Below are 47,205 nucleotides of genomic sequence, written 5' to 3' on the forward strand. Positions count from 1 at the left end.
ACCACCATCGCCTTGAACTTGACACGCTCACGGCCAACCGGTTTGGGCAGCAGGTTGAGCCGCTCCATGGCGTCGTGCGCCGCCCACAGCGCGCCTGAGGCGCTATAACTGTTGCCTGTGGTGATGGGCAGCGGGCTGCGCTTGGCCACGGTCACACCGGCATCGCCCACCACTTTGGTAAAGGCGCCCAGCCCCATGATTTGCGCACCCATGCGTTTGGCCATGTCGGCCGCCGCAAGCAGCCGGCGGTAGGTGAACTCGGGGCTGTGACGCATGATCTCTTTGGGTGTGCCGCCCACCGAGATCAGCCAGCCCTCGGCCTCCACGCCGTTGGGTGACTGGATACCGCTGATGTGCGAGTACACAAACGGCGGCGCGTAGGCCATGATTTTTTCCAGCGAGTTCATCATCACCGGCGGCGACACCTGCGACAGCAGGTCGATCGGCTTGACCTTCTTGAAATACTCCTGCGACAGCGGGTGGATCACAAACGCAAAGCGGTTGATGCGCTTGAAGCCATTGGGGTAGAGGATGCGCGGCTCGAGCTGCAGGCTGGTGATGATCTCCAGGTAATCGTCTTCGTGGATTTGCTGCGGCTCCTTGCCGGTGGCAGCCACGATCATTGCGTCAAACAGGTCAGGCCCGAGGGTATGGCCTTGAATCACCGGTGCGCCGTCGATCACCATGTGCACGCCCTTGGCGGTCAGCAGCGCCAGCCGCTCGTCGCTCACCGTCGAGGTGATCAGCGTCTTGCCCGCCAACTCTTCGAGGCCGCACTCGTCCAGCTCGTAAATGGGCGCCACGATGGTGCTGGCTTTTTGCACCGCCTTGCGCAGCAGGAAGCGCGTCCACTCCTTGACCGGGCCGCTGGCCAGCGCGTCGGGCAGCGACCAGTCGCGCACGTAATGCGCGCCGCTGGCGTAGAGCTGCAGTGCCTGCAGGCTGGTGAGCAGCTTGGGGATGCCCAATTGGCTGATCGGGTCGGCAAACTTGAGGTTGTCGGTGTACTCGGACATGCTCATGGCGAGTTTGTAGCTTTGTAGCCCCGAGAAAAACAGCACGCGCGCATTGTTGAAATAATGCCCCAGTGACACCTGTGCGTGGCGAAGCGCCCACTCTTGCAGGATGTCACCGAGTTGTCCGCCAAAGGTCAATGGCGCTTGGGTGGCAATGTCTTTGAGGCGTGCGCTGTCCTTGTCGATAAAGCGGTGGGCGCCGGCCTTATAGCGGTCTTTGAGGAGTCCCAGGCCGATCGCATCAGCGCGTTTGTCCCAGTACTTGATCAGCTTGGCGGCTTTGGCAAGACTGCCGTCGGTGCCCAGGCGCTTGACCTGGAGCTGCACACCGGCCAGGGTGGTGGTGAATTCAAAGTCGTGGGCGCTGGCGCCCAGGCTGATGCCGATCACTGTTTTCATGGGGGTCTGCTTGAGGTCGATACGGGTTTGGAGAGAGGCTACTACACGATTGTCGTGCCAGCAGGCATCATGCCAGTTTGCACGGCCGATGGGTAGGTCGCTGACTTTAATCAAGGGGTATTGACGATGTTTGCAAATGTGTTGTCGGGCAAAGTGCGTTCGGTGGGGTTGACGGCGGTGATGCGCGCTGCCGGGATGGTGACGCGTTTGTTGCCCATCGCGCAGCCCACCATGATGGTCGGGCCAGGTTCCAGTGCACGGCTGGGCCAGGCCATCAACGACTTTGGCCACACCCGGGTGCTGGTGGTGACCGACCCGGTGGTGGCCAAACTCGGCCTGATGGCGCCACTGCTGCAGGCGCTCAAGGCCGGTGACACCGACTATGTGGTCTTCGACGAAATCACCCCTGACGCACCAATGGCACTGATCGTCAAAGGGGTGGCGCTTTTCAAAAAAACCGGCTGCGACGCCATCCTGGCCTTTGGTGGCGGTTCGGCCATGGATGCGGCCAAAGCCATTGGCCTGGCAGCGGCCAACCACAAACACCCGGCGCAGCTGGTGGGTTATTTTAAAGGGCGGCGTGCTCCGGCCCCGATTTACGCCGTACCCACCACGGCTGGCACCGGCTCTGAGGTCACGGTGGCCGCTGTCATCTCCGACCCCGAGACCAACCGCAAGTTGGTGATCGCTGACACCCGCATCGTGCCCCGTATGGCCGCGCTTGACCCGACCCTGATGGTGGGCCTGCCACCCGAGGTGACGGCCGCCACCGGAATGGATGCACTGACCCACGCGGTCGAGGCTTATATTGGCCATTGGGGCACGGCATTCACCGACCGGATGGCTTTGTCTGCCGTGAGCATGATCTTTGACGCCCTGCCCGTGGTGCATGTCAATGGTGGCGATCTGGCCGCACGCGAGAAGATGGCGCTGGCCGCCAACTACGCGGGTCAAGCTTTTACCCGCGCCAATGTGGGTTACGTCCATGCCATTGCGCATCAGCTCGGTGGTCTGTATCACACGCCGCACGGACTGGCCAATGCCATTGTGCTGCCGTATGTGTTGCGCTATTTGAACCCCGCCATTGGCCCCAAGCTGGCATTGCTGGCACTCAAGGCCAAAGTGGGCAAACCGGGCGAAACCCAGGCTGTTCTGGCGCACAAGTTTCTTGATGCGATCGACGCCATGAATACCCGTCTTGGCATCCCGGCCACACTGGAGGCACTGCGTGAGGCCGACATCCCGGCGCTGGCGCGCGCCGCCTGCCGCGAGGCCGATGCCAACTACCCCGTGCCAATGTACATGGCGCAATCCGACTGCGAACAACTGCTGCGCCAGTTGTTGCCGTTGCCCTCGGGCGCCGGTCTGGCAGCCCGGCCAGCGCCACGCAAGCGTGCACCCAGGAATAAAATGCCGGTGTGACCATTCCCCTCGGGTGGCTTCCCACCTCAAATGCATCAGCGGGTGCCAACGGGGTACGGCATGACTGCTTTTTTCAACGCCGCTCTGGCGCTGATTCAGCTATCAAAGATAGATCTATCAACCTATACCAATCAAGCGCTAAAGCCACAAAACGCATCGGATTTTTCTATTCGTCGGGTGTTTGATGGTTGGTATTGGCGCTGCAACTCCTCATCAGAAAGGTCAATATGTCGTTTCAACAAAGCTATGCCCAAAAGAAGATGTCGGCCAGTGACGCCGTGCGATCGGTTCGGGACGGTGAACTGATCATTGTTCCCACGGGTGTCGGTGAGCCCCCCGCGCTGCTGACGGCTCTGTCTGAGCAGCGACGTGAGTTTCGAGATGTCAAGGTGTCGCAGATTCTGGCGATGCGCAAGTTTGGCTACATCGACCCCGAGACGGTGGAGCATGTGCGCCATGTGGCGCTGTTTTATGGTGGCGCCACCCGCGCTGGGGGGCAGGCGGGCTGGATTGACTTCATCCCCAATTACTTTTCTGAAATTCCCAGCATGATCCAGCGCGCACAGATGCCGGCCGACGTCGTGTTCAGCATGGCCTCACCGATGGACGCGCACGGTTACTTCTCGCTCAGTCTGGGGGCCGACTACACCATGGCAGCGGTGGCCAAGGCGCGTGCAGTGGTGCTCGAAGTCAACCCGCAGGTGCCTTTTGCCAATGGCAACTGCCATGTGCACATTTCACAGGTGACCGCGCTGGTGGAAGACAGCCGGCCGGTGCTGGAGGTCGGCCTGCCCAAGATCGGTCCGGTGCAGCAGGCCATTGGGCGCTACGTGGCGGACATGATCGACGACGGCTCGACACTGCAGATTGGTTATGGCGGAATTCCGGATGCGGTGGTGATGCAGCTCACCGACAAGAAAGATCTGGGCATTCACACCGAGATGATCGGCGATGGCATTCTCAGCCTGGTAGAAGCCGGTGTGGTGACGAACCGGCGCAAGAACTACCTGCCTGGCAAGATGGTCGCGACCTTTGCGCTTGGCTCGGCCAAGCTGTATCAGTTCATGCACCACAACCCGGCGCTGGAGATTCATCCGGTGGACTACACCAACACGCCCAGCCTGGCCGGACAAAACGACAACCTGGTGGCCATCAACGCCACACTGCAGATTGACTTGCTGGGCCAATGCGGCTCCGAAAGCCTGGGGCATCTGCCGTTTTCCGGCACCGGTGGCCAGGCCGATTTTGTGCGCGCGGCCAATATCTCGCGCGGGGGCAAGGCTTTTATCGTGTTGCCGTCAACCGCCAAGGACGACAGCATTTCACGCATCGTGCCGGTGTTGTCGCCAGGCACCCATGTCAGCACCAGCAAAAACGACATCCATTACGTGGTGACCGAGTATGGCGTGGCGCAGTTGCGTGGCAAATCGGCCAAACAGCGTGCGCGCGAATTGATTGGCATCGCGCACCCCTCATTTCGTGCCGAGCTCACTGAGCAGGCCGCGCGCATGGGGCTGGGCTGATCACGCCAGGCGCGGACAGGCTAAGCCTGGATCAGCAGAGTCGCCAGCGCCGCCAGGGCAGCGGTTTCAGCCCGCAGAACGCGTGGACCAAGGCTGACGGGTGCCATGCCTGCGACCAGCGCAGCATCTTCCTCGGCCGGGCTCAATCCGCCTTCCGGGCCTGACAGAAATGTCAGCTCGGTTGTATCGGCCCAGTCCGCCAGACGCTGTGAGGCTGCGCGCAGCGACAGCAGCAGCCCACTTTTACCCGTGGCAAACACGGGTGCCGCTGTGGTCAACCAGGCCGACAACGTGCGCACCGGATGCACCACGGGTACCCGGTTGCCGCCACATTGTTCACACGCCGCCACTGCCACACTGTGCCAGTGCAGCTGTTTTTTGTCGGCGCGCTCGCCGCTCAAGCGCAACACGCTGCGTTCGGTCATCAGGGGCTGGATGCTTGCCACGCCGAGTTCAGTGGCTTTTTCCACCAGCCAGTCCATGCGTTCGTTGGCGGGCATGCCCAAGGCCAGATGCACGCGGCGGCTTGCCTCCCGCTGGGTGGCGCTGAAATGTCCCACCTGGACCTGAACATGGCTGCGCCCCATCTCGGTCACGGTGGCGGCAAACTCACCGTCCATTTGCCCATCAAACAAGGTAAGGGCATCACCGGGCTGCAGCCGTAGCACCTGTACATGGCGTGCCGCGCCGGCTGGCAGCTGCAGCTGTGTGCCAACCAGCATCGGTGCGGGGCAAAAAAAGCGCGGCATCGGACGTCAGAAAAATTCTAAATAGATAGCTATAAATGCTTTTGCCATATGCGCTAAGAGGCAAAAATGCTCATTGTCTGCCAAAACCGAAAATGTCCGGCTCGACAATCCCCTCCACCTGGTCGATCAGGCGCAGCAAAGGTTTGAGTTCGCGGTAACGACCACAGGTGGCGCGGATGTAGTGGATGAATCTGTGAGTGTCGGCCAGGTACTGCGGTTTGCCGTCACGCAGCGTCAGCCGTGCAAAAATGCCCGCCACTTTCAAATGGCGTTGCAGGCCCATCCACTCCACGGCGCGATAAAACTCGCCAAAGTCTTCGCCGACCGGCAGCCCGGCGCGGCGTGCTTGTTGCCAGTAACGCACTGTGACATCAAGGCAGAAGTCTTCGTCCCAGCTCAGAAACGCATCGCGCATCAGACTGGCAATGTCATAAGTGATAGGGCCATACAAGGCGTCCTGAAAATCCAGCACACCCAATGGCGCGCCAGGCGCTGCGGGTGCCATCAGGTTTCTCGGCATGAAATCGCGGTGGACAAAAACAGCAGGTTGCGCCAGGTTGGCGGTGATGATCTGGCCAAAACTCCTGTCGAGAGTCGCGCGCATTTCGGCACCAATGGCCTGACCTTTGTGCTGCTGCAGGTACCAGTCGGGAAACAGTTCCAGCTCGCGGCGCAATATCGCCTCGTCGTACGCAGGCAACACACCCGCACGCGAGGCCAGCTGCCAGGTGATCAGGGTGTCGACGGCCTGCAGATACAGCGGCAGGTTGGCTTGCGGCTGCGTCGGCTCCACCACCTGCATCATGGTCTGGCCACCCAGATCGGTCAGCAGCATGAAACCCAGGGCTTCGTCCCACGCCAGCACTTGCGGCACATGCAGACCGGCCTGCTGCATGAGTGCGGCCACTTTGACAAAGGGCTGGCAGTTCTCGCGCTCGGGCGGAGCGTCCATGATGATGCGACTTCCGGCCACACTGTCGACGCGGAAATAGCGTCGGAAGCTGGCATCTGCGCTGGCCAGTCGCAGTGAACCCGGCTCCAGTGCGTGCTCGGGGGTGATTCGTGCGAGCCAGTGGTTGAACTGGATCTGGCGTGCCGCGTCGGTCCAGACGATGCTGGGGGCTTGGGAGTTTGTGGCTTGGCTCATGGATAATCCATTCTACAAACCCGGCCCAGCGTTCCGGGCTCCACCACCCAACTGTTCACCGACCCGTTTGATCCCTGCTTCTGCCACATGCGCATGTTGACGTTTGACTCCACTGGCAGAGCCTGGTCTGTACGCTGGCGCATGACTGGCGTCTGTGTCGCCAGCGCGTCCATGTTCTCGGCCCAGGCACAGCCCGAACCGGAATGGGCGGTCGAGCCGACGGTGCTCAAAGAGAGCCGGGTCTTGCAGGAAAAAATTGCGCCGTCCACGCGCAATGCACTGCCGGTGTTTGTGACGGGTGGCCAGATCACCGGCCGTACCGACCTTGATACGCGCATCGAAGGCGGCGCCGAGCTGCGCAAGGGTGACCTGGTGATCCGCGCCGATCGCTTGCAGTACAACCAGCCCACCGATGAAGCCAAAGCGCTGGGCCATGTGCATATCAACCGTGCCGGCAACCTCTATGAAGGCCCGGCGCTGGAATTGCGGGTGGACGCGTTTGAGGGATTTTTCAGCCAGCCCAGTTATCAGTTTCTGCGCAACGGGGCGCATGGGCAGGCCGAGCGCATTGATTTTCTGGACGACCAGCGTGCCGTCATCCACAACGCCAGCTTCACCACCTGCAAGCGCGAGCCGGTGGCCGACTGGTTGCCGGACTGGGTGCTCAAGGCAACGCGACTGGGTATCGACAACGAGGAGGAAACCGGCACCGCCGAAGGCGCCCTGCTGAGTTTCAAAGGGGTACCCCTGTTGCCCATTCCGTACCTGAGTTTTCCCCTGTCGGACAAGAGGAAGTCCGGGTTCTTGCCGCCAACGGTGGGCCTGGACAACGTCAATGGCACAGAATTTGCGCAGCCTTACTATTGGGATATCGCGCCCAATCGAGACGCCACCCTGACGCCCACCCTGATGACCAAGCGCGGTGTCAACCTGGGTGGCGAGTTCCGCTACCTGGAGCCCGACTATGCCGGTGGGTTGCGTGCCGACTGGATGCCGCGGGATTCGCTGCGGGATCGCAGCCGTTGGGGATTCAACGTCAATCACCAGGCCCGCTTCAAGAGTGACTGGACCGACGACGGACTGGCCCTGAACCTGAGCTTGAACCGTGTCAGTGACGACAACTATTGGCGCGATTTCACCCGTACCAACGGGTCCCTGACGCAGCGTTTGTTGGCCAACGACGCCAGCCTGGCCTGGCGCAATGGCAATTTTTTCAGTTCGCTGCGTGCCTTGAAGTGGCAAACCCTGCAGGATGTGAGTGCACCCATTGTTCCACCCTATGACCGTGTGCCCCAGTTGGCAACGCGGTATGCGCGCAACGACCTTTATGGGATGCAGCTGTCGATGGACGCCGACTACACGCGGTTTGAGAGTGACAGCAGTCTGACCGGACAGCCCAATGCGCAGCGTGCGTTTTCACGGCTGCAGATCAGCCGACCCTGGCAGTCAGCGGCGGGGTTTGTCACACCCAAGCTGCAGTTGCACGTCAGCCGTTACGCGTTTGATGCGCCGCTGGTCAACGGTGAGACCCAGCATGAGCGGACCGTGCCAACCTTCAGCATCGACAGTGGTCTGGTGTTTGAACGTGATACCGAGCTATTTGGCCGCGCACTGCGACAGACACTGGAGCCACGCGCGTTTTACGTCAATACGCCGTATGCCGACCAGAGCATGTTGCCGAATTACGATTCCGGTGCCAACGACTTCAATTTGTCCACCATCTATTCAGAAAACGCCTATGTCGGCAATGACCGTATCTCGGACAGCAATCTGCTCACCTTCGGTGTCACCAGCCGTTATCTGAACCCGGATACCGGTGCCGAGGTGGCCCGTATCGGGGTGGCGCAGCGACTGCGCTTTCGTGATCGCAATGTGACCTTGCCCGGGGAGGTGCCGGTGACCGACCGGTTCAGCGACTTGCTGTTTGGTGCGTCGATCCGCTGGGACCCGCGCTGGAGTTTTGACGGCACCGTGCAGTTCAACCCTGATGTCGGACGCTCGGTTCGTTCGACTCTGAGCGGGCGCTACAGTCCGGGCAGTTTTCGTACCATCGGCCTGGCCTATCGCTATCAGCGTGAACTCAGCGAGCAGATTGATCTGGGCTGGCAATGGCCACTCAATGACTTGTGGGGCGATCGCGCCAAGACCCTTGGCGCCGGACAAGGTGAAGGTGCCGGTCGCTGGTACAGCGTGGGGCGTCTCAACTACAGCATGAACGAGCGCAAGCTGGTTGACTCGGTGTTGGGGGTTGAGTACGACGCCGGTTGCTGGCTTGGGCGGCTGGTCTGGGAGCGCCTGCAAACCAGTACCGTCACGGCCACGCAGCGCATCATGTTTCAGCTTGAGTTTGTGGGTTTCTCGCGCCTTGGCGTGAGTCCGCTCAAGTCGCTCAAAGACAATATTCCGAATTATCAGAACTTGCGTGGTCCGATGGATATACCAAGCCGTTTCAGCAACTTTGATTGAACTACCATGAGCTTTCGCCACAAGATTCTTTCCCTCGCTGTCATGACGCTTGCGGCGCAGGCGCTACAAGCGCAGGGTCTGCGTGCGCCCGCTGCGCCGGCCCTTGCGCCAGCCAGCCCGACCACCGGCACCCCGGCCACGACACAAGCCGACTACATCATGGCGGTGGTGAACTCCGAGCCCATCACCAGTGGTGATGTCCGTGAGGAAATGTCGCGTATTGCCTTGCAGTTGTCGCAGCAGGGCCGGCCCCTCCCCGAGACAAAGGTTTTTGCCAGCGAGGTGCTGGAAAACCTGATCAATCGCAAGGCGCAACTGCAGCATGCGCTGGACGTGGGCGTGCGAATTGAAGAGTCGGCCATCAATCAGGCCGAGCAGAACATCGCGTTGCAGAATCAGTTCGATGTGGCAGAACTGCACCGGCGTGTGGTGCGCGATGGCGTCTCGGTGAAACAATTCCGTGCCACCTTGTCCGACCAGATCACCCTGCAACGCCTGCGTGAGCGTGAAGTCGATGCCCGCGTGCGTGTCAGTGACCAGGAGGTGGAGCAGTACCAGAGTGAGCAGCAGTCCGTGGTCGACTTGACCAAGCTGCAACTCAATCTGGCGCATATTCTGGTGGCAGTACCGGAAAGTGCGACCGATGTGCAGGTGCAAGCGTTGCGGGTGAGGGCGCAGCGTGCGCTGGACCGTGCCAAAGGTGGAGAGGATTTTGCAAGCCTGGTGCGCGAGTTTTCTGAAGCGTCCGATGTCACGAATGGCGGGCAACTGGGTCTGCGCCCGGCGAGCCGTTATCCGGAGTTGTTTGTTCAGGCAACACAAGCGCTGGCGGTCGGTGACGTAGCGGCCTTGGTGCGGTCTGCAGCGGGTTTTCACGTGCTCAAGGTCATCGAGAAGGTGGTGCCCGGTGCTCCGACCGCAGCAGTGACCCAAAGCCGGGCGCGTCACATTTTGCTGGTGCCTGGCCCCAGCCAGAGCGAGTCCGAGGCACGTGTGAAACTGCTCGACTTCAAGAAACGGGTGCTGTCCAAACAGACGGACTTTGCCTCTTTGGCCAAAGAGCACTCGCAGGATGGCAGTGCCGTCAAAGGCGGTGATTTGGGCTGGAGCACGCCGGGCATGTTTGTCCCTGAGTTTGAGGACGCCTTGAACCGCCTGGCCCCTGGTGACATCAGTGACCCGGTCCTGTCGCGTTACGGCGTGCACCTGATCCAGCTCGACGCACGCCGCAAAGCCGAGTTGACGCCGCCACAACAGCGTGAAGCGGTGCGTGCCATGCTACGCGAGAAAAAAATTGCCGAGGCGTATCCACCATGGGCGCAGGATATTCGTGCCCGTGCCTACGTGGAAATGCGCGAGCCGCCGCAGTGAGGGCCTTTTCTTGAGTGCCACACGGCACATCCCGCGCAAGCGCTTTGGTCAGCATTTCCTGGCTGACGGCGGCATCATTGATGCCATTGTGATGGCCATCGAGCCCAAACCCGGCCAGGCCATGGTTGAAATTGGCCCGGGTCAGGCCGCACTGACGCAACCGCTGGTGGAGCGTCTGGGGCGACTCTCGGTTATTGAGCTTGATCGTGATCTGGCGCGCGAGCTGCGTCGCCATCCACAGCTCGATGTGATCGAGTCTGATGTATTGAAAGTCGATTTTGCCCAGTTGGCACATGATCTTTCAGCTCCAAAATTGAGAGTTGTTGGCAATCTCCCCTACAACATTTCGACGCCCATCCTGTTTCATCTGCTGCAGTACGTGGACGAGGTTGAAGACCAGCACTTCATGTTGCAAAAAGAGGTGATCGATCGCATGGTGGCGCGTCCTGCCACCTCGGCTTACGGGCGCTTGAGTGTCATGTTGCAGTGGCGTTACGCCATGCAGGACGTGTTGTTTGTGCCGCCGCACAGTTTCGATCCCCCTCCGCGCGTCGACAGTGCTGTGGTGCGGATGCAGCCATTCTCCGTCGCGCCCACCGTGGACGCGCGACTGCTGAGTGAACTGGTGCAGGTTGCCTTTAGCCAGCGCCGAAAACTTTTGCGGCATACGCTGGGGCGCTGGCTGGAGGCCAGGGGTTTTGCCGGCAGTTTTGACGTGCAGCGCCGTGCCGAGGAGGTGCCGGTCAGTGAATACCTGGATTTGGCGCAGGCGACGGGCGAAAAAAAAGCCTGAGCAGTTCAGGCTTTTTGGGTGCGGGGTCGCTACCCGCCGACCACGGTTGCCCCGGGTCAGGCCGCAGTCCAGTACCCTGCGTTGAATGGGCTGCTCATGCGCAGCGCCTGCGGTGAAATGTCCAACAGCTTGTCGGTCGGCATTTTTTCACCATTTTCCGTCAGCACCTCGATGTGATGGGACGTGTCCCCGGTGGTGCCGTGAGCCTCGTTCGCCCGTTCTGCTTGGCTGGTGTGTGCAGAACGGGCTACAGAAAAGAATAGAAACACCTGAAGGGTATTTTTCGGTCGCCCCAGTAATCAGCCGCGTCGCGGAAGATGTCGAGCAGCTGCTCACGGGCTTCCTTGTCAAACTTGGCATTGGCGGGAATATGCTCCAGCACGGTGACAAACCCGGGTTGTGGGCCTGACTTGTGTACCGGATCGGTCATGCTGTCATAGAGCGAGTCAAAATTCTTGCCAACCGACACCGTCAGCATGAACTGCTGCCCGATCAGGTCCAGAATGTCCTGTTTGCTTTGAGCTTCGGCCAGATTGGCGTACAGGAAATGATGACCCAGCGCATGGGCGGCTTCTTGCAGGTCTTGCACCCGGAAAGCCCGGATCGATTGCACGATGTTGGAGCGCACGCCGCGCAGTGGCAGATCGGCGGTGCCCGGCGGCGCACCGAGGGTTGACTGGTCAAGTGGCATATTCATTTTCTCTTTTCTGTACAAATAACAACAAAACAATGTCAGGGCACGATCCTGCGAAAACTTTCGTAGTGATCGGCCGTGTAATAACAGGCGTCAGGCACCTTGGGCTGGCCGCCACAAACGATGCGCCGGACACCCCGGTTTCTGGCACCGGGGGTCGGGACGGTGTATTCCAGGTAATAACCACGTTTCCTGATGGGCAACAAGCGCTCACGATTACCAAAGACCGAGCCATCTTTCTCACTGGCAAAAGGTCCGCCCTGGTGAATCTGGGTATAGATCTGAACGCCTTGTCTGGGCAACTCGGCCAGGCTGACGGTGCCGGGCACGTCGACCTGTACAGGTGCCTTGGCTTGGGCCAGACCCAGCGCCAGCGCTGCGGTCAAACATAAGCCAGCGAACACCAACTTAGGGCTCCCAAATCTCGACATAAGCATCATTCCCTGATAAACCTCGGGTAAACCCGAACTTCCAAGGGCGTAAGTGTCTGCGATTTGAAAGAAAAATGCAAGTTTGCGCACCATCAATGGGCGGCAGAATTGAAGGGATTAGGCAGCGCTCACACTGCCATGGGTCCTTTTGTGCTTTAGCGCATGGCGTTGGCATCAGCCACGGTGAGCGCCGTCATATTGACGATACGGCGTACCGTGGTGCTGGCGGTCAGCACGTGCACCGGTTTGGCAGCCCCCAGCAGGACCGGGCCAATGGCAATGTTGCCACCGGCAGTCACCTTCAGCAGGTTGTAGGCGATGTTGGCAGCATCGATGTTGGGCAGCACCAGCAGATTGGCATCGCCGCTAAGGGTGCAGTTGGGCATCAGGGCGCGGCGCGCCTTGCTGTCGAGCGCCAGATCAGCATGCATCTCGCCATCCGCTTCAAGCCACGGCGCCTGCTGGCGTAGCAAAGCCAGGGTTTGGCGCATTTTGTCGGCGCTGGCTTGACTGCTGGAGCCAAAGTTGGAGTGGCTCAACAGGGCAGCGCGTGGGTGCATGCCAAAGCGCATCATTTCTTCAGCCGCCATCACCGTGATTTCAGCCAACTCAGCGGGCGTGGGGTCGTAATTGACATGGGTATCCACGACAAACAATTGGCGATCGGGCAACATCAATCCATTCATGCAAGCATAGATGCGCACATCCTGTTCGGTGCGCTCACTGCCACCGACGCGCTTGCCAATCACCCGGTCGATGGCGTTCAGGTGTTTGGCCGTATTGCCCCAGGTGCCGCAAATCATGCCGTCCACATACCCCTTGTGCAGCAGCATGGCACCCACCAGGGTGTGGCGTCGGCGCATGTCCACCCGGGCAACCTGCTCGGTCACGCCCTTGCGCTCGGTCATGCGGTGGTAGGTTTGCCAGAAGTCGGTGTAGCGCGGGTCGTTTTCGACATTGACCACGTCGTAATCGACTTCTTCCTGCAGTCGCAGACCAAACTTTTCGATGCGCTGGGCCATTACGGCCGGGCGGCCAATCAGTGTCGGGCGCGCCAGACCCTCGTCGACCACGATCTGGCAGGCGCGCAGCACGCGCTCCTCTTCACCCTCACAATAGGCCACACGCTTCTTGAGTGCTTTCTTGGCGGCCGTGAAGATCGGCTTCATGATCGTGCCAGAGGCATAGACAAAACTCTGCAGTCGCTCCCTGTAAGCGTCAAAGTCGGTGATCGGTCGGGTGGCCACCCCACTGTCGGCCGCCGCCCGGGCCACGGCCGGGGCGATCTTCATCATCAGACGCGGATCGAAGGGCTTGGGTATCAGGTACTCCGGCCCGAAAGCCAACTGCTCACCCGCGTAGGCCGCCGCCACCACCTCGCTTTGCTCGGCCTGTGCCAGTTCGGCAATGGCGTGCACGGCGGCAATCTCCATCTCCAGCGTGATGGTCGACGCCCCGGCATCGAGCGCACCACGAAAGATGTAGGGGAAGCACAGCACGTTGTTGACCTGATTGGGGTAGTCGGTGCGGCCAGTGGCGATGATGGCGTCCTGGCGAACCGCCTTGACTTCTTCGGGCAGGATCTCGGGCGTCGGGTTGGCCAGCGCAAACACCAGCGGGTTGGCGGCCATTTTGGCCACCATGTGGCTCTTGAGCACGCCACCGGCGGAGAGGCCAAGAAACACGTCGGCGCCTTCGATGGCCTCACCCAGGGTCCTTGCCGTGGTGTTCTGCGCAAAAAAGGCTTTGTCGTCGTCCATCAGTTCGGTGCGACCGGCGTACACGACACCGGCCAGGTCGGTGACAAAGATGTTCTCGCGCGCAATGCCCAGCTTGACCAGCAGACCCAGGCAGGCCAGTGCTGCGGCACCGGCGCCGGAAGTCACCAGTTTGACTTTTGAGGGGTCCTTGCCGACGACTTTGAGGCCGTTGAGGATGGCAGCACCCACCACGATTGCCGTGCCGTGCTGGTCGTCGTGGAACACCGGGATCTTCATGCGTTCGCGCAGTTTGCGTTCGACATAAAAGCAGTCGGGTGCCTTGATGTCCTCCAGATTGATGCCGCCAAAGGTCGGCTCCAAAGAGGCGATGATGTCCACCAGGCGGTCGAGGTCGTGTTTTTCGTTGATCTCGATGTCAAACACGTCAATGCCGGCAAACTTCTTGAACAGCACGCCTTTACCCTCCATCACCGGTTTGGCTGCCAGCGGGCCGATGTCGCCCAGGCCCAGCACCGCCGTGCCGTTGGTGATGACCGCCACCAGGTTGCCGCGGCTGGTGTATTTAAAAGCGTTGTTGGGATCTTTGACAATTTCCTCGCAGGGCGCGGCCACACCGGGTGAATACGCCAGCGCCAGATCGTGCTGATTGGTCAGCTGTTTGGTAGCGGCCAGCGCAATCTTGCCGGGGGTGGGGAACTGGTGGTAGTCCAGCGCGGCGCGGCGCACTTGGGCGCGTTTGTCGTCAGACGGATGGTGTGGCATAGGTGTCTCCAGCGGGTGTGGCGATGTGATCAAAGCGCCATCTATCGGGTCAAGCCGCGGGATTGTAGGTCGGACGGCGCTGCGCGTGCCAGCTTGGCGCGGTCCGTGTGCCCGGGTATGGGCATAATGAACCTTGAGAAATGTCAATCCTCACAAGGCGCTGAATGTCCCAGTTTCAAATCAACCTGCATGAAGCCATCTATTCGCTGTCGGATGCACTGGATCTGGTGGGAGTGACCCACATTCACCATGGCAAGCGGGTGGCCTTCATGGCGGCAGAAGTTGGCAAGTTGCTGCAGTGGCCCAAGGCGCAACTGGACGACCTGTTTCAGGCGGCCATCCTGCACGACAGTGGGGTATCGAAAACGGCCGTGCATGCCAAACTGGCCCAGCTCGAATGGGAGCTCGAGGGTGAGCACTGTCAGATTGGCGCAGATTTGCTGGCCAGTTGTGCCTTGTTGCGCGGTCTGGCGCCGGTGGTGCGGTATCACCATACCCACTGGCACGCGCTTGAACCGATGGATTTGCCGCTACCCGTCAGACTGGCGGCCAACTGCATCTATATGGTGGACCGGGTCGACATCCTGACACTGAAATACCTCAACGCCGGCGCTGACATTCTGCTGGGCAAAGACGACATCCGCCAACAGATTCTGGCGCACCGTGGTGACTGGTTTTGCCCGCAGCTGGTGGATGCCTTCATGGAGCTGTCCGAGTCCGAAGCATTCTGGTTCATGCTTGAAAGTGACCATGTGAATGGCTATGTGGCCACCTGGCTGAGCGAAACCACCGGGCAGTCGATGGCCTTTGAAGACCTGAGCAGTCTGATGCACATTTTTTCCAGCATTGTGGATGCCAAAAGCGCCTTCACCAAAGAGCATTCGGACGGTGTGGCGAGTCTGGCGCGTTTCCTCGGCCAGCAATTGCAGATCAGTGACGACCGGTGCGACATGCTGGAACTTGCCGGCTTGTTGCACGACATCGGCAAACTGCGGGTGCCTGACGAACTGCTGGAAAAACCCGGGCCGTTGACCGAGGTTGAGAAACGCACCATGAGCCGCCACAGTTTTGACACCTACAACATCTTGTGCAACATCAAGGGTCTGGAGCAGGTCGCGCTGTGGGCGGCCCAGCATCATGAACGAGTCAATGGCACCGGCTACCCTTACCACACCCGTGCCGGCGGCATTTCGCTGGAAGCGCGGATTGTGGCGGTGGCGGATGTGTTTCAGGCGCTGGCCCAGGCGCGGCCTTACCGCCCGCCCATGCGACCGAACGAGATCCTCGCGGTTTTGCAGCAGCAAGTTGACTGTGGCAAGCTCGACCCGCAGGTGGTGGACTGTGTGCGCGACAATCTCCAGCCTTGCTGGCATGCCGCCATGCAGGTCCGACCCAATCGTGAACCCCAGCCGCAAGCCGCATGAACGACAGCCAAACCAGCCCGCGTGACACCGCAAGCGGTGTGTTTCCACCCATCGAGCCCTATCGCAGTGGCCATCTGGCGGTGGATGACATGCACACCTTGTACTGGGAGGAATGTGGTAACCCGCAAGGTGTGCCCGTGCTGTTTCTGCATGGTGGCCCGGGTGCCGGGCTGTCGCCACGGCATCGGCAGTTCTTTGATCCAAGCCATTACCGTGTGGTGCTGTTTGACCAGCGGGGTGCCGGCAAGTCGACACCGCTGGGGGAATGTCGAAAGAACACCACGCCGTTGCTGATCGACGACATCGAACGCTTGCGCGAGCTGCTGGCGGTGGAGCAGTGGCTGGTGTTTGGCGGGTCCTGGGGTTCCACGCTGGCGCTGGCCTATGGCCAGGCGCATCCGCAGCGTTGTCTGGGTTTTGTGCTGCGTGGTATCTTTCTTTGCACGCAGGCCGAGATTGACTGGTTCTTTGACGGCATCCAGTGGTTTTTCCCGAAGGAGTTCGAGCGTTTTGTGGCCGACATTCCATTGGCCGAGCGTGCGGACCTTTTGCGGGCCTACGCCAAGCGCTTGTTCAGCGACGATCCGGTGCAAAACCTGAACGCTGCTCGTACCTGGAGCCGCTACGAGGGGAGCTGCCTGCACCTGCTGCAGCACCCCGAAGTTGCCGACCAGTTTGGTACGGATGCTGTCGCATTGGGGGTGGGGCGCCTGGAGGCCCACTATTTTTTGCACCAGGCTTTTTTGGCAGACGACCAGTTGATCCGCAACCTCGATCGCATCCGCCATTTGCCGGCGGCCATCATTCAAGGGCGCTATGACGTGGTGTGTCCGGTGCGTTCGGCCTGGCGCTTGCATCAGGCTTGGCCCGAGGCCAGTTTCGAGATCATTGAGGACGCCGGACACGCCGCCTTCGAGCCGGGCACGGCCAGCGCGCTGGTGGCAGCCACCGAGCGCTTTCGGCGCAGCGGCAGTCTATAGCGTGGCCGATAGGCCCACGTTCAAACCTGTGGCAGTAGAAAGCGGCGCTCCCAGGCGCTGATCTCGCCCAGGTAGTGCCCGTATTCAAGCGCCTTGACGGCGCAATAACCCGTCACAAACTCATCGCCAAACGCCTGTCGGGCAAAACCGCTGTGCTGCAGTTGCGCCAGCGCGGCCTCCATGCTGCGTGGCAGTCCGTGCGCCTGGTCATACCCGTTGCCTGCCAGCGGGGCAGAAGGCTTCAAGGCTGCCTCCATGCCCGCCAGCCCGGCCGCCAGCGACGCCGCGATCGCCAGGTAGGGGTTGGCGTCGGCACCGGCCACCCGGTTTTCCACCCGCCGCGCCACCGGATGGCTGGCCGGAATACGCAGCCCGGTGGTGCGGTTGTCATGACCCCAGGCCAGATTGGTGGGGGCCTGGCTGCCCGCCACGTAGCGCCGGTAGGAGTTGACGTGTGGCGCAAACATCAGCATCAGCTCGGGGCCATGGGTTTGCAGACCGGCAATGAAGTGACCAAAGCGCGCGCTGGCTGTGCCATCGGGCAGGCTGAAAATGTTGTCTCCCTGAGCATCAACCACGCTGATGTGCAGGTGCATGGAACTGCCGGCGCTGCCCGCGATGGGTTTGGCCATGAAGACCGCATTCAGCCCGTGTTTCAGCGCGATCTCGCGCGCCGCATACTTGAATAAAAACGCCTGGTCGGCCACGGCCACCGGATCCCCGTGAAGCAGGTTGATTTCATATTGGGTCGGGCCAACCTCGTGAATCCAGGTGTCGGCCTGAATGCCCAGGGTCGCCTGCGCCGCGCGAAACTCGTCCCAGAACGGTGCCAGCTCATTGAGCATGTTCAGACTGAAGGCGCTGTTGCCAACCTCGGCACGGCCGCCGCGCACCACAGGCGGCACCAGTGGCTGTGCCGGATCGGCATTGGCCGCCGTCAGGTAGAACTCGATCTCAGGTGCCACCACCGGCTGCAACCCCAATCCGGTGTAGCTTGCCAGCACTTTCTTCAAGGTACTGCGAGGGGCGAACTGGCACAAGCTGCCGTCAAGCTCCAGGCAGTCATGGACCGCCACCGCGCGCGGCACACTGGCCCAGGGTGCCAGGGTCAAGGTCCGGTAGTCGGGCAACAGGCGCACATCGGGGTCGGCATCCGGGAACACCGGGTTGTAAGAATACTCACCGGTCACGGCCTGCATCGGGATGGCCTGACAAATGCGCAACTCGGCGCCGGCGGCAAAGCGATCCGCCGGCATGAGCTTGCCGCGCGGATAACCCGAAATGTCAGGAAAAATGCACTCCACCTCACGCACGCCGTGCTGGGCGAAAAAGTGGCTGATCTGCTCGGGTTGTTGCGGATGTTGCATGGAAAACCAAAATTAGTATAAAAAGTGCGCCAAGCGCTTATTCAGTATAGTTTAATTGCTATCAAAAAAATTTAGCGTCTGAGGCGGGATGGCAGCTGGTAGCGCCTACTTGACTGCCGAGTCTAGCTCTGGCGCGTCGGGCGTCCGGTGTCTGATCGGCAAGTTCCTGCATACTTGCGTTCGTGGTCGCTGCGCGGCCATGCACCCAAGCCATGTGTTCACCCTTTTGTCTGACTTCACCATGTTTCAATACCTCACCATCCCCGTGACCGCCTTTGACCAGAATTGTTCGCTGGTCTGGTGTGATCAAACCCGCCAGGCCGCCGTCATCGACCCGGGTGGCGATCTGGACGAAATTTTGTCAGAGGTCAAACGGCTGGACCTGACGCTGACACAAATCTGGTTGACACACGCCCATATCGATCATGCCGGTGGCACCGGTGAACTGGCCGAAATGCTCCATTTGCCCATCATCGGCCCGCAGGAGGGTGACCAGTTCTGGATCGACGGCCTGCCCAAACAAAGCCAGATGTTTGGTTTTCCGCTGGCGCGGCTGTTCACGCCGACGCGCTGGTTGCATGACGGTGACACGGTGACCGTGGGCCACTGTACGCTGCAGGTGCGCCATTGCCCGGGGCACACACCGGGCCATGTGGTGTTTTACTCACCCGAGGCCAAACGCGCCTTTGTCGGTGATGTGTTGTTTGCCGGCTCCATTGGCCGGACCGATTTTCCCCAGGGTGACCACGCCACGCTGATTGCCAGCGTTCGCAACCGTTTGTGGCCCATGGGCGACGACACGGTGTTCATCCCGGGCCATGGCCCCGAGAGCACGTTCGGGCGTGAGCGCAGGACCAATCCGTATGTGGCAGATTGATCTAAACCGTAAAAGACAAACCCCAGTTCTGCGAACGCGGATGTTCTGAAAAAAAGCCCGGTCAATGCCGGGCTTCAAACTTGAGGTCAGGAGGGGCGCTACATCATCCCCAGCATCCGCGGGAACCACAGCGAGAGGCCAGGCCAGTAGGTGACCACCATCAAAAAGCCCAGCATCGCCAGCAGCCACGGCCAGACCGCCACCGTCAGCTCGGTAATGCCCATCTTGGTGATGCCGCTGGCCACATACAGGTTCAAGCCCACCGGTGGGTGGCACATGCCGACCTCCATGTTCACGACCATGATGATGCCAAAGTGCACCGGGTCAATGCCCAGCTTCATCGCCACCGGGAACAAAATCGGCGCAAAGATCAGCACGATGGAAGACGGCTCCATGAAGTTGCCCGCCAGCAGCAAGATCACGTTGCACGCCAGCAAGAAGGTGATCATGCCCAGGCCATTGCCCAGCATCCAGTCGGCCAGGGCTTGCGGAATGTTCTCGTTGGTCATGATGAAGCTGAACAGCACCGCGTTGGTGATGATGTACAGCAGCATGGCGGCCATGTTGGCCGAGTTCAGCAGCACGCGCGGCACGTCTTTGAGCCCCATGTCCTTGTAGACAAACACCGCCACCACAAAGGCATAGACAGCACTCATGGCCGCTGCTTCGGTGGGTGTGAAGATGCCCGCATAAATCCCGCCCATCACGATCACGATCAGCAGCAAACCCCAGGCGGACTCCTTGAATGCCTTGAGGCGCTGGCCCCAGCTGGCCGCCGGCAGGCGCGGGTAGTTGAACTTGCGCGCCCGGTAGTAGGTGACGCCACCCAGCGTCATGGCCAGGGCAATGCCTGGCACCACGCCGGCCATGAACAGCGCACCCACGCTGGTGTTGGTCGCCACCGAGTACATCACCATCACGATGCTTGGCGGAATCAGGATGCCCAAAGCGCCCGAGGTGGTGATCACACCGGCGCCAAACTTGCTTGGGAAACCGGCCTTGACCATCGCCGGCAGCAAGATCGAGCCAATCGCCACCACCGTGGCGGGGCTGGAACCCGACACCGCCGCAAACAGGGCGCAGGCCAGCACCCCGGCCAGCCCCAGGCCGCCGTACCAGTGGCCCACCATGCTGGAGGCAAAGTTGATCATGCGCCGCGCCACACCGCCGTGGGTCAAAAAGTTGCCCGCCAGAATGAAGAACGGGATCGCCATGATCTCGAACTTCTCGATACCGGTGAACAGTTTCAGCGCCACCGACTCAAGCGGCACATTGGTAAAACCAAACAAGAAGGTCAGAACAGTGAGGCCCAGCGAGATCGAGATCGGCATGCCGGTGAGCATCAGCACCGCCAGCAAGATGAAGATGATGGCGGCGTTCATGAACGGTCTCCCTTGTTCGCGTCTTGTGCTGCAGCAGCAGCGGCCGCTTCGGCTTCGGCCTTCTCGCGTGCAATGCGATTGGCTGCGTGCAAGCTAAAGTCTGGCTTGTGCGCCAAGTCGCGCGGATGCAGGTTGTCTGACATTTCGTAGGGGTTGACATCCACGGGCAGCACTTCTTCTTCGATGCCATCGACATGGCCGTGGTCGTGGTGCGGCAGTTCGCCCGTCTTGACAAAGTTGGTCAAGACCTGCAAAAAGCGAAAGCACATCAGGCTGGTGCCCAGCGGGATGGCGGAATACACCATCCAGGTGGGCAGTTCCAGGTCGGGGGTGGTGGGGCCTTCGGGCACATCGCCCACATTCAGACCCAGGTGGGTAAAGAACCAGTAGTGCGCGCCGTTCTCCCAGACAAAGCGCGCGCCAAGAATCGCCACAATGAAAGTGAACAAGGCACCGGCGCTCAGGCCAAACATCACGGCCTTGCCCCGGTTGGGTCGGGTCAGGCGGTTGATGAGCACGTCCACGCCCACGTGGATGCCAGTGCGCACGCCGTAGGCAGCGCCAAATTTGGCCATCCAGACAAACATGATGATGGTCAGCTCTTGCGCCCAGGTCAGGTTGATCGTCAGCAACCAGTCCTGCACACCCGGAATGGGCCAACCCGCCGCGTAGCGATGCAACACCGCTACAAAAATAATCAGCGTCGCCGCGCCCATGAGGAAGGTGATCAGCCATTCCTCCAAGTGATTGAGATACTTCATGGCGATATGCCTCAAAAGATGAGTGAACAGCGCCCGATGGACGTGCGCTAGAGTCAAAAAAACCCCGTCAAACGAAGTTCGAGCGGGGTTGGCAGTGGAAGAGCTTTACAGCTTGGCAGGGTCAAAGCCAGTGGCTTTGTAGATCTCTTGCAAGGTCTCTTTGCCGACGCGCTCAGCCATCTTGGTGTGCACGGGTGCCATCGCTTTTTTCAGAGCCAGACGCTCGTCGGCGGTGGGGGTGTAAATGGTGGTCTTGCCGCTGGCTTTCACGCCTTCAAGGGCCTTGTCGTTTTCTTCCTGGGCAATCTTGTTGGCGTAGTCGGTGGCCTCTTTCAGGGCCTGCTCAAGTGGCGCGCGCACATCGGCGGGCAGGCCATCCCAGAACTTCTTGTTGACGATGACCGCGTAGCCCAGGTAGCCGTGGTTGGTCAGCGTCAGGTGCTTTTGCACCTCGTGCATTTTTTGCGTGAAAAAGTTGGAAATCGGGTTCTCGGTGCCGTCTACCACGCCGGTTTGCAGCGCCTGGTAGGTTTCACCAAAAGCAATCACCTGCGGAATGCCGCCCACCGCGCGGATCTGCTCTTCAAGCACCTTCGACGACTGAATGCGGTATTTCTTGCCTTTGTAATCAGCCACAGTTTTCAGTGGAGCGTTGGCAGAAAATGACTTGAAGCCGTTGTCCCAGAACGCCAAGCCCGTGATGCCACGCGACTGGAGTTTGGCCATCAACGAGGCGCCTACCGGACCTTGGGTGATCTTGTGCAATTCGGCGCGATCATCAAAAATGAACGGCAGGTCAAACGCTTCAAACTCTTTCACGCCCAAGGGGCCAAACTTGGCCAGCGACGGAGCGAGCATCTGCACCGAGCCCATTTGAAGGGCTTCCATTTCTTCCTTGTCCTTGTACAGGGCGCTGTTGGCGTAGACCTCAACCTTGACCTTGCCCTTGGTCAATTCGGCGGCCTTTTTGGCAAAAAATTCAGACGCCTTGCCCTTGGGTGTGTCGGCGGCCACGACGTGGCTGAATTTGATGATGGTTTGTGCGTTGACGCTCAAACCAAGGGCCAGTAAAGCAGCGGCCAGAACTGTTTTCAATTTCATTTTTGTCTCCTGATGGAATGGACTGGATTAACGAAGCCGGTGAAGGTTAACGCTGGCCCGAGGGTAGGGCAACTGTGGTGTTCAACAGCTAGGGATAACCCCTAGGACCCAGTCAGGGCCTGCCGTGGCGGTTCTCAAACTGCCGCAGGGGACGGATCAGTTCTTGTTGCGCTATCGAAAATAGTCGCGCCTCGGGCCACGCATTCAGTCAGCCAGGCGTGGTCACGCCCGGCTTGTCGATCATTTGAAGGGGCTTGCCCAAAGGAAAGGTCACGATGGCTTCCATCCCGACAATGCTCCCGGCGTTCAGACAATTGATCATCTGTATGCTGCCGGCCATGGCCGCCACGATTTCGCGCACGATCGTCAGCCCCAAACCGGTGCCCGAGCGCGCATTGCCCGTGGCAAAAGGTTGAAACAGCCGCAAACGCAGGTCGTCATCGATGCCCGGCCCGCTATCGCGGATGATCAGTTGGGCGGAATCATCTTGTGTAATCAGGTGAATGTGCAATTTGCCTTCAGGCCGGCAATGATGGATGGCGTTGTGCAGCAGATTTCGTACCATTTCGCGCAGCATCCATTCGTGCCCGTGCACGCTGCAGGGGACGGTGGTGAGTTCAAAGTCAAGGTCCTTTTGCGCGATCAGGGGAGACAGGTCAACTGCCACATCGCGCACGATGTGGTCCCAATCCAGCCACCGAAAATCAGCCTGCTGCCTAAGTTGCTCCACTTTCGCCAGTGAAAGCATCTGGTTGGCCAGCAATGAGGCCCGGTCCACGGTCATCTGAATTTCCTGCAAGGCTGCTGTGGCCGGAAGGTCACCGCGCAAGGCAGACTGCACCTGCACCTTGAGCACCGCCAGTGGTGTGCGAAGCTGGTGCGCTGCATCCCGTACAAACCGTTTCTGGTTTTCCAGCAGGTGCTGCAATCGAAACATGACCTGGTTGGTGGCGTCGGTCAAGGGCCGTATTTCACTTGGGAGATCAGAGGCTTCGATGGGCTGCAGATTGTCTTCCTGGCGTTTGTCCATTTGCTCGCTCAAACGTCGAACGGGGCGGGTCACGCGTTGCACCACTACCAGCACCACGATGACAATGACACTGATCAGAATGGCCTGGCGTTGCAAGGTGTCCACCAGAATCTGCCGTGCCAGGGTGCGACGCAGCTCCAGCGTTTCAGCCACCTGCACGGTGGCCATGGCGAGGCCACGGCTGCTGGCGACCGGCTGTAGCAAAACCGCCACCCGCACCGCATCACCCCGGAACTCGTCGTCATAGAAGTCAACCAGCGCGGCATACGGACCCTGATCCGGCAATTTACCGGTCCAGGCTGGCAGGTCCTGAGCGCCATCAATCCAGTTACCACGGGCGTCCGCAACGCGGTAAGTCATGCGGCTGCGGTTGTCGGCCTCAAAGGCCTCCAAGGCCGAATAAGGTATCTTGGCCTGGATGCGCGCCTGCTCCTCGACTCCTTCCACATCGAGCAGCTCGCCGATGGCTTTGGCCGACGCCAGCAAGGTGCGGTCATAGGCCACATTGACCGCGGCCAATGCCTGGCGGTAAAGGCTGAACGTATCGACGATGACAAACAGCACAACGGGCACCAGAATACCAATGAGCAAATGCTGCCGCAGCGACGGTGGCGCGGAAGGTGTGCGGCTCAGCCAACTCATGTTATGGCATTGCCTTGAGCAAATACCCCAGTCCGCGCAAGGTCACCACCTGGAGGCCCTTGTCAGCCAGTTTTTTACGCAGACGGTACGCAACCACTTCAATGGCTTCAAAATGCACCTGTGTCTCCCCGGGGAAAACCAGTTCGAAAAGGCGCTCCTTGCTGACAGCATGGCCGGCTTTGTCCATCAGGATACGCAACATTGCGAGTTCCCGGGGCGCCAGGTCCAGTACCTGATGCTGGTGGTAAATCGCACCGCTGTCCCGGTCATAGCGCAGCTGTCCCCACTTCAGGCTATCGTCCCAGGTGTCGCGTACGCGCGTGCTGTGACGTCGGTGCAGCGCGCGCACCCGTGCTTCAAGTTCGTCGAGGTCAAAGGGCTTGGCCAGATAGTCGTCAGCTCCGGCATTGAGCCCCAGTACCCGATCACCCACGGTGCTTCGGGCGGTCAGAATCAACACCGGCGTATCGAGCTTGGCGGCCCTGGCTTGCGCCAGCACCTCGAGCCCGTCGAGCCCGGGCAAAGTCAGATCAAGCACCACCACGTCGGGCTGCGTGGCTGCCCACGAGTCCAAGGCACGCTTGCCATCGGCACAAATGTCGACACGCATGCCACTGCGCACCAAACTGCGCTGCAAGGTGGTGTGCAGAGAGACATCGTCTTCTATCAACAGTAGGCGCATGGCAGGAAACTAGGGTTTTTCCTTAGGTTTTGGACAGCTGAATGACAGGCACGTGCCGCATCATAGGGTGGTTCTTTAACCCTAGGAGACCTTCATGCGTCGTGATACCTTTCTGAAGTCGATGGCAGCCGTGGCTGTGGCAAGTAGTTTTCCGTTGAGTGCTCGCGCTGGCGCAGCCATCAAGATGATGATTCCAGCGAATCCGGGTGGCGGCTGGGACATGACCGGTCGCGCATTGGGCGCTGCCATGCTCGACGCCAAAGCGGCAGACACGGTGCAATTCGACAACAAGGGCGGCGCAGCAGGGGTGATTGGCCTGGCACAGTTTGTCAACGGCAGCAAGGGCGACCCCAATGCCATCATCATCACCGGCGCCGTCATGGTGGGCGGCATCATCACCGGCAAACCGCAAATCACACTGAGTCAGGCCACGCCGATCGCCCGTATCACCAGCGAATACAACGTCTTTGTGGTGCCTTCAGATTCGCCGATCAAGTCGATGAAAGACGTGGTGGCGCAAATGCAAAAAGACCCCGGCAGCGTGAAGTGGGGCGGCGGCTCACGCGGATCCACCGAACACATTTGCGCCTCCATGCTGGCGACCAAGGTGGGTGTTGATCCTAAAAAGGTCAACTATGTGGCTTTCCGCGGCGGCGGTGAAGCAGTGGCGGCCATCCTGGGTGGCAATGTCACGATTGGCGGCGGCGGCATGAGCGAGATGAGCGAGTACATCAAAGCCGGCAAGATGCGCGCCGTGGGTGTGACCTCGGAGAAGCGTTTCACCGGCAATGCCACGCCCACGCTCAAAGAACAAGGTTTCGACGTGGTGCTGGGCAACTGGCGTGGCGTCTACGGGGCCCCTGGTATTACCGCAGAGCAACGTGCTGCGCTGACCGACATTGTGGTGAAAGCCACCAAATCAAAAGCCTGGACCGACTCGCTCGCCAAGAACGACTGGACGCCAGCCGTGCTGACCGGCAAGGCATTTGACGAATTTGTTGACAGCGAGTTTTCCAGCCTGCGCGGCACCATGCACCTGGCCGGGATGCTCTGATGCTTGACCGTCGAAGCCAGCGTTACCAAACGGCGGTGACCCTGGCGACTTTGCTGGTGGGGATACTGATGGCTTACGCGGCCATCAGCATCCCCTCAGATGCCGGCTACGCTGGCGTCGGGCCGAATTTTCTGCCCTGGGTGGTGTCGGTTGCGCTGCTGTTGTGCAGCGGCTTCATGTTTTACGAGATTCGCACTGGCGGGTTTCGCGAGATGGAAGAACCTTCGAGTGGCGACGCGCATCCGTTCTGGCTGGGTTTTGCCTGGATGTCGGCGGGCATGCTGGGCAGCGCCGCCCTAATCGACACCGTCGGCTTTGTGTTCAGTTGCACGCTGTGTTTTGTGTTTGCCGCACGCGGGCTGCGTGAGGCCGAGGGCGAGACGCTACGCGGCTGGAAGCCCTGGGTGATCGATCTGGTCAGTGGCTTGCTGATCTCGGTACCGGTGTTTTGGGTGTTTGGTAAGTTTCTGGCGATCAAGCTGCCAGGTCTGACGCAAGGTGGGTGGATCTGATGGAAATTGATGTCTGGACCCATTTGGTCAATGGTTTTGCCACCGCCGGCACCCCGGCCAACCTGATGTGGGCCTTTGTTGGTTGCGCCTTGGGTACCGCCACTGGCGTGCTGCCCGGCATTGGCCCGGCCACCGCGGTGGCCATGCTGCTACCGATCACCGCCAAGGTGGACGCCACCGCGTCAATGATCTTTTTTGCCGGTATCTATTACGGTGCGATGTATGGTGGTTCGACCACGTCGATCTTGCTCAACACGCCCAGCAACAGCTCCAGCATGGTGACCGCGATGGAGGGCAACAAGATGGCCAAAAGCGGGCGCGCCGGTGCGGCCCTGGCTACCTCGGCCATCGGCTCGTTCATTGCCGGCACGTTTGCCACGGTGGTGGTCACGCTGTTTGCGCCGATGCTCGCCAATTACGCCGTGCAACTGGGCCCGCCCGAGTATTTCATGCTGATGCTGCTGGCGTTCACTACGGTGAGTGCGGTTTTGGGCCAAAGCACCTTGCGCGGCTTGCTGGCGCTGTTCATTGGCCTGGCCATTGGTCTGATCGGCATGGACCAGATCACCGGACAGGCGCGCTACACCGCTGGCGTGCCCGAGCTGCTCGATGGCATCAACATCGTATTGGTGGCCGTGGGCCTGTTTGCCGTGGCCGAGGCCATGCATGTGGTGCTGTTTGAGGGCAGGCAGATCCGCCACGAGCACAAACTGACCCGCGTCACCATGTCGCGCGCCGACTGGCGTCGTTCGATTCCGGCGTGGATGCGCGGCACCGCCATTGGCGCGCCGTTTGGCTGTATTCCGGCCGGTGGCACCGAAATACCCACCTTTTTGAGCTACGCCGTTGAGAAAAACCTGGCCAAAGGTAGCAACCGCGAAGAGTTTGGCACGGTGGGCGCCATTGAAGGTGTGGCCGGCCCCGAAGCCGCCAACAACGCCACCGTGACCACCGCCATGATTCCGCTGCTGACGTTGGGCATTCCGGTGTCCAACACCACGGCGGTCATGCTGGGGGCGTTTCAGAACTACGGCATTCAGCCCGGCCCGCAGTTGTTTACCAACTCGGCGGCCCTGGTCTGGGCGCTGATTGCCTCGCTCTATATTGGCAACGTGATGCTGCTGGTGCTGAACCTGCCGCTGGTGGGCCTGTGGGTCAAGTTGCTCAAGATTCCACGCCCACGGCTCTACGCCGGTATCCTGATTTTTGCCACGGTAGGGGCGTATGGCATGCGCCAAAGCATGTTTGACCTGTTCCTGTTGTATGGCATTGGGGTGCTGGGTTTGGTGATGCGCCGCTTCAGCATTCCGTCGGCGCCGGTGGTGGTGGCGATGATTCTAGGCCCGCTGGCCGAGGCTCAGCTGCGCAACGCGATGTCGATCGGTGAAGGCAGTGCCATGGTGTTCCTGCAGCGCCCGGTCTCCGTGATCATGATCTTTGTCGTGATTGGTGTCCTGATTCTGCCGCGTATTCTGAAAAAACGCGGCGTGGTACTTTAGAGCGGCCGGACCCTGAGCCATTAGAGGCGTTGCGCCAGTGCCGCCTGCAATGCCTCAGTCCAGCTTGCGCCGATGCGTTGGGTTAGTTGCTGGTGTACCGGGCGCACCGCATGTTGCAGGCTGGTGCGTTGCCTGTCAGTCAGGGTGTGAACGCGGGTGATCCCGGTTTGTCTGAGCGTGGCCAGGGACCGGTCGTTGTGGTCGTCGGCAATCTGGTTGGCGTAGGCCAGCGCCTCTTGCAAAGCTTGATCGATCAGGGCACGGTCTGCCTGTTGCAGGTGTTGCCAGAAGCGCTGGTTGGTGACGACGGCGTAACCGAGGTAGCCGTGTTGGGTGAGGCTGAGGTCGGTCTGGACCTCGTGCATGGACTGGGTCCAGAAGTTGGAGACCGGGTTCTCGGTGCCATCCACGACGCCACTGGCCAGCGCCTGGCGGGTTTCGCTGAATGCCAGTGTGACCGGATGGGCACCCAGCGCACGCATTTGATCCGCAATCACGCGGGATGCTTGCACCCGCATCCGCAAACCCGCGAAGTCCGCGGGATGTCGCAGTGGCCGGTTGGCGCTCATCTGCTTGAAACCGTTGTCAAAGTAGCCCAAACCCTGCAAGCCCTGATTGGACAGCCCCTTGAACAGTTTTTGCCCCAGCGGGCCTTTGGTGATGCGGCGCACATCCGCCAGATCATCGAACAAGAAAGGCAGGTCAAACAGTTCGAACTCGGGCAGGCCGATGCGGCCAAATTTTGACAGTGATGGTGCCACCAGATCCACGGCACCCAACTGCAGGGCGCGCATTTCGTCGTGATCGCCATACAGCTGCGCATTGGGAAAAATCTGCACCCTGATGCGCCCGCCGGCGCGTTGCTCGACCAGTGCCTTGAAACGGGTGGCCGCCAGGCCCTTGGGTGTTTCTTCAGCGACCACATGTGAAAAGCGCAGGGTGATCGGCGCTGCCTTGGCGTGTCGTCCCTGCACGGCCAAGGCAGCAACACCCATGGCACGCAGCCATTGCCGGCGGTCGGAGCTGACACATAACACGGGTGCTGACATGCTGGCTATTATGCGGGGACCCACGTTTCATCATCCGCTGCCACCGATGGCCCACTCAGCCTACTCGCCTGCTGACCATTCACTTGACTTTGCCTTGCTGCAAAAGTCGGTGTCGCGCCCGGCGGGTCGCAATCGGCTGGCGCTGCTCTGGCTGCTCGGTCTGCTGGCCTTGTTGTTGGGGTTGGTGGCGATGTTGCTGTTGTACCTGAACAATTTCGAGCAGGAAGAGGCGGCCCGGCGTCGTGCGGCCGATGCACAGTGGCTGGAGCAAAGTGTGCAGTTCCATTTCAGGCGGCTTGAAGACGACCTGCTGGTGCTGGCGCGTCAGGTTGTGCTGCAGGGCGCCGATGCGCAGGCAGGGGCATCCGCGGCACCGGCCTTGCAAGGCGGGATGCTGTGGCGCGAACCGGGGGTATTGCTGGCCAGCGGCTGGATGGCATCCCGTGCAATCGGTGTGCCGGCGTTGGGGCCAGCGCGCTGGCGGGCTGATCATTCAACGCACCCGGACAACGCCCAGGCACTGACATTGATGCAAGCCACGACGCAGGGTTTGCGCCGTGCCGCTTACGCGGGCTGGATGCGCCAGGCCGATGGCAGCGCCACCGATGTGGTGTGGCTGGCGGTACCGTTTTTTGAGCGTGGCCAGTTTGTTGGCAACTATCTGGCAGCAGTCTCGCTGCAGCGAGCGCTGGCAGCACTCGTACCCGCCTGGTTTGCCCAGGAGCATCGGGTGGTTTTGCACCTGGACCCGCCTGCCGCGGCGGATACCCGCCCCTGGCCTGCGACAGACGGCAGCGACTACCGGGTGGCACTGAACCTGCCAGGGACCGACCTGTTTCTGCAAGTCGACCAGATCCAGGCGCAGCCGGCCACCGTGCCGCGCATTTTTTTCCTGGTCGCCTTGCTGTGTTTACTGGGCATGCTGGTGGCGCTGTATGCCTTGCGGCGCGACTTTGTCAAGCGTCAGCAGGTGCAGGCGTTGTTGCAGGCGCAGGTGGCCTTGCGCACCGCCATGGAGAGCTCGGTCACCATCGGCCTGCGCGCCTGGGACCTGGCTGGGCGCATCCTGTACGTGAATGCGGCCTTTGCGCGCATGGTGGGATATGACGCCAGCGAGCTGATCGGGCGCAGCACACCGTTTCCGTATTGGCCGCAAGATCAGGCCGAGTCGCTGGCACGGGTGCATGAGAGCCTGATGACCAGCGGAACGCAGGACGAAGGTGTGGAGGTGCAGTTTGCCCACCGCGACGGCCACCTGATTGACGTGCTGATCCACGAGGCACCGCTCAACACCGCCGGCGGTGTGCAGATGGGCTGGATGAGCTCGGTGATGGACATCAGTGAGCGCAAACGCGCCCAGCGCATGGCTGCCGCTCAGCAGGAAAAGCTCGAGGCCTCAGGCCGCCTGATCGCGGTGGGCGAGGTGGCCTCCACCCTGGCCCATGAGCTGAACCAGCCGCTGGGTGCCCTGAGCAGCTTTGCCAACGGACTACTCAATCGGTTGCGTGACGCAAACATCAGCCTGCCCGAGTTGCTGCCGGTGGTGGAACGCATGGCGCGGCTGGCCGAGCGTGCCGGTGGCATCATCCGCCGCGTCAATGACTTTGCGCGTCGGCGTGAACTGTCACGCCAGCGCCTTGACCTGGTGGCGCTGTTGACACGCATCCTGGCCGGTTGGACGGACTCTGCCGCTGTCGCGCCGCGTTGGCAGCCTCCGGCGCAGCCCATCTGGATCGAAGCGGACGAGTTGCTGCTGGAGCACCTGGTGGCCAACCTGTTGGGCAACGCGCAGGACTGGGCGGCGCGCGGTAGCCAGGCCCCGCAGGTGTGGCTGGATTTGCGCCAGGATCTGGAGGCCGGGCTGGCGCTGCTGTCGGTGGCCGATACCGGCCCGGGCGTCAGTGAAGACGCCTACAGCAGCATCTTCAACGCTTTTGTCAGTCGCAAGGAAGGCGGCATGGGCATGGGCCTGGCCATCTGCCGCTCGATTGTCGAAGCCCACCATGGGCGCATGGAAGTGGGGCGTGACCCGGTGCTGGGCGGTGCACGCTTCAGCGCAGCTTTGCCATTGGCGCCGCAAAATACGATCCAACCGGAGACCCCATGACCCGCCCTGAAGTACACATTGTTGACGACGACCCCGACATTCGTGACGGTCTGGTCTGGTTGTTTGACTCGCGCGGTTTTGCACCGACCCCATGGGACGGCGGCCAGGTCTTTCTTGACACGATGCGGTCGCGCCAGGGTGATTGGGGTCACGCAGTGGTTTTGCTGGATGTGCGCATGGCGCCGATTTCGGGGCTGGTCACTTTCGAGCAGCTCAAGGCACTGGCCTGTCCCTGGCCGGTGCTGTTTCTTACCGGCAATGGCGACGTCGGCATGGCCGTGGCGGCGGTCAAAAACGGTGCCTGGGACTTTCTGGAAAAGCCGTTTCAGGACAACGAGCTGGTGGACCGGGTGGAGCAAGCGCTGGCTGCAGCGCAACACACCCGCAGCGACGAAGCAGAGGCGCAGCGCATGCGCCTGGCCCTTGCCAGTTTGAGTCCGCGCGAGCGGGAGGTTCTGGATCAACTGGTGCGCGGCCAGTACAACAAGAACATTGCCGACCAGCTCGGCATCACGCCGCGCACAGTGGAGTTTCACCGGGCCAATATTTTTGAAAAAATGGGCGTCAGTTCGGCCGTGGAGCTGGCGCACAAGCTGGGCCGCTTGCAGGCCCTGGCTGTTAAGTAACTGGGAATGAAATTGGCCTCTAGCGCATGTTCTATATGTATTTGTAGCTATAAACATAGTATCGTTTCAGCAGCAAAATCAGATGCCTTGACGCCCTTCGGCCATGGCCTTGCGGCACAATGGCGACATGGGGAAACCCCCCACGACTTAACCTGAGGACTTCAGCATGGCAAAAACTATCAAACGCATTGCAGTCTGCACCGGCGGTGGCGATGCACCGGGCCTGAACGCGGTGATCCAATCGGTGGTGATCGCATCCGATAACCTGGGCTGGCAGTGTTACGGCATCCGCGACGGCTTCAACGGCATTATGTTTCCCGAGCGTTACCCCGAGGGTGGCGTTTACCGCCTGACGCGTGACAAGGTGCGTGGCATCGGGCACCTGGGCGGCACCATTCTCGGCACCACCAACAAAGGCAATCCGCTGCATTTCCCGGTCAATATGCCCGACGGCAGCGTACGCGAAATCGACCGTTCAGATGAATTGCTGACTTACTTCGCCACCCATGAAATTGACGCGCTGGTGTCGATTGGCGGCGACGGCTCCCTGACCATTGCCGAAGCACTGCACCGCAAGGGTTTGCGGGTGGTGGGTGTGCCCAAAACCATCGACAACGATCTGGACAAGACGCTGACCACGTTCGGTTTTGACACCGCTGTGGGTTTTGCCACCGAGTGTCTGGACCGGCTTCACAGCACCGCCGAGAGCCACCAGCGTGTGATGGTGGTCGAGGTGATGGGCCGCTACGCCGGCTGGATTGCGCTGCATGCGGGCATTGCCGGCAACGCCCATGCCATTCTGATCCCCGAAATTGGCTACGACCTCGACAAGGTGGTGGCCAAGGTGCGCGAGCGCGAGGCGCATGGCCACCTGTACACGATCGTGGTGGTGGCCGAAGGTGCCAAGGCCAAAGACGGCGTGTTGGGGCTGGTGGCTCCAGCTGAAGTGGGCCACGCCGAGCGGCTGGGCGGCATTGGCGAGAGCGTGGCCAACCGGCTGGGCACCGTGACCGGCAAGGACACTCGCGTGGTGGTGCTGGGCCATTTGCTACGCGGCGGCAGCCCCACGGCGTTTGACCGACTCGCAGCGCTGCGCTTTGGCGCTGGTGCGGTGCGCGGTCTGGATGCGGGCCAAAGCGGTGTGATGGTGGCGCTGGGCATCAACGGCGTGGACTATGTAGGCCTGGAAGAAGTGGCCGGGCGTATGCGTAACGTGCCGCTGGACTGCGACACCCTGCAAACCGGGCGCGACCTTGGGATCTCGTTTGGTGACTGAGAGTGCTGTCAGCGGGCCGGTCGATGCCAAGTGTTTCTGGTTTTTGAAAGGACTAGTCATGACCAATCTAAAGGCACCAATTTTCTGGTTGGTTTCGCTGACGCTTGCCGCCTTTGTTTCGGTCGCGGCTGCTGCTGACCTGAAAGACATCCAGGCCAAAGGTGAATTGCGTCACCTGGGTATCAAGTACGCCAATTTTGTGACCGGTTCGGGCGATGGTTTTGACGTTGAACTGGCGCAGGGCTTTGCCAAGCACATCGGGGTCAAGTACACGCTGGTCTACACCGATTTTTACAACGTCATTCGTGACCTGCTGGGCAAGGACGTGGTGCGCAAGGGTGCCGAGGTGACCCTGACAGGCGACTTTCCGGTCAAGGGGGACATGATTGCCACCGGTTTCACCATGCTGCCCTGGCGTGAGGCCGTATTGCTGTACTCCAAGCCGACGTTCCCGTCGCAGGTGCTGTTGGTGGCGCGCGCGGATGCCAAATTCACCCCGATCAAGGGCTCGAAGGATTTGCTCAAGGACATCGTGGAAACCAAGTCCCTGATTGGCAAAAACAGTCTGCTGGTGATGGAACGCACCTGTCTGGACCCGTCCAACTATGGTCTCAAGGGTGTAGGTATCGACCTCAAGGCCTATACCAAGAACACCAATCTCAATGAAATGGTGCCCGCCCTGCTCAACAAGGACGCCGATTTGACCCTGCTTGACGTCCCGGATGCGATTCTGGACCTGAAGAAGTGGGCGGGTCAGATCAAGGTGATTGGCCCGATTTCAGAGCACCAGGACCTGGCCGCGGCGTTCCCGAAGGATGCCCCTGAGCTGCGCAAGGCGTTCGATGAATACCTGCTCAAGATCAAAACAGATGGCAGTTACGACAGACTGGTTGACAAGTATTACCCCGGTATAAGGCGCTATTTCCCGGACTTTTTTGCTAGAAAGAGCTGATTCAGGTCCATCGGACAAAAGCTGGATTCAAGGAACACCGCAATGTTCGGGCGCGTCGTATTGCGCTGGCCGCTGGTTCTGGCGGCAAGTTTTTGTCTTTACACCCTGGTCTTGCTGTGGAATGTTTTTTCTGCCCAGGCGCTGCTGCGCACCAACGCCGATGCCCGCCTGATTTCCGACAGCCAGCGGCGAGCGGCGGCGATCGGCGACCAGATGATCGAGCGCCGCGACGAAACGGTCGATCTGGCGGAGAGCCTCGAGATTGATGCCTATCTGGTCAATAAGGCATTGGGCATGTCGCTGCAGTACGGGCTGATTGCCAATCTGGATGCCATTGATCAGCGTTTCCGGCGCAAGAAAGAGCAAAAAATCGTTCGCGGCACACCGTTGCTCAGCGAGATTGTTTTCTTTGACGAAAGCGGTGTTGCCTTGTCAGAGCAAAGTTCAGGCGTTGGCCCCAAGCTGGATCTACCGGCTGGCTTTCGGAAAGAAGCCAAGTTGTGGGTCGATGCCAGGCACCGGCTGATTGCGGCGAGTGCACCCGTAATGCACAAAGGCACCTACAGTGGTGTCGTGCTCACCACCGGCGACCTCACGAAGTTGGCGCCGCTGTTGATCGCCGGGGGCAACGGCACGCCATCACCAGACTACCAGGAACTGCTGATTTCACCGGAAGGCCTGAATCTGGCCGTCGCCGACAACCCAACGACGTTTGACCCGGACCTCATTGCGGACCTGATGGCCCGCCCGGCCGATCGGTTGTTGCCACTGTCAGCTCTGACGCACGCGCCGTTAGGAGTGTCAGATCAACTGGTGTTGCGCACGCCTGTTCCCGGCATTGCGCTATCGCTGGTCACCGTCATTGATCGGGACACGGTGTATGGTCACATCAGTTCCAGCTTGTTTCTGTACACGCTGAGCGTCTTTCCTTTCCTGCTGTTGTGGGCGGCGATCGCATTTGACCGCCAGCGCCAGCGCACCATTCAATTGCAACACGATAATTCTGCGTTGGCCAAAGAGGTGGCAAGACGCGAGGCACTTGAGCTTGAATTGCAGGCCAGTGTGCGTCGCGCCGAGGACGCCAGCCGTGCCAAATCAGATTTTCTGGCCACGATGAGCCATGAGATCCGCACCCCGATGAATGGCGTCATTGGCATGACCGATCTGACGCTTGAAACCGAACTCACGAATGAGCAGCGTGACTATCTCAATATTGTCAAATCCTCGGCCGACGGTCTGCTGACCATCATCAACGACATTCTGGACTTCTCCAAGATGGAAGCCGGGAAGATGGTGGTGGAAAGAATTGCGTTCGATCTGCACAGTCTGGTGAGCACGGTGATGAAACCGCTTTCCATGCGTGCCCAGGAGCGTCAGCTTGAGCTGATTTGCGATGTTCGCCACGATGTGCCACGCCACGTTCAAGGCGACCCGGGGCGCCTGCGCCAGATCCTCATCAACCTGCTCAACAATGCGCTCAAGTTCACCGAGGCTGGAGAGGTCGAGCTGATGGTTTCTGTACAGTCCCAAGACGTGGACGTGGTGCAATTGGAGTTTGCCGTCCGCGATACCGGCATTGGCATACCTGACGACAAGCAGAGACTCATTTTCGAGGCCTTTACGCAGGAGGACTCGACCACCACCCGCCGCTATGGCGGTACCGGTCTGGGACTCACGATCTGCAACCGCCTGGCCACCTTGATGGGTGGGCGCATCTGGGTTGCGAGTCAAAGTGGTCACGGCAGCACCTTTCATGTGCTTCTGCCGTTCGGGTTGGCCGCCGCAGAGCGTATGACTGTGCCACTGCCGGATCTGCGAAACAAACGGGCTTTGCTGATCGACGACAACGCAGTCAATCGCCAGGTGCTGGGTCGCATGGTGCAGCTCTGGGGCATGCAATTGACTGAGGCGGCATCGGGACCCTCGGCGCTCACCATCCTCAACGAGTCCGAAGTACAGCGTTTTGACTTGTTGCTGCTGGACTTTCATATGCCCGGCATGGACGGGTTTGAGTTTGTCAGTCGTTTGAGACGAGATCCCCGGTTTTCTACCATCAAGATCATCTTGCTGTCTTCGGTAGCCAGCCCGGGTCAAGGTGCGCAATGCCGCGAACTCGGCATTGATGCCTATTTGACCAAACCGGTTGCGCAGCATGAGTTGGAGCTGGCCATTCAGACCCTGTTTGCCCGCGAGGTAGGGTCAGCACAGGAGGCACCAGCCAAGCAACTGGTGACTCGGCATAACCTGCAACAGCCGAGCGAAACCCTGAAGATACTGGTGGTCGAAGACCACCCGGTCAACCAGATGCTGATTCTGACCTTGCTTGAAAAGTGGGATCACCACCACGCGCTGGCGCAAAATGGCCAGGAGGCGCTGGACCTGCATGCACAGGACACCTTTGACCTGATTCTGATGGATATGCAAATGCCTGTGATGGGCGGTTTGGAGGCAACGCGCAGGATTCGCGCGCGCGAAGCCGCCAACCCGGACTCAGTGAGGACACCAATCTTTGCGTTAACCGCTGCCGCCCTTCCAGAGGAGCAGGAAGCGGGGTTTCAAGCTGGGGTGGACGGATACATCGTGAAGCCAATCAGCCGCCAGCAGCTCAAGGAATTGATAAGCCAAGTGATCGCCAGACGGGCTCACGCTTCGACCCAAGCGTCGGGATAACAGCTTCAGGCACCGCACAGACAGAAGCACGCGGCATAGACGGTGGCGGTCAGCCGAGTGATGTCGCTGAAAGTGATCAACCGAGCGCGTCGTTCACCTGCTCGTTGAATTCCGCCAGACTGACTGCCGCGTTGACTTCGCGCGGCATGGCATCGCGCACCGAGAACACGCCCAAAATCTTGTTGGTGTCAGCGGTGACGACCGGCAAGTGCCGGAAGCCGCGCTCGATCATGATCAGCACAGCATCGGTGACCTTGGTCTCTGGCGTCACGCAGTGCGGGCCGCGGGTCATGATCTCGGTCACCAAAATGCGGCTGGCGTCCTGCGATTTGGCCAGCACCCGGGTGATCATGTCGCGCTCGGTCACGATGCCCATCATGGCGTTGGCCGCATCGATCACCAGCACACTGCTGCTGTTGGTGCGTGTCATCACGCAAGCCGCGGTGTAGACCGAGGCGCTGGGCAGCACACTGATGACGTGGCGCTGCGCCATGGATTGAAATACGGTGCGTTCGGTCATGGCCTGCTCCTGGATAACAAGAAATAAATCGATAGCTGTCTGCACTTACTCAGTATGAGCTAGAGGCATTTTTACCTCAAAGAGGCGTTGATTTTATCCAGTGCTGTCTTGCCCGGGTTGAGCTGCTTGGCGTTCAGCGTGTTGAGCGGCGAAGCGATGGTGTTGAGCGCCATATGCAAGTCAGTGGCCAGCGGGTCAATGTAGAGCAGACCGGTCACGATCTCACCCAAGGCGGCGCGGCTTTGCATGTAGGCCATGGCGGCAAAGCGGTCGGTCGGGTCGTAGTCGGTATGCAGCTTGCGCAGGCGCAACGAGGTGCCGTCGTGTTGCTCCACCTCGACCACCGAGCCCGCGGGGTAGTCAGCCGTGATTTCGCTGCCTGGGGTGATGAAGTCGATGCGACTTACCGCTTCGTTGTGCGCGCGCACATAGTCGTAACTCTTGGTGCTGCCGCCGTGGTTGTTAAAGGTCACACAAGGGCTGATCACGTCGATGAAGGCGGCGCCGCCATGTTCCATGGCGCCTTTGATCAGCGGCACCAGTTGCGCCTTGTCGCCCGAGAAGCTGCGCGCCACATAGGTGGCACCGAGTTGCAGCGCAATGCCCACCAGGTCGACCGGGGAGTCGCTGTTGACCACACCCTTCTTGCTCTTGGACCCGCGGTCGGCAGTGGCGGAAAACTGGCCCTTGGTCAGGCCATAGACGCCGTTGTTTTCAACAATATAGGCCATGCGCACACCCCGGCGCATGGCATTGGCAAACTGGCCCAGTCCGATCGAGGCCGAGTCACCATCGCCCGAAATGCCCAGGTACATCAGCGTGCGGTTGGCCAGGTTGGCCCCGGTCAATACGCTGGGCATGCGTCCGTGCACAGTGTTAAAGCCATGGCTGGCACCCAAAAAATAATCGGGCGTTTTGGAGCTGCAGCCAATGCCCGAGAGCTTGGCCACGCGGTGTGGCTCGATGTCGAGATCCCAGCAGGCCTGCACAATGGCCGCCGAGATCGAGTCGTGGCCGCAGCCGGCACACAGGGTCGAAATGCGGCCCTCGTAGTCGCGCCGGGTGTAGCCGACCTTGTTGGTGTGCAAAGTTGGGTGATGCAGGCGCGGTTTGGCGATGAAAGTCATACGGTCTCCTTGGCCTCATGGGCCTGCGCGCTCTTGGCGACGCTCTCGTGGATGCTGCGGATGATGAAGCGCGCAGTGATCGGCGTGCCGTCGTAGTGCAGCACTTTCACCAGCTTGGCCGGGTTCACGTCGAGCTCGTTGATCAGCATGGTGCGCATTTGCGCGTCGCGGTTCTGCTCGACAACAAACACCGTGTCGTGCTCGGCCAGGAAGTAACGCACCGCATCCGGGAACGGAAAGGCGCACAGCCGCAATGCATCGACATGGTCGCCATTGCGTTCAAGCACATCGAGTGCCTCACGCATCGCCGGTGTGGTGGAGCCGTAATACATCACCCCTAGACGCGTGGGTGCCAGCGCTTTACGCAGGATGGGCTGCGGTACCAGCGTTTCGGCGGTTTTGAACTTGCGGATCAGCCGCTCCATGTTGTAGATGTAATCCGGGCCAGCCTCGGAGTACATGGCTTGCGGGTTGCGCGAGGTGCCGCGGGTAAAGAAGGCACCTTTGCTGGGGTGCGTGCCCGGCAGCGTGCGCCACGGGATACCGTCGCCGTCCACATCGCGGTAGCGGCCAAACGGTTTGCCCGCTTCAAGTTCTTCGGCGGTCATGATCTTGCCGCGGTCGTATTCTTTGCTGTCGTCCCAGTCAAACGGTTTGCACAGCCGCTGGTTCATGCCGATGTCGAGATCAAGCATGACAAAAATCGGGGTTTGCAGGCGCTCGGCCAGGTCTAGTGCGGCCGCGCTGTGCGTGAAACACTCGTACGGGTCTTGCGGGAACAGCAGCACATGCTTGGTATCGCCATGCGAGGCGTAGGCGCACGAGAGCAGGTCCGACTGCTGAGTGCGTGTTGGCATACCGGTGCTGGGGCCGCCGCGCTGCACATTGACGATGGTCACCGGAATTTCGGCAAAGTAGGCCAGACCAATGAACTCGGTCATCAACGACACGCCGGGGCCTGAGGTGGCCGTGAAAGCACGGGCGCCGTTCCAGCCGGCGCCAATCACCATGCCAATGCTGGCCAGCTCGTCTTCGGCCTGCACGATGGCAAATTTGTGCTGGCCAGTGGCCGGGTCGACCCGGAACTTGGAACAATATTTCTGGAAAGCCTCGGGGATCGAGGTGGAGGGGGTGATCGGGTACCAGGCCGCCACGGTGGCACCGCCATACACCAGGCCCAGCCCGGAGGCGCTATTGCCGTCGGTGAAGATCTGGTCGCCCACGTTGTCAGCACGCTGCACCCGGATGCCCAGCGGCGCTTGCATATGTTCCTTGACGTAGTTGCGGCCCAGGTGCAGTGCCTGCACGTTCGATTCGAGCAAGCGCTCCTTGCCCTTGTACTGCTCGGCAAAGAGTTTTTCGAACACCTCGGCATCCACATCGAGCAGCACCGACAGCGCGCCCACGTAAATGATGTTCTTGAACAACTGGCGCTGGCGCGGGTCGGTATAGGCATTGTTGGCGATCTCGGTCAGCGGCACACCCATGGTGTGGACGTCGTCGCGGAACTTGTTAGCCGGCATCGGGCGGGTGCTGTCGTAAAACAGGTATCCACCAGTTTCAATCTCGGCGATGTCGGCGTCCCAGGTTTGCGGGTTCATGGCCACCATCATGTCGACACCGCCACGGCGGCCGTGATAGCCTTTTTCACACACGCGGGCCTCGTACCAGGTCGGCATTCCCTGGATGTTGCTGGGGAAGATGTTGCGCGGGCTCACGGGCACGCCCATGCGCATCACGGCCTTGGCAAACAGCTCATTGGCGCTGGCCGAGCCCGAGCCGTTGACGTTGGCAAATTTGATGACGAAATCGTTGATGGCTTCGATGCGCTTCATGCGGCCTCCGGCTGGGCAATAAGGGTTGCCGGGGCGACCGGCTTGGGGTCACGCGCGCGCGGCCCGGCTTGGGTGGTCTTGAACAGGTACTTCTGCATGTCCCACGCACCGGTGGGGCAGCGCTCGGCACATAGACCGCAGTGCAGGCAGACGTCTTCGTCTTTCACCATCACACGCCCGGTTTTGAGATCGGCAGACACATAGAGGTCTTGAGTCTTGTTGTTGGCTGGCGCCTTCAAACGGCCGCGCAGTTCGCTCTCGTCGCCATTGGCCGTAAAAGTGATGCAGTCCATCGGGCAGATGTCCACGCAGGCATCACACTCGATACAGGTACTACGGTTGAACACCGTTTGCACGTCGCAGTTCAAGCAACGGCTGGCTTCCTTGAAGGCGGTGGCGGCATCAAAGCCCAGCTCCACTTCGATCTTGATGCTGGCCAGTGCGGTCTCGGCCTTGGCCCAGGGCACCACAAAACGGTGGTCGTTGGACACGTCGTTGCGGTAGCTCCACTCGTGGATGCCCATCTTTTGCGACATCAGGTTGGTGGTGGGGGCCGGGCGCCTTGTCACATCCTCGCCGTTGAGCATCCGGTCAATCGACACCGCCGCCTCGTGGCCGTGCGCCACTGCCGTGATGATGTTTTTCGGGCCATACGCCGCATCGCCACCAAAAAACACGTTCTTGATGCTGGACTGGAAGGTGCCCTCACCCAGCACCGGCAAGCCCCATTTGTCAAAGGCAATGCCGCAGTCGGGTTCAATCCATGGGAAAGCATTCTCTTGCCCAATGGCCACCAGCACGGTGTCGCACTCCAGATGCACATCGGGTTCACCCGTGGGAATCAGGCTGCGCCGGCCTTTGGCGTCGTATTCGGCGCGCACAATCTCAAAGGTCATGCCGGTGAGCTTGCCGTTCACATGCTCCACCGTTTTGGGCACATGCATGTTCAGGATCGGGATACCCTCGTGCTGTGCGTCCTCTTTTTCCCACGGCGAGGCTTTCATTTCCTCAAAGCCGCTGCGCACCACCACTTTGACGTCCTTGCCGCCCATGCGCCGCGCTGAGCGGCAGCAGTCCATGGCAGTATTGCCGCCACCGAGCACGATCACCCGCTCTCCGACGGTGGTGATGTGGCCAAACGACACATTGGCCAGCCAGTCGATACCGATGTGAATATTGGCGGCTGCTTCCTGGCGCCCTGGCACGTCAAGCTCGCGGCCGCGCGGCGCACCGCTACCAACAAAGATAGCATCATAGCCTTGTTGCATAAGCGCTTTCAACGAATCAATCCGCTCACCTCGGCGGAAGTTGACACCCATATTGAGGATGTAGCCCACCTCTTCGTCAATCACTTCCTCGGGCAGGCGAAAGCGCGGAATCTGGCTGCGGATAAAGCCGCCGGCCTTGACTTCGCCGTCAAAGATGGTGATCTCGTAGCCCAGCGGGGCCAGGTCACGCGCCACGGTCAAAGACGCCGGGCCGGCACCCACACAGGCGATGCGTTTGCCGTTGGATGGCGCAATTGCCGGCATTCGGTCGGCGACCGAGTCCTTGTTGTCCGCCGCCACCCGTTTGAGGCGGCAAATCGCCACCGCCTCCGGCTTGGCACCGTTGTTTTCTTCGACCCGCCCGCGCCGGCAGGCGGGCTCACACGGGCGGTCGCAAACACGACCGAGCACGCCGGGAAAGACATTGCTCACCCAGTTGATCATGTATGCGTCGCTGTAGCGGCCTTGTCCGATCAGGCGGATGTACTCAGGAACGGGCGTATGGGCCGGGCAGGCCCATTGGCAGTCGACGACCTTGTGAAAATAGGCCGGATTTTGGGTGTTGGTGGGTTGCAACGTGGTCTCCTTGTCCCGCAGTGAGATGCCTCGCACCGCCGCAGGTTGCGCGATGGTACGCTGACCGACCGGGAATTTTGGGCCAAAGAATTCCGAAATATTGGAATTTGTTGATTTACATCAAAATCAGTTCACTGGCGGCCGTGATGTCAGGTGGCTGACACCTTGGGTAAAGTAGCATCGCCCGAGTTTGTGAATCAACCCTGATCAGGAGAGCCGAATGACGACCGTTGCACCACCCGACCGATTTCAGGCACTCGATGCCTGTCACCAGCAAATCCAGAAGAATCTGGATGAGTTGACTGCCCTGCTGCCACAACTGGAGGCCGGTGCCGACGATATGGCGTTTCGCCAGAAGATTGGCAGTATCGAGGCGTTTTTCTCCGGCACCTCTCGCCAACACCACGCCGAAGAAGAGAGAAATATTTTCCCGCCATTGCTGTCCAGCGACAACACTGAACTGGTGCACGCCGTGCGCACCCTGCAGCAAGACCATGGCTGGATCGAGCAAAACTGGCTGGAGCTCGCGCCCATGCTGCGCGCCATCGCCCAAGGCGAAGACTGGGTTGACCCGGCTGAGTTGCAGCACCACGTTGAGGTGTTTCTGGCGCTGTGCCAGGACCATATTTCCCTGGAAGAAACGCTGATCTACCCGGAGGCCAAGCGCAGCTTTGCCGACGAGTTGGCTGCACGTGGCAAGCGGGTGTCGACTTAGCGAGTTATCAACCTGCGTCACGGTTGGACGCGAAGGAGTAGGATGCTGCCTTTCGAGCGGGGGCCTGCTCGAACTCCAACCTATGAGGACGACACGTATGAAAATAAGCCCAAACGCCATCGAGCATGGCGTGAAACTTCTGGCCGACCCTTTGCGCAACAAGGGCACCGCATTTACCGAGATCGAACGTGACGCGCTGGGACTACGCGGCCTGCTGCCGCCGCACATCCACACGCAGGACGAGCAGATGTCGCGCTTTCTGGAGCACATGCGCAAGCTGCCTGATGCGCTGGAGAAGTTTGTTGCCCTGAGTGCCCTGCACGACCGCAACGAGGCACTGTTTTTCCGCGTGGTGTGTGACCACGTCGACGAGATCATGCCGCTGATCTACACCCCCACGGTGGGGCTGGCGTGCCAGCGCTTTGGCCATATCTTCCAGCGCCCGCGTGGCATGTTCATCAGCATCAACGACCGCGGCCGCATTGCCGACATCCTGCGCAACTGGCCGCGCAAAGCCGGCATCATTGTGGTCACCGATGGCGAGCGTATTCTGGGTCTGGGCGACCAGGGTGCCAACGGCATGGGCATCCCGGTGGGTAAATTGTCGCTCTACACCGCCTGCGCCGGCATTGACCCCGCCATCTGCCTGCCGATCACGCTCGACATGGGCACCAACAACGAGGGCTTGCTGGCCGACCCGTATTACGTTGGTTTGCGCCGGCGCCGCGTCACCGGCTCGGCCTACGACGAGCTGATCGACGAGTTCATCACCGCCGCACGCGAGGTGTTCCCGGACGTGATCATCCAATTTGAGGACTTTGCCAACCACAACGCCTTCAGGCTGCTGGAAAAATACCGCAACAAGATTTGCACCTTTAACGACGACATTCAGGGCACGGCCTCGGTGGCGCTGGCGGGTGTGCTCTCGGCGCTGCGTGTCAAGGGCACGCAACTGTCGGACGAGAAATTCTTGTTCCTCGGCGCGGGCGAAGCCGCCACCGGCATTGCCGACCTGATCGTGGCCGCCATGGAAGCCCAAGGCATCGCCACCGAGGAAGCACGCCAGCACTGCTGGCTGGTCGATTCCAAGGGTCTGGTGGTCAAGTCGCGCGAAGGGCTGGCAGCACAGAAACAGCCCTACGCGCATGACCATGCCGGAGTCGCGGATTTCTTAAGCGCCGTCAACACGCTCAAGCCCACCGCCATCATTGGCGTGGCGGCTGTGGGCGGCACCTTCACGCCCGAAGTGCTGCGTGCCATGGCCGACATCAACGCCCGCCCGATCGTGTTTGCACTGTCCAACCCCACCTCCAAGGCGGAATGCACCGCCGAAGAAGCCTACGTGGGCACCGATGGCCGAGCTCTGTTTGCCTGTGGCAGCCCGTTTGCGCCGGTGCCGTTCCAGGGCCGCACGCTGGTGCCGCGCCAGGGCAACAACGCCTACATCTTCCCTGGTGTGGGTTTGGGTGCGATTGCCTGTGGTGCCACCCGCATCACCGACGAAATGTTCCTGGCTGCCGCGCAAACCCTGGCCGACTATGTGACCCCAGCCGATCTGGACCAGGGTGCCCTGCTGCCGCCGCTGACCAATATCCGCGAGGTGTCGGCGCACATCGCGGTCGCCGTGGCAGAGGTGGCGTTTGAGCGTGGCCTGGCGTCGCGCTCACGGCCCGAGAACATGCTGGAACTGGTCAAAGCGCATGTCTATGACCCGCATTACCCGACGTTCATTTGATGCTGCCCTAGGCTGACGGTTGGGCAGCCTGCATCCGATTGAGCAGGCTTTGCAGCAGTTGCGGGCCGGTTTTGGTGGGTGCCTTGTCTGGATGCGACTGCGCCCAGTGTGGCGCAACGATCAACGGTACCCAGGGTTCCAGGTGACCATCGTGGTCCTCGGGCTCCTGCCAGCGGGCAACCGCATGAAAAACCTGCAAGGGCAAGGTCACGCGGCGCACTTTGGCTGAATCAAGTTCCGCACAATGTCGCGCTGGTGACGTCACCATGAATTCCCGGCAGGTGATGGGGCGGACCTGGTAGATGGAACACGATTCATCTTCCAGGAACGGACAGGCAATACCCAGCGGGAAATACGCAGTCACCATCGCCTGGTAGTCCGCTAGGGTCCATGACTCAGCGGTTTGGATGATTTTCAGAAGACCAGCCGCCTCAAGCTGCAGGTGTGCCTGCTTGAATCGCGCTTCAACATGGATTCGTCGTGCGGGTGGAAGTGCTGCAATATAGTCGTGAAGCTGCCGTGCCTCTGCCTGCGTGATGGCGACAAAACCTCTGCAGCATGCGCCGCAGCCGCTGGAGCAGGAGACCGTTTCACCGGCTTCTTGCACCAGACGCGTGGTCTCATGCACGATGGCGTCGGAAAGTGCCTGCGCAAATGGCAGGAGATCGCCAACCGCAGTGGGTCCAGCAGGTACGCTGACCTGAAAAGACATGGCAAAGCCCTTGCCTTCAAGTTTGACATTGGCGTTGACCACTTTACGTGATGCCTTGGTGTCCCTCTTCATGGAAAAACTCCGGTTTGTTCTGACCCGGTTCACCTATTTGGAAAATCCGAGCCCCATCCCAACGCGGTCGGTCGTCTTGCATGATTATCAGCTATGGACTTGCATGGGCATCGGCCGACGAGGCGGTCAGCATCCTGTAATGCAGACTCCAATGCACCACGGCTGCGCTCAAGACGATGGACTCTGCCGGTGCCACATGGTTGTCAACTTCGGCGAGCTTGACGCACAGCTCGAGTACCTTGCGACGCAAGGCGGGATCGTCCACCTCGCTCAACAAGTCGGCCAGGGTGTACTCGTCCACTGGACAAACGTCGGCCCAGTTGAGCTGCTTGCTTGACAGCAGATCCTCGCAAAAAGTGTCAATAACGGCATACAAGGCGTCGCGCTCCAGGCCAAGCTGTTGGTGGACCGCAAGCGCATCGAGCAGGGCCAGTTCAGCCGGGCCTACATCGCCATCGGCAACAAGGGTCAAAGCCACGATACGGGCGGCAGCTTGCGGACTGTTTTGGGCATATTTGCGCATGGGGGAAGGTTGCCTTGTGGTGAATGAGCGAGGGATGAATCGTCTGCCGAGCCGCCCGGCGCTGACACCAGGGCCGGAACTGGCACGTGGGTTGCGGGTAGACCCTGTGAGGTTGTGCATTTTGGTAACCTTTCTTTGCGTCAATCGAAAATTTCGCTGAGCCATGACTTCTTGTGACTGCGCGGATGGCGCGGTAACTGCAGGTCATCGGAGTCGTCAAAGTCCGCATGGGGTCGAGCGCGCGGTGTTGGCCTGGAGGCGGGTTCCACAGCACTGGCAGCCCGTTCGAGCAGCTTGTCGAGTTCGCCTCGATCCAGCCAGATCCCGCGACAGGCGGGGCAGTAATCAATTTCGACACCCTGACGGTCGCTCATCACCAGGGTCGTGTCAGGGCAGGTTGGGCATTTCATGTGTTTCTCCGAGATCTTCAAGGCATTAGTCGTTGGAGCCACCCAACCCAAATAGGCTCAGCAGACTGGTAAACAGATTGAAGACCGACACATACAGGCTCACCGTGGCCATCACATAGTTGGTTTCACCACCACTCACGATGCGGCTGGTCTCAAACAGGATCAAACCCGCCGACAGCAAAGCCACCATCGCCGATACCGCCAGCCCCAGCGCTGGCATCTCAAACACCATCGCGGCAATGCCCGCAATCAGCGCGATCACCATGCCAACAAACAAGAAGCCACCCATAAAGCTGAAATCACGCCGGGTCAGCAGCACATAGCTTGACAAGGCCAAAAAGGTGGCACCCGTGGCCGCCAGCGCCAGCGTCACAGTCTGCGCACCGCCGGGCAAGGCGAGTGAATGGGTTAGCAACGGCCCCAGCGTGTAGCCCATGAAGCCGGTCAAGGCAAATACGGCGGGCAAGGCCCAAACGCTGTTTTGCAGTTTGAACACGGCAAACAGCAGACCGAAGTAGCCCACCAGCGTGAGAACCAGCCCCGGTGCCGGCAGTTGCAGCGTGAGGGTGGCCACCGCCACGCCCGCGCTAAACAGAAGCGTCATTGCCAACAACGCATAGGTGTTGCGCAAGACGCGGCGCACCTGTTCAGGGTGACTAACAATGGACGCAGCACCGGCCGAGCTGGGGTGGCCCGGGTCGGCTGACAAGTTTGAATAGCTGTTGCTCATGATGGATCGTGCTCGTGGAGTTTTGTGGAATGGGATTCAGCTGTCAAAGGCCAGCCGGGCAGTGCGGCCGCGCACAGGTTTCTGGCTGCGCTGCAAACTGCGCGTCAGTACCCGGATGGCGCGTGTCAACGAGCGGTCGAGCGCCGTGCGCCAGTCATGCGCCAGCGAGGTGATGACAACGACGCCGGCGGTGTCGGTCTTGAGCTCGACCTGGCAGCGCTTGTCCACCCCACCGCGGGGTCCGTTGACATCCGAGAACTGCACCCGGGCGTGGGGCACCCAGGCGGTCAGGCGCCGTAGCGCAAAGCGCACACGCTCCACTGACAAGTCGCGCAACTGGTGGCCATCGGCGTCACGGGATTCAAAGATGATTTGCATGGATTTGCTCCGTTGGGTGAAAGAAGGCGCAACGATAGAGCTGAATTTGATTCCGAAAAAGAAGATAAATTCTTATTAACATTCCTTAAAAACAGAAGTCAATTGCGATGACTTGGTCG

Annotated in this window: 39 protein-coding genes and 1 pseudogene; 18 read left to right on the forward strand and 22 right to left on the reverse strand. The window is 60.4% G+C overall.

Going from position 1 to position 47,205, the window contains the following annotated elements:
* Positions 1 to 1,415 (reverse strand): dehydrogenase (locus tag KBF66_RS07920; RefSeq protein ID WP_296654849.1); only part of this gene is annotated, 1,415 nt, incomplete at its 3' end.
* A gap of 126 nt (positions 1,416 to 1,541) precedes the next feature.
* Here KBF66_RS07920 and KBF66_RS07925 point away from each other — a divergent pair.
* Entirely contained in the window at positions 1,542 to 2,837 is a 1,296-nt protein-coding gene (locus tag KBF66_RS07925) for an iron-containing alcohol dehydrogenase (RefSeq protein ID WP_296654851.1), read from the forward strand.
* Between the two features lie 227 nt (positions 2,838 to 3,064).
* Positions 3,065 to 4,360: an acetyl-CoA hydrolase/transferase C-terminal domain-containing protein gene (locus KBF66_RS07930; RefSeq protein ID WP_296654853.1), complete on the forward strand. Its 1,296-nt coding sequence runs from the start codon at positions 3,065 to 3,067 to the stop codon at positions 4,358 to 4,360.
* Positions 4,361 to 4,380: 20 nt separating this feature from the next.
* Here the strand turns inward: KBF66_RS07930 and KBF66_RS07935 are convergent, their stop codons facing one another.
* Together KBF66_RS07935 and KBF66_RS07940 are read right to left on the reverse strand one after the other, a co-directional pair.
* Complete coding sequence (locus KBF66_RS07935) at positions 4,381 to 5,109, reverse strand: 16S rRNA (uracil(1498)-N(3))-methyltransferase (RefSeq protein WP_296654854.1); 729 nt, start codon at positions 5,107 to 5,109, stop codon at positions 4,381 to 4,383.
* A gap of 70 nt (positions 5,110 to 5,179) precedes the next feature.
* Positions 5,180 to 6,256 (reverse strand): phosphotransferase, encoded by a 1,077-nt coding sequence (locus tag KBF66_RS07940; RefSeq protein ID WP_296654856.1) that lies wholly within the window; start codon positions 6,254 to 6,256, stop codon positions 5,180 to 5,182.
* Positions 6,257 to 6,349: 93 nt separating this feature from the next.
* On the opposite strand from KBF66_RS07940, the gene KBF66_RS07945 reads away from it, so the two are divergent.
* From KBF66_RS07945 to rsmA, 3 genes are read left to right on the forward strand one after another with little or no spacing between them, the layout of a single operon-like run.
* Positions 6,350 to 8,722 (forward strand): LPS-assembly protein LptD, encoded by a 2,373-nt coding sequence (locus KBF66_RS07945; protein ID WP_365732532.1) that lies wholly within the window; start codon positions 6,350 to 6,352, stop codon positions 8,720 to 8,722.
* A gap of 6 nt (positions 8,723 to 8,728) precedes the next feature.
* Positions 8,729 to 10,093: a peptidylprolyl isomerase gene (locus KBF66_RS07950; RefSeq protein ID WP_296654857.1), complete on the forward strand. Its 1,365-nt coding sequence runs from the start codon at positions 8,729 to 8,731 to the stop codon at positions 10,091 to 10,093.
* Positions 10,094 to 10,103: 10 nt separating this feature from the next.
* The gene (gene rsmA, locus KBF66_RS07955) at positions 10,104 to 10,886 is read left to right on the forward strand and encodes a 16S rRNA (adenine(1518)-N(6)/adenine(1519)-N(6))-dimethyltransferase RsmA (protein WP_296654859.1); all 783 of its coding nucleotides are present in this window, start codon (positions 10,104 to 10,106) and stop codon (positions 10,884 to 10,886) included.
* A 247-nt stretch (positions 10,887 to 11,133) separates the two neighbouring features.
* On the opposite strand, the gene KBF66_RS07960 is transcribed toward rsmA, so the two are convergent.
* The 3 genes from KBF66_RS07960 to KBF66_RS07970 all read right to left on the reverse strand — a co-directional run bounded on the left by KBF66_RS07960 (position 11,134) and on the right by KBF66_RS07970 (position 14,494).
* A complete protein-coding gene (locus KBF66_RS07960) occupies positions 11,134 to 11,583 on the reverse strand; it encodes a barstar family protein (RefSeq protein ID WP_296654860.1) in 450 nt (149 codons plus the stop codon).
* 35 nt (positions 11,584 to 11,618) lie between these two features.
* Positions 11,619 to 11,966, reverse strand: coding sequence for a ribonuclease domain-containing protein (locus tag KBF66_RS07965; RefSeq protein WP_365732533.1), 348 nt, complete (start codon positions 11,964 to 11,966; stop codon positions 11,619 to 11,621).
* A gap of 200 nt (positions 11,967 to 12,166) precedes the next feature.
* Positions 12,167 to 14,494 (reverse strand): NADP-dependent malic enzyme, encoded by a 2,328-nt coding sequence (locus KBF66_RS07970; RefSeq protein ID WP_296654863.1) that lies wholly within the window; start codon positions 14,492 to 14,494, stop codon positions 12,167 to 12,169.
* A 164-nt stretch (positions 14,495 to 14,658) separates the two neighbouring features.
* On the opposite strand from KBF66_RS07970, the gene KBF66_RS07975 reads away from it, so the two are divergent.
* Both KBF66_RS07975 and pip read left to right on the forward strand, forming a co-directional pair.
* Positions 14,659 to 15,918: an HD domain-containing phosphohydrolase gene (locus KBF66_RS07975; protein WP_296654865.1), complete on the forward strand. Its 1,260-nt coding sequence runs from the start codon at positions 14,659 to 14,661 to the stop codon at positions 15,916 to 15,918.
* Positions 15,915 to 16,898, forward strand: coding sequence for a prolyl aminopeptidase (gene pip / locus KBF66_RS07980; protein WP_296654868.1), 984 nt, complete (start codon positions 15,915 to 15,917; stop codon positions 16,896 to 16,898). Before KBF66_RS07975 ends, pip begins: the two co-directional genes overlap by 4 nt.
* A 20-nt stretch (positions 16,899 to 16,918) precedes the next feature.
* On the opposite strand, the gene KBF66_RS07985 is transcribed toward pip, so the two are convergent.
* On the reverse strand, positions 16,919 to 18,265 hold the full coding sequence (locus tag KBF66_RS07985; RefSeq protein WP_296654870.1) for a glutamine synthetase family protein: 1,347 nt from the start codon (positions 18,263 to 18,265) through the stop codon (positions 16,919 to 16,921).
* 241 nt (positions 18,266 to 18,506) lie between these two features.
* Here KBF66_RS07985 and KBF66_RS07990 point away from each other — a divergent pair, with 241 nt between their 5' ends.
* Positions 18,507 to 19,142, forward strand: coding sequence for an MBL fold metallo-hydrolase (locus tag KBF66_RS07990; RefSeq protein ID WP_296654912.1), 636 nt, complete (start codon positions 18,507 to 18,509; stop codon positions 19,140 to 19,142).
* Positions 19,143 to 19,240: 98 nt separating this feature from the next.
* Here KBF66_RS07990 and KBF66_RS07995 read toward each other — a convergent pair whose 3' ends face one another.
* From KBF66_RS07995 to KBF66_RS08015, 5 genes and pseudogenes are all read right to left on the reverse strand, one after another.
* Complete coding sequence (locus KBF66_RS07995; protein WP_296654871.1) at positions 19,241 to 20,524, reverse strand: TRAP transporter large permease subunit; 1,284 nt, start codon at positions 20,522 to 20,524, stop codon at positions 19,241 to 19,243.
* 173 nt (positions 20,525 to 20,697) lie between these two features.
* A pseudogene (locus KBF66_RS08000) lies at positions 20,698 to 21,285 on the reverse strand (TRAP transporter small permease); the annotation flags it as partial.
* A 105-nt stretch (positions 21,286 to 21,390) separates the two neighbouring features.
* The gene (locus KBF66_RS08005; protein ID WP_296654872.1) at positions 21,391 to 22,386 is read right to left on the reverse strand and encodes a TRAP transporter substrate-binding protein; all 996 of its coding nucleotides are present in this window, start codon (positions 22,384 to 22,386) and stop codon (positions 21,391 to 21,393) included.
* Positions 22,387 to 22,594: 208 nt separating this feature from the next.
* Entirely contained in the window at positions 22,595 to 24,058 is a 1,464-nt protein-coding gene (locus KBF66_RS08010) for a sensor histidine kinase (protein WP_296654873.1), read from the reverse strand.
* Between the two features lies 1 nt (position 24,059).
* Positions 24,060 to 24,740, reverse strand: a complete 681-nt coding sequence (locus KBF66_RS08015; protein ID WP_296654874.1) for a response regulator transcription factor — start codon at positions 24,738 to 24,740, stop codon at positions 24,060 to 24,062.
* A 94-nt stretch (positions 24,741 to 24,834) separates the two neighbouring features.
* Here KBF66_RS08015 and KBF66_RS08020 point away from each other — a divergent pair, with 94 nt between their 5' ends.
* Genes KBF66_RS08020 through KBF66_RS08030 form a run of 3 tightly spaced genes read left to right on the forward strand, consistent with a single transcriptional unit; the run spans position 24,835 to position 27,805 of the window.
* A complete protein-coding gene (locus KBF66_RS08020; protein WP_296654875.1) occupies positions 24,835 to 25,794 on the forward strand; it encodes a tripartite tricarboxylate transporter substrate-binding protein in 960 nt (319 codons plus the stop codon).
* Entirely contained in the window at positions 25,794 to 26,306 is a 513-nt protein-coding gene (locus tag KBF66_RS08025; protein ID WP_296654877.1) for a tripartite tricarboxylate transporter TctB family protein, read from the forward strand. The genes KBF66_RS08020 and KBF66_RS08025 overlap by 1 nt, the downstream gene beginning before the upstream one ends.
* Before the next feature lie 5 nt (positions 26,307 to 26,311).
* On the forward strand, positions 26,312 to 27,805 hold the full coding sequence (locus tag KBF66_RS08030) for a tripartite tricarboxylate transporter permease (protein ID WP_296654914.1): 1,494 nt from the start codon (positions 26,312 to 26,314) through the stop codon (positions 27,803 to 27,805).
* 20 nt (positions 27,806 to 27,825) lie between these two features.
* Here the strand turns inward: KBF66_RS08030 and KBF66_RS08035 are convergent, their stop codons facing one another.
* Complete coding sequence (locus KBF66_RS08035; protein ID WP_296654878.1) at positions 27,826 to 28,854, reverse strand: TRAP transporter substrate-binding protein; 1,029 nt, start codon at positions 28,852 to 28,854, stop codon at positions 27,826 to 27,828.
* A 46-nt stretch (positions 28,855 to 28,900) separates the two neighbouring features.
* Between KBF66_RS08035 and KBF66_RS08040 the strand changes: the two genes are divergently transcribed.
* The 5 genes from KBF66_RS08040 to KBF66_RS08060 all read left to right on the forward strand — a co-directional run bounded on the left by KBF66_RS08040 (position 28,901) and on the right by KBF66_RS08060 (position 36,485).
* Entirely contained in the window at positions 28,901 to 30,961 is a 2,061-nt protein-coding gene (locus tag KBF66_RS08040; RefSeq protein WP_296654880.1) for a PAS domain-containing sensor histidine kinase, read from the forward strand.
* A complete protein-coding gene (locus KBF66_RS08045) occupies positions 30,958 to 31,587 on the forward strand; it encodes a LuxR C-terminal-related transcriptional regulator (RefSeq protein ID WP_296654882.1) in 630 nt (209 codons plus the stop codon). Before KBF66_RS08040 ends, KBF66_RS08045 begins: the two co-directional genes overlap by 4 nt.
* Positions 31,588 to 31,753: 166 nt before the next feature.
* The gene (locus KBF66_RS08050) at positions 31,754 to 32,863 is read left to right on the forward strand and encodes an ATP-dependent 6-phosphofructokinase (protein ID WP_296654883.1); all 1,110 of its coding nucleotides are present in this window, start codon (positions 31,754 to 31,756) and stop codon (positions 32,861 to 32,863) included.
* A gap of 58 nt (positions 32,864 to 32,921) precedes the next feature.
* Positions 32,922 to 33,815: a transporter substrate-binding domain-containing protein gene (locus KBF66_RS08055; protein WP_296654885.1), complete on the forward strand. Its 894-nt coding sequence runs from the start codon at positions 32,922 to 32,924 to the stop codon at positions 33,813 to 33,815.
* Positions 33,816 to 33,857: 42 nt separating this feature from the next.
* Positions 33,858 to 36,485 (forward strand): response regulator, encoded by a 2,628-nt coding sequence (locus KBF66_RS08060; RefSeq protein WP_296654889.1) that lies wholly within the window; start codon positions 33,858 to 33,860, stop codon positions 36,483 to 36,485.
* 76 nt (positions 36,486 to 36,561) lie between these two features.
* Here KBF66_RS08060 and KBF66_RS08065 read toward each other — a convergent pair whose 3' ends face one another.
* The 4 genes from KBF66_RS08065 to KBF66_RS08080 all read right to left on the reverse strand — a co-directional run bounded on the left by KBF66_RS08065 (position 36,562) and on the right by KBF66_RS08080 (position 41,811).
* Positions 36,562 to 37,005, reverse strand: a complete 444-nt coding sequence (locus KBF66_RS08065; RefSeq protein ID WP_296654891.1) for a CBS domain-containing protein — start codon at positions 37,003 to 37,005, stop codon at positions 36,562 to 36,564.
* Between the two features lie 71 nt (positions 37,006 to 37,076).
* Complete coding sequence (locus tag KBF66_RS08070; protein ID WP_296654893.1) at positions 37,077 to 38,132, reverse strand: 2-oxoacid:ferredoxin oxidoreductase subunit beta; 1,056 nt, start codon at positions 38,130 to 38,132, stop codon at positions 37,077 to 37,079.
* Complete coding sequence (locus KBF66_RS08075) at positions 38,129 to 39,967, reverse strand: 2-oxoacid:acceptor oxidoreductase subunit alpha (RefSeq protein ID WP_296654895.1); 1,839 nt, start codon at positions 39,965 to 39,967, stop codon at positions 38,129 to 38,131. The genes KBF66_RS08070 and KBF66_RS08075 overlap by 4 nt, the downstream gene beginning before the upstream one ends.
* The gene (locus KBF66_RS08080; RefSeq protein ID WP_296654897.1) at positions 39,964 to 41,811 is read right to left on the reverse strand and encodes an FAD-dependent oxidoreductase; all 1,848 of its coding nucleotides are present in this window, start codon (positions 41,809 to 41,811) and stop codon (positions 39,964 to 39,966) included. The genes KBF66_RS08075 and KBF66_RS08080 overlap by 4 nt, the downstream gene beginning before the upstream one ends.
* A gap of 220 nt (positions 41,812 to 42,031) precedes the next feature.
* Between KBF66_RS08080 and KBF66_RS08085 the strand changes: the two genes are divergently transcribed.
* Together KBF66_RS08085 and KBF66_RS08090 are read left to right on the forward strand one after the other, a co-directional pair.
* Entirely contained in the window at positions 42,032 to 42,526 is a 495-nt protein-coding gene (locus KBF66_RS08085; protein WP_296654899.1) for a hemerythrin domain-containing protein, read from the forward strand.
* Between the two features lie 97 nt (positions 42,527 to 42,623).
* Complete coding sequence (locus KBF66_RS08090) at positions 42,624 to 44,261, forward strand: NAD-dependent malic enzyme (protein WP_296654900.1); 1,638 nt, start codon at positions 42,624 to 42,626, stop codon at positions 44,259 to 44,261.
* 7 nt (positions 44,262 to 44,268) lie between these two features.
* On the opposite strand, the gene KBF66_RS08095 is transcribed toward KBF66_RS08090, so the two are convergent.
* From KBF66_RS08095 to KBF66_RS08115, 5 genes are all read right to left on the reverse strand, one after another.
* A complete protein-coding gene (locus tag KBF66_RS08095) occupies positions 44,269 to 45,045 on the reverse strand; it encodes a YkgJ family cysteine cluster protein (RefSeq protein WP_296654902.1) in 777 nt (258 codons plus the stop codon).
* Positions 45,046 to 45,136: 91 nt separating this feature from the next.
* Positions 45,137 to 45,568 carry a TerB family tellurite resistance protein gene (locus KBF66_RS08100; RefSeq protein WP_296654903.1) on the reverse strand — a complete coding sequence of 144 codons (432 nt, stop codon included), beginning with the start codon at positions 45,566 to 45,568 and terminating at the stop codon, positions 45,137 to 45,139.
* A gap of 140 nt (positions 45,569 to 45,708) precedes the next feature.
* Positions 45,709 to 45,978 carry a zf-TFIIB domain-containing protein gene (locus KBF66_RS08105; RefSeq protein WP_296654904.1) on the reverse strand — a complete coding sequence of 90 codons (270 nt, stop codon included), beginning with the start codon at positions 45,976 to 45,978 and terminating at the stop codon, positions 45,709 to 45,711.
* 25 nt (positions 45,979 to 46,003) lie between these two features.
* Complete coding sequence (locus KBF66_RS08110) at positions 46,004 to 46,708, reverse strand: Bax inhibitor-1/YccA family protein (protein ID WP_296654906.1); 705 nt, start codon at positions 46,706 to 46,708, stop codon at positions 46,004 to 46,006.
* Between the two features lie 36 nt (positions 46,709 to 46,744).
* A complete protein-coding gene (locus KBF66_RS08115; protein ID WP_296654908.1) occupies positions 46,745 to 47,086 on the reverse strand; it encodes an HPF/RaiA family ribosome-associated protein in 342 nt (113 codons plus the stop codon).
* Positions 47,087 to 47,205 lie beyond the last annotated feature (119 nt).

The organism is Rhodoferax sp., from assembly GCF_018063565.1.
GTDB lineage: Bacteria > Pseudomonadota > Gammaproteobacteria > Burkholderiales > Burkholderiaceae_C > Rhodoferax.

Coding starts and splice junctions, on each gene's coding strand:
- KBF66_RS08085 (WP_296654899.1), top strand. CDS start 42,032: ATGACGACCGTTGCACCACCCGACCGATTTCAGGCACTCGATGCCTGT.
- KBF66_RS08045 (WP_296654882.1), top strand. CDS start 30,958: ATGACCCGCCCTGAAGTACACATTGTTGACGACGACCCCGACATTCGT.
- KBF66_RS08005 (WP_296654872.1), bottom strand. CDS start 22,386: ATGAAATTGAAAACAGTTCTGGCCGCTGCTTTACTGGCCCTTGGTTTG.
- KBF66_RS07990 (WP_296654912.1), top strand. CDS start 18,507: ATGTTTCAATACCTCACCATCCCCGTGACCGCCTTTGACCAGAATTGT.
- KBF66_RS08050 (WP_296654883.1), top strand. CDS start 31,754: ATGGCAAAAACTATCAAACGCATTGCAGTCTGCACCGGCGGTGGCGAT.
- KBF66_RS08055 (WP_296654885.1), top strand. CDS start 32,922: ATGACCAATCTAAAGGCACCAATTTTCTGGTTGGTTTCGCTGACGCTT.
- KBF66_RS08060 (WP_296654889.1), top strand. CDS start 33,858: ATGTTCGGGCGCGTCGTATTGCGCTGGCCGCTGGTTCTGGCGGCAAGT.
- KBF66_RS07970 (WP_296654863.1), bottom strand. CDS start 14,494: ATGCCACACCATCCGTCTGACGACAAACGCGCCCAAGTGCGCCGCGCC.
- pip (WP_296654868.1), top strand. CDS start 15,915: ATGAACGACAGCCAAACCAGCCCGCGTGACACCGCAAGCGGTGTGTTT.
- KBF66_RS08095 (WP_296654902.1), bottom strand. CDS start 45,045: ATGAAGAGGGACACCAAGGCATCACGTAAAGTGGTCAACGCCAATGTC.
- KBF66_RS08115 (WP_296654908.1), bottom strand. CDS start 47,086: ATGCAAATCATCTTTGAATCCCGTGACGCCGATGGCCACCAGTTGCGC.
- KBF66_RS08035 (WP_296654878.1), bottom strand. CDS start 28,854: ATGTCAGCACCCGTGTTATGTGTCAGCTCCGACCGCCGGCAATGGCTG.
- KBF66_RS08070 (WP_296654893.1), bottom strand. CDS start 38,132: ATGACTTTCATCGCCAAACCGCGCCTGCATCACCCAACTTTGCACACC.
- KBF66_RS07975 (WP_296654865.1), top strand. CDS start 14,659: ATGTCCCAGTTTCAAATCAACCTGCATGAAGCCATCTATTCGCTGTCG.
- KBF66_RS08090 (WP_296654900.1), top strand. CDS start 42,624: ATGAAAATAAGCCCAAACGCCATCGAGCATGGCGTGAAACTTCTGGCC.
- KBF66_RS08110 (WP_296654906.1), bottom strand. CDS start 46,708: ATGAGCAACAGCTATTCAAACTTGTCAGCCGACCCGGGCCACCCCAGC.
- KBF66_RS07995 (WP_296654871.1), bottom strand. CDS start 20,524: ATGAACGCCGCCATCATCTTCATCTTGCTGGCGGTGCTGATGCTCACC.
- KBF66_RS07950 (WP_296654857.1), top strand. CDS start 8,729: ATGAGCTTTCGCCACAAGATTCTTTCCCTCGCTGTCATGACGCTTGCG.
- KBF66_RS08015 (WP_296654874.1), bottom strand. CDS start 24,740: ATGCGCCTACTGTTGATAGAAGACGATGTCTCTCTGCACACCACCTTG.
- KBF66_RS08020 (WP_296654875.1), top strand. CDS start 24,835: ATGCGTCGTGATACCTTTCTGAAGTCGATGGCAGCCGTGGCTGTGGCA.
- KBF66_RS07925 (WP_296654851.1), top strand. CDS start 1,542: ATGTTTGCAAATGTGTTGTCGGGCAAAGTGCGTTCGGTGGGGTTGACG.
- KBF66_RS08040 (WP_296654880.1), top strand. CDS start 28,901: ATGGCCCACTCAGCCTACTCGCCTGCTGACCATTCACTTGACTTTGCC.
- KBF66_RS07935 (WP_296654854.1), bottom strand. CDS start 5,109: ATGCCGCGCTTTTTTTGCCCCGCACCGATGCTGGTTGGCACACAGCTG.
- KBF66_RS08025 (WP_296654877.1), top strand. CDS start 25,794: ATGCTTGACCGTCGAAGCCAGCGTTACCAAACGGCGGTGACCCTGGCG.
- KBF66_RS08100 (WP_296654903.1), bottom strand. CDS start 45,568: ATGCGCAAATATGCCCAAAACAGTCCGCAAGCTGCCGCCCGTATCGTG.
- KBF66_RS07985 (WP_296654870.1), bottom strand. CDS start 18,265: ATGCAACATCCGCAACAACCCGAGCAGATCAGCCACTTTTTCGCCCAG.
- KBF66_RS07945 (WP_365732532.1), top strand. CDS start 6,350: ATGTTGACGTTTGACTCCACTGGCAGAGCCTGGTCTGTACGCTGGCGC.
- KBF66_RS08065 (WP_296654891.1), bottom strand. CDS start 37,005: ATGACCGAACGCACCGTATTTCAATCCATGGCGCAGCGCCACGTCATC.
- KBF66_RS08105 (WP_296654904.1), bottom strand. CDS start 45,978: ATGAAATGCCCAACCTGCCCTGACACGACCCTGGTGATGAGCGACCGT.
- KBF66_RS08075 (WP_296654895.1), bottom strand. CDS start 39,967: ATGAAGCGCATCGAAGCCATCAACGATTTCGTCATCAAATTTGCCAAC.
- KBF66_RS07930 (WP_296654853.1), top strand. CDS start 3,065: ATGTCGTTTCAACAAAGCTATGCCCAAAAGAAGATGTCGGCCAGTGAC.
- KBF66_RS07960 (WP_296654860.1), bottom strand. CDS start 11,583: ATGAATATGCCACTTGACCAGTCAACCCTCGGTGCGCCGCCGGGCACC.
- KBF66_RS07940 (WP_296654856.1), bottom strand. CDS start 6,256: ATGAGCCAAGCCACAAACTCCCAAGCCCCCAGCATCGTCTGGACCGAC.
- KBF66_RS08010 (WP_296654873.1), bottom strand. CDS start 24,058: ATGAGTTGGCTGAGCCGCACACCTTCCGCGCCACCGTCGCTGCGGCAG.